The sequence below is a fragment of the uncultured Abiotrophia sp. genome (assembly GCF_963520105.1).
Lineage (GTDB): Bacteria > Bacillota > Bacilli > Lactobacillales > Aerococcaceae > Abiotrophia.
Genome location: NZ_CAUQPN010000005.1, coordinates 1 through 57671, shown reverse-complemented (window position 1 = coordinate 57671; position 57671 = coordinate 1). Strand labels below are relative to the sequence as shown.

51 protein-coding genes and 11 tRNA genes (1 of these 62 running past the window's edge) are annotated in these 57671 nt (G+C 47.0%); 13 read left to right on the top strand and 49 right to left on the bottom strand.

What is annotated here, in order from left to right; genetic code table 11:
- From RWO08_RS06330 to mvk, 5 genes are all read right to left on the bottom strand, one after another.
- Positions 1-4925 carry the 5' portion of an endo-alpha-N-acetylgalactosaminidase family protein gene (locus RWO08_RS06330; protein WP_314211535.1) on the bottom strand. It extends 1054 nt beyond the left edge of the window, so 4925 of the gene's 5979 nt are visible here — the first part of the coding sequence; the start codon lies at positions 4923-4925; the stop codon falls past the left edge of the window.
- A 237-nt stretch (positions 4926-5162) separates the two neighbouring features.
- Entirely contained in the window at positions 5163-6236 is a 1074-nt protein-coding gene (fni, locus tag RWO08_RS06325; protein ID WP_314211534.1) for a type 2 isopentenyl-diphosphate Delta-isomerase, read from the bottom strand.
- Positions 6236-7381 (bottom strand): phosphomevalonate kinase, encoded by a 1146-nt coding sequence (locus RWO08_RS06320; RefSeq protein WP_314211533.1) that lies wholly within the window; start codon positions 7379-7381, stop codon positions 6236-6238. Before RWO08_RS06320 ends, fni begins: the two co-directional genes overlap by 1 nt.
- A 14-nt stretch (positions 7382-7395) precedes the next feature.
- Complete coding sequence (mvaD, locus tag RWO08_RS06315; protein ID WP_314211532.1) at positions 7396-8397, bottom strand: diphosphomevalonate decarboxylase; 1002 nt, start codon at positions 8395-8397, stop codon at positions 7396-7398.
- A 16-nt stretch (positions 8398-8413) separates the two neighbouring features.
- On the bottom strand, positions 8414-9409 hold the full coding sequence (mvk, locus tag RWO08_RS06310; RefSeq protein ID WP_314211531.1) for a mevalonate kinase: 996 nt from the start codon (positions 9407-9409) through the stop codon (positions 8414-8416).
- A 151-nt stretch (positions 9410-9560) separates the two neighbouring features.
- On the opposite strand from mvk, the gene coaA reads away from it, so the two are divergent.
- Positions 9561-10496 (top strand): type I pantothenate kinase, encoded by a 936-nt coding sequence (gene coaA, locus RWO08_RS06305; RefSeq protein ID WP_314211530.1) that lies wholly within the window; start codon positions 9561-9563, stop codon positions 10494-10496.
- A gap of 68 nt (positions 10497-10564) precedes the next feature.
- Here the strand turns inward: coaA and RWO08_RS06300 are convergent, their stop codons facing one another.
- Positions 10565-11437, bottom strand: coding sequence for a DegV family protein (locus RWO08_RS06300; protein ID WP_314211529.1), 873 nt, complete (start codon positions 11435-11437; stop codon positions 10565-10567).
- 104 nt (positions 11438-11541) lie between these two features.
- Between RWO08_RS06300 and RWO08_RS06295 the strand changes: the two genes are divergently transcribed.
- Entirely contained in the window at positions 11542-12195 is a 654-nt protein-coding gene (locus RWO08_RS06295) for a YigZ family protein (RefSeq protein WP_314211528.1), read from the top strand.
- A gap of 47 nt (positions 12196-12242) precedes the next feature.
- On the opposite strand, the gene RWO08_RS06290 is transcribed toward RWO08_RS06295, so the two are convergent.
- Together RWO08_RS06290 and RWO08_RS06285 are read right to left on the bottom strand one after the other, a co-directional pair.
- Positions 12243-13448 (bottom strand): GTPase, encoded by a 1206-nt coding sequence (locus RWO08_RS06290; protein WP_314211527.1) that lies wholly within the window; start codon positions 13446-13448, stop codon positions 12243-12245.
- Between the two features lie 21 nt (positions 13449-13469).
- Positions 13470-14156 carry a zinc metallopeptidase gene (locus RWO08_RS06285; protein WP_314211526.1) on the bottom strand — a complete coding sequence of 229 codons (687 nt, stop codon included), beginning with the start codon at positions 14154-14156 and terminating at the stop codon, positions 13470-13472.
- A gap of 210 nt (positions 14157-14366) precedes the next feature.
- Between RWO08_RS06285 and RWO08_RS06280 the strand changes: the two genes are divergently transcribed.
- Genes RWO08_RS06280 through RWO08_RS06265 form a run of 4 tightly spaced genes read left to right on the top strand, consistent with a single transcriptional unit; the run spans position 14367 to position 17734 of the window.
- Positions 14367-15263 carry an ABC transporter ATP-binding protein gene (locus tag RWO08_RS06280; RefSeq protein WP_314063321.1) on the top strand — a complete coding sequence of 299 codons (897 nt, stop codon included), beginning with the start codon at positions 14367-14369 and terminating at the stop codon, positions 15261-15263.
- A gap of 1 nt (position 15264) precedes the next feature.
- The gene (locus RWO08_RS06275) at positions 15265-15996 is read left to right on the top strand and encodes an ABC transporter permease (RefSeq protein WP_291453650.1); all 732 of its coding nucleotides are present in this window, start codon (positions 15265-15267) and stop codon (positions 15994-15996) included.
- A 23-nt stretch (positions 15997-16019) separates the two neighbouring features.
- Positions 16020-17126: a sensor histidine kinase gene (locus RWO08_RS06270; protein ID WP_291430900.1), complete on the top strand. Its 1107-nt coding sequence runs from the start codon at positions 16020-16022 to the stop codon at positions 17124-17126.
- Between the two features lie 8 nt (positions 17127-17134).
- Positions 17135-17734, top strand: coding sequence for a response regulator transcription factor (locus tag RWO08_RS06265; RefSeq protein ID WP_314211525.1), 600 nt, complete (start codon positions 17135-17137; stop codon positions 17732-17734).
- 58 nt (positions 17735-17792) lie between these two features.
- On the opposite strand, the gene RWO08_RS06260 is transcribed toward RWO08_RS06265, so the two are convergent.
- From RWO08_RS06260 to RWO08_RS06245, 4 genes are all read right to left on the bottom strand, one after another.
- Positions 17793-18512, bottom strand: a complete 720-nt coding sequence (locus tag RWO08_RS06260; RefSeq protein ID WP_291430896.1) for a YebC/PmpR family DNA-binding transcriptional regulator — start codon at positions 18510-18512, stop codon at positions 17793-17795.
- A 102-nt stretch (positions 18513-18614) separates the two neighbouring features.
- Positions 18615-19628 (bottom strand): glycosyltransferase family A protein, encoded by a 1014-nt coding sequence (locus tag RWO08_RS06255; protein WP_306486320.1) that lies wholly within the window; start codon positions 19626-19628, stop codon positions 18615-18617.
- Positions 19629-19672: 44 nt separating this feature from the next.
- Positions 19673-21850, bottom strand: a complete 2178-nt coding sequence (locus RWO08_RS06250) for a Tex family protein (RefSeq protein ID WP_314211524.1) — start codon at positions 21848-21850, stop codon at positions 19673-19675.
- A gap of 3 nt (positions 21851-21853) precedes the next feature.
- Positions 21854-22594, bottom strand: a complete 741-nt coding sequence (locus RWO08_RS06245) for a metallophosphoesterase family protein (protein ID WP_314211523.1) — start codon at positions 22592-22594, stop codon at positions 21854-21856.
- A gap of 263 nt (positions 22595-22857) precedes the next feature.
- On the opposite strand from RWO08_RS06245, the gene RWO08_RS06240 reads away from it, so the two are divergent.
- Positions 22858-24315, top strand: a complete 1458-nt coding sequence (locus RWO08_RS06240; RefSeq protein WP_314211522.1) for an NCS2 family permease — start codon at positions 22858-22860, stop codon at positions 24313-24315.
- A gap of 83 nt (positions 24316-24398) precedes the next feature.
- Here the strand turns inward: RWO08_RS06240 and RWO08_RS06235 are convergent, their stop codons facing one another.
- From RWO08_RS06235 to RWO08_RS06215, 5 genes are all read right to left on the bottom strand, one after another.
- On the bottom strand, positions 24399-25952 hold the full coding sequence (locus RWO08_RS06235) for a bifunctional UDP-sugar hydrolase/5'-nucleotidase (RefSeq protein WP_314211521.1): 1554 nt from the start codon (positions 25950-25952) through the stop codon (positions 24399-24401).
- A gap of 341 nt (positions 25953-26293) precedes the next feature.
- The gene (pepF, locus tag RWO08_RS06230; protein WP_314211520.1) at positions 26294-28087 is read right to left on the bottom strand and encodes an oligoendopeptidase F; all 1794 of its coding nucleotides are present in this window, start codon (positions 28085-28087) and stop codon (positions 26294-26296) included.
- Position 28088: 1 nt separating this feature from the next.
- A complete protein-coding gene (locus RWO08_RS06225; protein ID WP_314211519.1) occupies positions 28089-29273 on the bottom strand; it encodes an aminotransferase class I/II-fold pyridoxal phosphate-dependent enzyme in 1185 nt (394 codons plus the stop codon).
- Entirely contained in the window at positions 29270-29758 is a 489-nt protein-coding gene (locus tag RWO08_RS06220) for an Lrp/AsnC family transcriptional regulator (RefSeq protein WP_023392238.1), read from the bottom strand. Before RWO08_RS06220 ends, RWO08_RS06225 begins: the two co-directional genes overlap by 4 nt.
- 183 nt (positions 29759-29941) lie before the next feature.
- A complete protein-coding gene (locus tag RWO08_RS06215; RefSeq protein WP_314211518.1) occupies positions 29942-30631 on the bottom strand; it encodes an ElyC/SanA/YdcF family protein in 690 nt (229 codons plus the stop codon).
- A 213-nt stretch (positions 30632-30844) separates the two neighbouring features.
- Here RWO08_RS06215 and RWO08_RS06210 point away from each other — a divergent pair, with 213 nt between their 5' ends.
- Positions 30845-31522 carry a hypothetical protein gene (locus tag RWO08_RS06210; RefSeq protein WP_070755169.1) on the top strand — a complete coding sequence of 226 codons (678 nt, stop codon included), beginning with the start codon at positions 30845-30847 and terminating at the stop codon, positions 31520-31522.
- Between the two features lie 57 nt (positions 31523-31579).
- Here the strand turns inward: RWO08_RS06210 and RWO08_RS06205 are convergent, their stop codons facing one another.
- A complete protein-coding gene (locus RWO08_RS06205; RefSeq protein WP_314211517.1) occupies positions 31580-32065 on the bottom strand; it encodes an LURP-one-related family protein in 486 nt (161 codons plus the stop codon).
- A gap of 12 nt (positions 32066-32077) precedes the next feature.
- A complete protein-coding gene (rlmH, locus tag RWO08_RS06200; protein ID WP_070755167.1) occupies positions 32078-32557 on the bottom strand; it encodes a 23S rRNA (pseudouridine(1915)-N(3))-methyltransferase RlmH in 480 nt (159 codons plus the stop codon).
- Between the two features lie 86 nt (positions 32558-32643).
- Between rlmH and RWO08_RS06195 the strand changes: the two genes are divergently transcribed.
- The gene (locus tag RWO08_RS06195; RefSeq protein WP_291427695.1) at positions 32644-34020 is read left to right on the top strand and encodes a TrkH family potassium uptake protein; all 1377 of its coding nucleotides are present in this window, start codon (positions 32644-32646) and stop codon (positions 34018-34020) included.
- Between the two features lie 21 nt (positions 34021-34041).
- Positions 34042-34728: a TrkA family potassium uptake protein gene (locus RWO08_RS06190; RefSeq protein WP_023392244.1), complete on the top strand. Its 687-nt coding sequence runs from the start codon at positions 34042-34044 to the stop codon at positions 34726-34728.
- A 59-nt stretch (positions 34729-34787) separates the two neighbouring features.
- On the opposite strand, the gene RWO08_RS06185 is transcribed toward RWO08_RS06190, so the two are convergent.
- From RWO08_RS06185 to RWO08_RS06125, 13 genes are all read right to left on the bottom strand, one after another.
- On the bottom strand, positions 34788-35750 hold the full coding sequence (locus RWO08_RS06185; protein WP_070755165.1) for an LPXTG cell wall anchor domain-containing protein: 963 nt from the start codon (positions 35748-35750) through the stop codon (positions 34788-34790).
- A 214-nt stretch (positions 35751-35964) separates the two neighbouring features.
- Positions 35965-36774 carry a phosphonate ABC transporter, permease protein PhnE gene (gene phnE, locus RWO08_RS06180; RefSeq protein WP_070755164.1) on the bottom strand — a complete coding sequence of 270 codons (810 nt, stop codon included), beginning with the start codon at positions 36772-36774 and terminating at the stop codon, positions 35965-35967.
- A gap of 12 nt (positions 36775-36786) precedes the next feature.
- Positions 36787-37611: a phosphonate ABC transporter, permease protein PhnE gene (gene phnE, locus RWO08_RS06175; protein ID WP_070755163.1), complete on the bottom strand. Its 825-nt coding sequence runs from the start codon at positions 37609-37611 to the stop codon at positions 36787-36789.
- 12 nt (positions 37612-37623) lie between these two features.
- A complete protein-coding gene (phnC, locus tag RWO08_RS06170) occupies positions 37624-38370 on the bottom strand; it encodes a phosphonate ABC transporter ATP-binding protein (protein WP_070755162.1) in 747 nt (248 codons plus the stop codon).
- Positions 38371-38498: 128 nt separating this feature from the next.
- On the bottom strand, positions 38499-39524 hold the full coding sequence (locus RWO08_RS06165; RefSeq protein WP_070755161.1) for a phosphate/phosphite/phosphonate ABC transporter substrate-binding protein: 1026 nt from the start codon (positions 39522-39524) through the stop codon (positions 38499-38501).
- 198 nt (positions 39525-39722) lie between these two features.
- A complete protein-coding gene (locus RWO08_RS06160; protein ID WP_314063354.1) occupies positions 39723-41021 on the bottom strand; it encodes a trypsin-like peptidase domain-containing protein in 1299 nt (432 codons plus the stop codon).
- 250 nt (positions 41022-41271) lie between these two features.
- Positions 41272-41652 (bottom strand): helix-turn-helix transcriptional regulator, encoded by a 381-nt coding sequence (locus tag RWO08_RS06155; protein ID WP_070755159.1) that lies wholly within the window; start codon positions 41650-41652, stop codon positions 41272-41274.
- A gap of 11 nt (positions 41653-41663) precedes the next feature.
- Complete coding sequence (locus tag RWO08_RS06150) at positions 41664-42398, bottom strand: CPBP family intramembrane glutamic endopeptidase (protein ID WP_314211516.1); 735 nt, start codon at positions 42396-42398, stop codon at positions 41664-41666.
- 20 nt (positions 42399-42418) lie between these two features.
- Positions 42419-43453, bottom strand: a complete 1035-nt coding sequence (locus tag RWO08_RS06145; RefSeq protein WP_306486348.1) for a hypothetical protein — start codon at positions 43451-43453, stop codon at positions 42419-42421.
- Positions 43454-43489: 36 nt separating this feature from the next.
- Entirely contained in the window at positions 43490-43843 is a 354-nt protein-coding gene (locus tag RWO08_RS06140; RefSeq protein WP_306486350.1) for a Spx/MgsR family RNA polymerase-binding regulatory protein, read from the bottom strand.
- 166 nt (positions 43844-44009) lie between these two features.
- On the bottom strand, positions 44010-45005 hold the full coding sequence (gene lacD / locus RWO08_RS06135) for a tagatose-bisphosphate aldolase (protein WP_291453626.1): 996 nt from the start codon (positions 45003-45005) through the stop codon (positions 44010-44012).
- Positions 45006-45034: 29 nt separating this feature from the next.
- Positions 45035-46183, bottom strand: coding sequence for an N-acetylglucosamine-6-phosphate deacetylase (gene nagA / locus RWO08_RS06130; protein WP_314211515.1), 1149 nt, complete (start codon positions 46181-46183; stop codon positions 45035-45037).
- A gap of 19 nt (positions 46184-46202) precedes the next feature.
- Positions 46203-47369, bottom strand: a complete 1167-nt coding sequence (locus RWO08_RS06125; RefSeq protein ID WP_314211514.1) for an SIS domain-containing protein — start codon at positions 47367-47369, stop codon at positions 46203-46205.
- A 207-nt stretch (positions 47370-47576) separates the two neighbouring features.
- Here RWO08_RS06125 and RWO08_RS06120 point away from each other — a divergent pair, with 207 nt between their 5' ends.
- Complete coding sequence (locus RWO08_RS06120; protein ID WP_070755152.1) at positions 47577-48284, top strand: glucosamine-6-phosphate deaminase; 708 nt, start codon at positions 47577-47579, stop codon at positions 48282-48284.
- Between the two features lie 111 nt (positions 48285-48395).
- Here RWO08_RS06120 and RWO08_RS06115 read toward each other — a convergent pair whose 3' ends face one another.
- The 6 genes from RWO08_RS06115 to RWO08_RS06090 form a co-directional block, all read right to left on the bottom strand.
- On the bottom strand, positions 48396-49307 hold the full coding sequence (locus RWO08_RS06115) for an ROK family protein (protein WP_306486352.1): 912 nt from the start codon (positions 49305-49307) through the stop codon (positions 48396-48398).
- A gap of 38 nt (positions 49308-49345) precedes the next feature.
- A complete protein-coding gene (locus RWO08_RS06110) occupies positions 49346-49528 on the bottom strand; it encodes a DUF6903 family protein (protein WP_070755150.1) in 183 nt (60 codons plus the stop codon).
- Positions 49529-51700 (bottom strand): 1,3-beta-galactosyl-N-acetylhexosamine phosphorylase, encoded by a 2172-nt coding sequence (gene gnpA / locus RWO08_RS06105; protein ID WP_314211513.1) that lies wholly within the window; start codon positions 51698-51700, stop codon positions 49529-49531.
- Positions 51701-51743: 43 nt separating this feature from the next.
- Positions 51744-52607, bottom strand: a complete 864-nt coding sequence (locus RWO08_RS06100) for a carbohydrate ABC transporter permease (protein ID WP_070755148.1) — start codon at positions 52605-52607, stop codon at positions 51744-51746.
- Between the two features lie 15 nt (positions 52608-52622).
- Complete coding sequence (locus RWO08_RS06095) at positions 52623-53516, bottom strand: carbohydrate ABC transporter permease (RefSeq protein ID WP_291427683.1); 894 nt, start codon at positions 53514-53516, stop codon at positions 52623-52625.
- A 146-nt stretch (positions 53517-53662) separates the two neighbouring features.
- Positions 53663-54976, bottom strand: a complete 1314-nt coding sequence (locus RWO08_RS06090) for a carbohydrate ABC transporter substrate-binding protein (RefSeq protein ID WP_070755146.1) — start codon at positions 54974-54976, stop codon at positions 53663-53665.
- Between the two features lie 167 nt (positions 54977-55143).
- On the opposite strand from RWO08_RS06090, the gene RWO08_RS06085 reads away from it, so the two are divergent.
- The gene (locus RWO08_RS06085) at positions 55144-56040 is read left to right on the top strand and encodes an AraC family transcriptional regulator (RefSeq protein ID WP_314211512.1); all 897 of its coding nucleotides are present in this window, start codon (positions 55144-55146) and stop codon (positions 56038-56040) included.
- Between the two features lie 207 nt (positions 56041-56247).
- Positions 56248-56502, top strand: a complete 255-nt coding sequence (locus tag RWO08_RS06080; RefSeq protein ID WP_373690440.1) for a glycine radical domain-containing protein — start codon at positions 56248-56250, stop codon at positions 56500-56502.
- A gap of 131 nt (positions 56503-56633) precedes the next feature.
- On the opposite strand, the gene RWO08_RS06075 is transcribed toward RWO08_RS06080, so the two are convergent.
- The 11 genes from RWO08_RS06075 to RWO08_RS06025 all read right to left on the bottom strand — a co-directional run bounded on the left by RWO08_RS06075 (position 56634) and on the right by RWO08_RS06025 (position 57607).
- Positions 56634-56717 (bottom strand) — tRNA-Leu (locus tag RWO08_RS06075).
- A 6-nt stretch (positions 56718-56723) separates the two neighbouring features.
- Positions 56724-56794, bottom strand: a tRNA-Cys gene (locus RWO08_RS06070).
- 18 nt (positions 56795-56812) lie between these two features.
- Positions 56813-56884 (bottom strand) — tRNA-Gln (locus RWO08_RS06065).
- Positions 56885-56900: 16 nt separating this feature from the next.
- Positions 56901-56973 (bottom strand) — tRNA-His (locus tag RWO08_RS06060).
- Positions 56974-56986: 13 nt separating this feature from the next.
- Positions 56987-57057 (bottom strand) — tRNA-Trp (locus tag RWO08_RS06055).
- Positions 57058-57092: 35 nt separating this feature from the next.
- Positions 57093-57173: transfer RNA gene (locus tag RWO08_RS06050), tRNA-Tyr, on the bottom strand.
- A 2-nt stretch (positions 57174-57175) separates the two neighbouring features.
- A tRNA-Phe gene (locus RWO08_RS06045) sits at positions 57176-57248 on the bottom strand.
- A gap of 4 nt (positions 57249-57252) precedes the next feature.
- A tRNA-Asp gene (locus tag RWO08_RS06040) sits at positions 57253-57325 on the bottom strand.
- 10 nt (positions 57326-57335) lie between these two features.
- Positions 57336-57408, bottom strand: a tRNA-Val gene (locus RWO08_RS06035).
- A 30-nt stretch (positions 57409-57438) separates the two neighbouring features.
- Positions 57439-57510 (bottom strand) — tRNA-Glu (locus RWO08_RS06030).
- Positions 57511-57517: 7 nt separating this feature from the next.
- Positions 57518-57607: transfer RNA gene (locus RWO08_RS06025), tRNA-Ser, on the bottom strand.
- Positions 57608-57671: the final 64 nt, after the last annotated feature.

Sequence of the window (57671 nt, the reverse complement as noted above, 5' to 3'; positions counted from 1 at the left end):
CGCGCAAGTTCCGCTTGATAAGTTGTCATATCCAATGGCGTATCCACTACTTCTGGCAAGACAAAGCGCAATTCAGCCGCTGATTGGAAGGCTCCGCCATCCCCATAGGATTCCGTCCCAGTAATGGTAGCTTTCTTAATCTTGATTGGTTTATCGAACGGAATAACCTTGGTTGTGGCATCATTTGCCCAACCGTCAAATTCAAAACGGTGTTCCTTACCCGTCTCGTCTACCAAGACCAGGTTCCCTTTTTTGAGGCGACCGTTAGCACCATCTTGACGTGGGACATATTCAAATCGAGTCACTTCCAGTGGTTGCTTAAAGGTTACCGTCCCAGACTCTCCGATAGCACGTCGATCCCATGGTGTATGCCATAATGTCCCCGTATCCCCGTCAAAGGCATACCAGAACTCTTCCCCTTCGTGGGCTGGTGCTTCCACTGATTCGATATCATCCCATCCTGGGCTAGTCCGTTTGACTTGTAGAGCTTCCTTAGCAGCTTGCACGGCAGCTACCAGTTTGTTGGCATCTTCAACACTAATGTCATCTTCTGCTTCGGTCAAGGCTAAAATGGCATTCTTGTAGGCTTCTAGGCTAGCAGGAGTGTAGTTGCCATTGACCACTGGCGTATTTTCCTTGTAGGCTTCATCCACAATTAACTTACCGGTTAAGTTTACTTCTTCAATCTGAAGATTATCCATCATGAAGTCCTTATAACCGCGGAAATCCACGGCGCTGCCGGTCTCACCCTTATTATCGGAGGCTTTGTTGGTAGAGTAGATCCCGATCCAAGTGTTGCCAGAATCCGATGCTTGTACAATAAAGCTAGCCTTACCTGGCTTATCGGACCCTTCCCAGGTATTACGCAAAGCATGCATCTTAAGCTTGCTGCGACGAGTATATTCGCCATCCCCTTCAACAAAAGCATAGGCATCATGAGACCCTGCTTCATAGTCGAAGGTGACACGGTAGGTCTTGCCAGCTTCGAAGCGGAAGTTTTGTGGAATAGTTTGATAGACAAGTCGATCCCGTCCGGTTAACCCATTAGTCTTGAGGGACCAGTTACCCTCAATAACATCGTTAATTTTCTTGCCGTTCCAGCCCCGTTGAGTATAAGGGTCATGGCGTTCTGACAAGTGAGTCCGGTTATCGGAAACACCCTCTACGTTCCCCACAACAAATGGGAAGATCCCCTGTGGTACTTCTTCAAAATCTTGTTTGAAGGTGCCCGGAGTCGTATTATGACCACCACTATACATATTGGACTGATTCTCGAAGATTCGAATTTCATCGAAGTAGGTAGCATCCTGATCAGCATCACGACCTAAGGTCAGAGTAACATTGCTGACATCGGCTCCTGTTGTAAAGAAAACATACATATTTTGGAAGTAACTGCTATTGTCCACCGTCGCATTCTTAGCTGAGGTGTTATGGGCATGTGCTTGGACGTAGTTCTTAGCAATAGATTTATAGGTATAGTTGCTGATGGTCTGATTACCGGATTTAATGGTGATATCCGCCTTAGCATTACTACGGTTATCCACTCCAACATAGACAGCATAGCGGGTATTAGGCTTCAAATCCGTCAGTTTCTGTGTCAAGGTCACACGTTCCTTGTTGCCTGCAATACGTAGCATTTCATTAGCGCCTTGGGACTTGACGATTTGAGCATTTTGGCTATCCCCTGTCTTGGTCCAGTGATCTAAGGTGCCACTATTGAAACCTTGGTCATAGAGATGCATGCCTTCACTCCAGGTCATAGTGCGTTTGCCTTGAGCTACCTTGTAGAGAACATAAGGTTGATTAGCGAGCGCATCAATGGTGATGCGACCTTGGCTATCAACGGCTAGTTCTACTTGTTCCTGTTTACCTTGGTCGGTCAACTTGTAGAGATAGACCTTGTCGCCACGCCAACTTTCTGGCAGTGTCCAGGTAGTTTGCCCAGCTGTCTTAGAGAAGAAGTACATTTTCTCTTTGTCGCCGGTCAAGGCTTTACCGTTAGCATCCCAGTTCCATGGGGTCAGGTAGGCACCAGCATTTTCAATCACACGACCGTTGAGGGTGACCGTACGTTGACGGTAGCCGGCATCATTTGGATCGTTAGATAGACGCTTGATGACGATTTGATCGCCCGCTTCATTAGCCAAATGCACTTCCATTTCTGGAACCCAATTGTAGGTTTGACCATTATCGGTCATTTGGACAGGGTGGCCGTTGACCCATTTGGTTACCTTGTAGTGTTGGAAGAATTTGGTCATGACATCGTGTTCGAAGAGGTTGGTAATATAACCTTCATAGTCGCTCCGGCCTTGCCAACCCTCGAAGTCCTTCATGTCGTAACCACCCAGGAGTGGATAGTTGGCTGCCCCGCCATACCGTGGATAATCCCCTACCCAAGCATCTTTCTGGTGGTTGCGGATGAAACGAGCAATATTGGAGTTAATCCCCTTGTTGGTATAACCACCATAGGTTAGGTCAGCTGCCCAGTGTTGGAAGGTGGAATCATATTCGCCCCCATGGCCCCACTCAATAGTGAAACGCCAACCTTGGCTATTGATTTCCTTAGCAATCACGTGGGTAGCCCAAGCGCCGTTGTCCCCGGACTGGCCGTTGCCCCATACGTCTAGGTAAATAAAGTCTAGGCCTTCACCCAAGGTTTCTTTGAGGTCTTTCCACCGTTTGAGACGGTTATGAGCTAAGTCGTAAGCCGCATCAATGTTAATCCCCTGGTCTAGCCAGTTCCAACCATAGCTATAAGTCCCGTCTTCGCGTTTGCGCAGGATTGCTTCGCTAAAGTATTTAGATTCTGGATAGGTTTCAGAAGCATTGACATGAATCCCTAGTTTTGCCCCGTATTGCTTGGATTTTTCAATCAGGGTCTTGAAGTCTTTGACGCCCCCAATACGACGCCCAATATCGGCATAGTTGAGGTGGCCAGAGTCGTGCCCTTCACTGCCGTACCCCTTAAGCAAGACAGATTGGCCGAGGCCATCCGTATGCAGATTGACTTTCTTAATCCCGTCTAGGGTCATGAGGAATGGGTTTTGCGCATGAGAACCGAAGTTCATGGCAATCCGGTAAGCTACCAGATCCGGAACATTTTCGGCCCCTTTAGGGTTGTTCATAATATTTCGATAGGCGATGGCCCCATCCTGCCAGTCTACTTGTTTGTCCTTATTAAGGTCTTGGGCAAAGACTACCTTGCTACTTGGCAATTCGAGGGTATATTCAGGATAAACCAGTTTGCCATAGGCCCGTTGATAGTAGTAAGGCGAGCTTTGAATCCCAATATAGTTAACGCCTGCTACGCGTTGCTTGAAGGCGGTCAGACGCGTAAAGTCTTCAGAACCACCACCGTAGCTAAATTGTGAGTTACTCCAAACCCCAGCTGCGACTTTGTCAGAAGAGACAAAGCCATACATAAAGCCATAGGCGAAGTCATCCATCTTACCTGGCACTAAGTCCACATGGCTATCACCTGCCCGGTGGGTATTATTGGACATCCAAGAACCATCGAACTTAGCTCCAGTTTGATTAGAGCCGACAGAAACTAGGGTGTTACCTGGGAATTCAATCGTCGAAATCAATTTACGAGGATTATCGATTTCTTTGCCCATGGTCACCAAGTTTTTGTTTTCTACCTTGGTCACATCAAAGTGCAGTTCATTGCCCACTACCTTGAGTTGCACAGTAATAACCGCATCAATAAAGGCTTCAGGATTCTTAACCGTCAGCGTGTACTCGGCAGTCGCTTGATCCACCTTGCGGTAGGTCACTTGAGGCTTAACATCAGTCCCGTTAATGCTGAGCTTATCTAGTTTTTGCACTTGCCCGGTCATAGTATGGCCGCCGAACTGATAGTGCTTGATGCGTGGGAAGAGGGTATCAATTTCAGCATCTAAGACATCTGAACGAATGTGGTCGTAGACAACATCTTGGTCGTTGGCTGCTAGGCCTGGATCCACTGCTCCATTATCTGGTTGACTTGGCTTGAGGTTAGACTGGTCGTCTGCCTGCACAGCCACACTAGTCCGTTCATTGCCCCAGGTTGCTGCCTTAAGATAAATCTTATTTTGCCCTTCTAAGGCCGTCTTCACTTCTTCTGGCACTAGTAAGGTATCAAAGAGGCTCTTCCCATTGTTAGTAGCATTGAGCTGGCCATCCTTCTTGTAAGTGATAGAAAGATTGTTGACCTCTCCTGCTTTAGGGGCTGCTACCCGACCTTTTTGATACCAGGTGCTAGCCTTAGGCGATTTATATTCCCAGAACCAACCATCGCGGTCGTAGCCGACGAAGATATGGTTGGCAGGGTCCTTATACTTGAGGAAAACCCCGAAGCGGGATTGTTTTTCTGTTGATAGGTCCTTGAAGGTCAAGTTGACACTGGCATTGCCATCCTGGTCCACTTCCAGTCCCTTTTTCTCAAAGAGGGCAGGGTTCTGGCCGTTATCATTCTGAGCAGTAGAAGCCAGTTTATTATAACGTACGCCACCTTCTTCCACGACTTCGACAGTCCCCTTACGGCTGCCGGCCGCAGTCCAGTCTGGTGCTACTGCTTTGTCTTCAGTCGCCGCAGGACTCGGATTAGGGTTGGCCTTCTCAGTGGCAGCAGGACTTGGAGCCTCTGTCGCTGACGCCTCAGCTGGGCTGGCAGCTTCTGCGGGTGTTTCAGTTGCTGCTGGTGTATCTGTTGCTGTAGGGGCAGCCTCCGCACTTGCAGCTGGCTCAACCACATCAATGGCTCCCGCCGGAACAGGCTCTACCTCACTGGTGGCTGGGGTGTCGGAGACAGCTTCTTGGGCCGATACACTTGGACTTTGGCCTAAGAGAAAGGCCCCGATAATGACGGAGCAAGTCCCAACACTGAGCTTACGAATGGAAAAACGACACTTCTTATCAAACAAGTTCTGAATCGAATTTCGCATGATAATCCTCCTTATAAAATATAATAGTTTCTTACCCCTCTATTATATTGTATCCCCTTACAAAAAGAATTATAAATTCTTGCTGAATCATTTAGCTTTCTTGCGATATTTGTCTTTTAATTACGTTCCTTGTAGCTGTAAAGCTTGTTGTCTAGCAATCTCCAAAATTTCTTGAATCTCTCTGTCTATACAGACCTCGGGCACAAAAAAGAGGCTGATTGATCAGCCTCTTGAAGATTAATGATGTCTGCGTGCTAAGTCTTGGAAAGGCAAGCCACGGTCTTGAGCCCAGTTACGCAAGTCTCCTGTCAGAATCAGATCAGTCGTCTGAAGTTCTTGCCAGTCACGCGCACCTAGAAGCAGATAGAGTTGGCGTAATTGCTCCTGCCAAGCTCTGACCTTTTCAATGGTCGCTTCAAGACCCTTATTTTCCAGATAGTGTAGGAAGTAACCGGCTAGGCCTACAGCTCTAGCTCCCATGGCAAGGGATTTGATAATATCAACGGGTTGATGAATACCACCACTAGCCAAAATCTCCAACTCGACAGGTGCTACTCGTGCTTCCAAGAGCGACTCTGCCGTCGTCTGGCCATATTGGTAGAGGGCTTGGAATTGAGGCGTCTCGTGCCGTTGGTCTTCGATCTGGATGAAATTAGTTCCACCCCGACCGCTGACGTCCACTGTCTTCACGCCTACTTCAGCCAAGCATCTTAAGGTTTGTTGACTCATACCGAATCCTACTTCCTTAATGATAACCGGGCAATCCAGGCCATTAACTAAGCGCTCAATTTGCTTTAACCATTGGCTGAAGTCGCGGTCCCCCTCAGGCATGACCACTTCTTGGGGCCGGTTGAGGTGGATTTGCAAGGCATTGGCACCCATGGCCTCCAAGACTCGCTGAGCCGACTCTAGGCTGTGATGGGCCCCCAGATTAGCTAGGATAAAGCCATCTGGATTGACCTGACGCATCACTTGATAGCTAGTCGCCACTGTCGGATCCTTGACCATGGCACTAGCCGAACCAGCCGCTAGCGCTAGACCCGTCTCCCGCGCCACAATGGCGAGTTGCTCATTGTATTGGCCGGTTAACTTGGAACCACCGGTCATGGCATTGATGTAAAAAGGAAAGGCATGAGTGTGCCCTGCCCACTGAGTAGTCAGGTCAATCTCATCTTGAGACAGGAGCGCCAAGGGATGGTGGACAAAGCGTAGTTGATCGAAGCAACTAGCTGTCTGAACCCCATCCTGTTGGGCCAAGGCTAAGTGAAGATGGTCGGCCTTACGATGGGCCACTAAGTTTTCTTCTTGCATTAATTTCCTGCCTCCTCAGAGGGCCTTTGAGGCGCCCCTATCTCTAGTTCGACTAAGGTGATGCCGGCTGCCTGCCAAGCTGCCGCCAACTCTTTCTTGAGTCCTTGGCCTTGGCCGACCGCAATCCCGCAGTCTCCCCCTCCAGCCCCCGAGGATTTGGCCTCGAATTGGTAGGCTTGAGCAATAGTCACCAGCTCTCGTAAGGCGGGTGTCTCAATAGAGAGGGTATTGTGTTTTTCAATTTGTAGTAGTAAATGTCGGTAGTCTGCTAGGCGCGATTGGATGGCTAAGCTGTCGCCAGTCTCAAAAGCCTCCTTGATGGCTTGGACCGTCTCCTTGGCCGAGCTTAGAAAGGCCTGATAGGCGGTACCGGACCGGTCCTGCCACTGGTCAATTAAGTTGTCGGTAGAAGCTGGCACGCCAGTCCAGCCTACTAAGACCTCTAAATCCGTTGGCGCAAACATAGGCTGGATGACCAGGCTAGGCCAGTCATAACTCAGCAGGGATAAGATCGAATGGTTTGCTAGGACTTCTTGTAGCCAAACCCGATCCGGGGCCACATAGTAGAGCCAACCGCCATAGGCATTGACCGCTAAATCAGCCAGACTCCCCTTAGAACCTAAGCGCATCATGGCCATAGCAGCCAACTTATAGTGCATGAGCGGCGACTTAGCCACCAATCCATAGAAAGCCAACAAAGCTTGAATAACCGCCACCGTCACTGCCCCACTAGATCCAAAGCCGTATTTACGACCATTGTCTGCTAGCAGCTGACTGTCTATACTTAGGCGATAGTCTTGTAAAGGGCGCCCCACTTCCTCTACTAAGTCTTCCACTATTTGCATAGCGGCTAGAACATAGCGCCACTGAGCCGAATCAGCCTCATAGAGATTTGCCCGCTCATAGTGCCAGTCTTCTAAGCCTGGCAGATTAGACTGGAGCAGCCCCCGTCCTGGCCAGGGGCTGATGCCCACTTGGCAATGCAAATACTGGCTAACTGCGAAGAGCAGAGCCGGTTGGTCTGGGGCCAAGACAGCATACTCACCTGCCAGGAAGAGTTTGCCGGGCGCCCAACCCTGATTAGTCCCAAAATTCAGTTCAGGGGCCAGATCAAAAAGCTCTAAAAGCTGGTCCATTGCTTCCATGGGCTGCCTCCTTCTTAGTCATTAATTGGATAAGGTGCGGGGCCAGGATAGGCCACCGCCAATTGCTTGGAATCAAATTCGGTCATAAAACGATCGCGAATAGCCTCTGCTTGACTTGCTGGACAGAGAACCTTGACATTAGGTCCAGCGTCCATGGTGAAATAGGCAGTGAATCCTTCTTGCCGTAGTTGTCGTACCAAGTCCATGGCTTTAAGCGAATCTGCCTCCCAATAGCTAAAGCTTGGATCGGCCGCAATCATGGTCGCATGCATCTTCATGGCATTGTGTTCAGCAATTTGGCCGACACGGTCTAAGTCATGGGCTAGAATAGCAGGTTGAATAGCAGCCAAATCCTTGGCAACTTCATCAGGCCACAAGGCATAAAAAGGCGATGTCTCCATGGTCAGGGCCATGCCTTGGCGGCTAGAAACCTTCTTGGTTCCTTTGTTGACCATAACAACTAGCATGGCCAAATCCCAGTCAGCTGCCTCAAAAGGTTCAGCATAAGAAGAGTCGCTGTCTTCTCCCTGGCCCGCATGCCAAATAACGAAGCCACCAAAGAGACTACGGCTAGCAGAACCTGACCCCTGACGGGCTAGAATAGATAGTTGACGTTGGGATAAGTCCAAACCTAAGGCGGCATTGGTTGCACAGGCCAAGGCTGCGTAGGCAGAAGCCGATGAAGCCAAGCCGGCTGCCGTCGGCACATGATTGGTGCTGGTCACTAGGGCCCGGCAATCAGTCTGGGCCAGCGCCCGAAAACGGTCTAGGAAGGCTGAGACTTTGGCTACTTGGCTAGCCTCTTGCTCCTGGCCATCGAGAATAAAACGGTCATGAGCTAGCTGGGCATCAAAAGTCACTTGGGTATCGGTGTAGAAAGTATCTAAGGTCAGTGACAGCGAACTTGTCACCGGCAGGAAGAGGGCTTGGTCGCGTTTGCCCCAATACTTAATCAGGGCGATATTGGTATGAGCGCGATAGGTCGCGCTCCCTTTTGGTGGATTTGGCTGAATCATAGGGCTCCTCCTCCTTTTAAATGGCCATGGTCCAAGTACGGCCAGCACCTGCCTGACGCATGGCCTGGCTGATGGCCTCGGCCTGCTGGGCATGGCTGGCTAGGGCAATGACACAGCCGCCCAAGCCCCCACCCGTTAACTTAGCGCCTAGGGCACCCGCTAACCAGGCGGATTTGACAATATTATCTAGCTCAGGGGTCGAAACCTTGAGCTGGTTGAGATAATAGTGGTTGTATGTCATCAGACGACCCAAGGCCACCAAATCTCCTTGGCGGATGGCCTGTTGGGCTTGAATGGTGCATTCCCCAATAGCTGCCATAGTCTTCATGACCTGGTCAGGTCGGTCTTGCGCTAGCTGAGCTACTTGAGCAACAGCAAGCTTGGTTTGGCCTGCCTGGCCGCTATCGGCAATCACCAGACAGCCTCCTAAGTTCATTTGGAAGGCTTGTGGTGTTAGGCCCTTACGATAGAGGGCGGGCTGTGTAGTCGAGGTCATCAAGGTATCCAGGCCACTTGGCGCACCGTGAGCCAAGACTTCAGCCTTGTTGACCATGTAGTGCAGCACTTCCTGAGTCAGACTGACCCCATAGTAATCAGCCAAAGCCCGAACCAAGGCAACCGCCACAGCGGCTGACGACCCCATGCCTCTTTCCTGAGGAATATCGCTATCAATACGGATATGGATGGCCGAGGCCTGATTTTTAGGCGCGCAATGTTCCTGAGCCAAACTGATAGCAGCCTGAACATTTTGCAACTCTTGTGGCGCATCTGCCAAAGGCCCCTTGTAGTAGCGACAGGACAAATAGTCTGCCTGGTGTTGGGTGGGTGTTACCCGGACACGGATGGCCACAGCTGGCACTGGCAAGGCAATGGCTGGGTAATCGTAGACAACGGCATGCTCCCCCATGAGGATGACTTTACCGTGAGCGGTCCCCATACCTACTGAGCTGTCCGCTACTTGGCTTTTTATATTTAATTCTTTATGTTGATTTTCTAGCATCTTTTTAGGCACAAAAAGGTCCCCTTTACGAGTCAATTCGTCATGTTCTATTGTAGCGCATCCCAAGAAAAAGTGGGATTTTTAGGGAAAGTTTTAAGCAATCTTAAACTTTCTTAGATTCTGTGGTAAAATAAGCCTAAGCATCCCCGTCAGGAGGTATCTCATGTCATTGGAAATGTTCACGCGCTACGCGCCCCAAGAGTGGCAAAAGCTCCACCAAGAGGGCCAACCCATACCCCAGGTCCATGAATTGGCTCGACTGGTCTCACTTAATGACCGCCTGTCTCAGGCAGACGTGTCCACCATCTATGCCCCTATGATTCATTATTTGGATATGATGATGACCTATCAACAAGCCTATCAGTCCGCCAAGTATCAATTTCTTCAAGGCCAAAACCATCCCTCGCTCCAATCCCACCAGCCTTTTGTCATTGGGATTTCAGGGAGTGTGGCGGTCGGCAAGAGTACGACGGCCCGGGTCTTACATGAGCTGCTGAGCCGGACCTATCCAGAGCGCAAAGTCGCCCTGATGACCACTGATGGTTTTCTCTATCCTAATGCTGAATTAATTCGGCGTGGCATCCTAGGCCGCAAGGGCTTCCCAGATTCCTATGATATGCCTCGCCTCCTAGACTTCATGCAGCGTATCAAGACGAGCAAAGGGCCAGTTAGCTACCCTGTTTATTCCCACCAGGTCTATGATGTCTTAGTTGGGCAAGAAGCCGTCATGGAAGATCCCGACATTCTGATTGTGGAAGGGATTAATGTCTTGCAACTGCCACAGAACCAGAAACTCTATGTCAGTGACTTTTTCGATGTCTCAATCTATATCGACGCTAATCCTGTCCATATCCAACGTTGGTACATGGAACGTTTCGAGCTCTTGCTGGACTTGGCCAAACAAGATCCTCATAACTACTATTTCGAGCTGTCCCAAAAACCACGCGAACAAGCCCGGCAGTATGCTAACGAGGCTTGGCAGACCATTAACCTAGTTAACTTAATTCAAAATATCGCCCCCACTCGTGAACGGGCGGACCTTATTCTGCATAAGGCCTCCAACCATTTGGTGGACAGCATTTATGTTAGAAATTACTAGAACTTCAACTAAACAAAAAAAGTCGCCACAAGTTAAACTTATGGCGACTTTTTATTTAAGTAATAGATTTAGAAATCTGCTGGCAACTTAGGCACAATCCCTAAGCCCTTGGTGCCATCACCCGTATGGGTACCGATTACGGGACCAATATTGGTATAGCTAAGGGGCATACCAGGATAGGCTTCCTTCATCATTTCATCTAATACCTTTAAATCTTCTGGTGCACCCGCTTGGCCAATGCCGACATGCACGCCCTGAGGGTAGCGTGTTTGCCATTCTGCCACTAGTTCCACCATGCGACGGTAAACCTTCTTGGTCGTACGGATTTTTTCAGTGACAGCAATCTTGCCTTCTTCAAAATGAAGCAGGGGACGAATCTGTAAGATATTACCCAAGATGGCACTGGAAGCCGACAGACGGCCACCCTTAACCAAGTTATTGAGATCTCCTACCATGAGATAGACATCCGAATGACGAGCCGACCATTCTAGGCGACGCCCCACTTCCTCTGATGACAAACCTTGGTCAATCCAGCCTAAGGTTTCCTTGACTAAGATTTCCATGACCATGCAGGATGAGCCAGAGTCTACCGCATAAGCGTCTAATTTATCCTCATACTCGCTCAAGAGCATACGGGCAGTTTGATAGGTTCCGCTGATTTCACTGGAGAGGTGAATAGCATAAACCGTATCATAGCCAGCAGCCACTAATTGGTCCAAGAGGGCCAAATAATCCCCTGGTTGGGGTTGAGAAGTTGTCGGTAATTGGCTTTCAGACTTGAGGCGGGTGTAAAATTCATTTAATAATTGCAGATCCGATGTATCCTTCATGACTGAGCCATCACTGAAATTAACCGACAAGGCAACTTGATAGACGTCTGGATGTTGGGCTAAGGCCTCCGATAAGTAGGCAGTAGAGTCAACAATCACAGCTGCTTTCATCAACATTCCTCCTTAATTCAAAAATACGCTCCAGAGGGATTATATCAAATATCGCGCCAAATGTCTTGCCATGTGGTAGAATAATGTGGAAAGGAGGCGCCCCAATGAACTATCTGACCATTGATCAAGCCAGTGTCCACGAAATCGAAATCAAGAAGTCCCGCTTCCTCTGCTATCTCTACCCTCTACAGGATGCAGCCGACTTTCCACCCATCCTTGCCGCCTTGCGTAAGGAACATTACAAGGCTGCGCATCATTGTAGCGCCTATATTATCGGCCCTGATTCCCTGACCCAGAAAATGAGTGATGATGGGGAACCTGCAGGCACAGCCGGTGTTCCCATGCTGGAAGTGCTTAAACAACGTCAGTTGACTAATCTAGCCGCCGTAGTAGTCCGCTACTTTGGTGGGATTAAGCTAGGGGCTGGGGGCCTCATTCGTGCCTATTCCAGTGCAGTCAGTGAAGCCTTGAATCATGCCACGATTGTTGCCAACGTCAACCAATTGCTAGTAGCCTTAGAGCTGGGCTATAACCAGGTCGATTCCTTCCAGTATTTTCTAGACCATAGCGACTTGGATGTCACGGTTATGGACACCGAATATGCCGGCCAAGTCACCTATACTTTGGCTATCTACCAAGACCAAGTTGCGATCCTAGAAGCCCAACTACGCGACCGTTTCAATGGCCAAATAGGCTGGCTAGAACTAGGCGAGGAAACCGTCAATGTCCCCGTTAAACAAGCAGCTGACCAAGACTAAGATATATACAAAAGACCCGAGACAAGTGTCTCGGGTCTTTGTTTTCTCTAAAATTTTTCGAAGAAGCTCTGCAACCAGTTAACAAAGGCACCTTGCTTGAGATTGTCAGGCAAGACCTGGTTCACAACCGCCACATGCTGTTCAAAAGAGCGGTTCATAATTTTCTGGATTTCTCTCAGGCGCATATCGCGTCCTTGGCGTTCTGCCGTCGCAATCTGCTTGAGAACCTCGATATAACTGTAGGCCAAACTCAAGGTCAGACCTGAGGCAATAGCCCCTGTCACCGCACCGCCCGTTACCGTCCCTAAGCCAGGTAGAATCTTGAAGACGGATGATACCAAGAGTTTCCCCATCAAAGTCGTACCACCGGTCCCACCTAAACCCATGACCAAGCTAATTAACTGGGATTTCTCTAACGATACCCCGAAGATGGCCGATAGATGGGCCAACATGGTAATTTGCATGGGAACTAGGAGCGTCGCGTCAGCTACCGGAATTGGCACAAAACCAACCCCAAATGCAGTCGTCACATAGGTTTGAGCCCAACGCCTAGCCTCTTTGACCTTTCTTGCCAAATCGACCTGTTGGGCGTTGATAAAAGCCCGGTGAACTGACTCCGGCACTAAATTTAGACTCAATTCCAGGAGCTCATTCAAACCATGAGGCGGAACTAGGGCCTGTTTAGGCAGGCTATAAGCCTTGGCCAGAATGGGCACAATCCCCTTAACTGGCAGCGCCATTGCCTGTAACTGATTAAGAAATTCCTGGTTACCTGGATCCAGTTGTTGGGTCAAGACCAGAATAACCGGCACATACTGGGCCAAGGTCTTGATGATTTCGATTTCCATGGCTTCAATTCTAGCCATGGTCGAATTCAAGCAGTAGTAGACCACGTGAATTTTATCGCGCGGGTCGCCTTGACGTTTTTCAATCAGGAGATCCGACAAACTAGCTAAGACCTCCCGCTGGGATTCAGCTGTCAACTCCAGCCCTTTGGTATCATAGAGGGTCAGAGGCACGCCTTCCTTGGTAATGCGCACTAGCTGTTGAGTAATGGGTAGCCCGGCCCCTGTGCTTGCCAGATTTTCCCGGAAAAGGGCATTAATGAGCGTGGATTTACCACTCCCAGTTTTACCCGCTACTAGGACATTGAGGGGCTGCATCTTGTCAACTTCAGTCTGGGTTTTATTAAGTAACTCATCCACCAGCTGGGTGTTGACCCGACGCTTGAAAAGTTGATTTAGTTGGCGCATAGGCCACCTCCTGGATTGACATTAGTCGTTGTTGCGACTAGAAAGAAGAATCAAACGGAGCAATTGTAAGGCTGTAGCACTGGCTGCCGCCACATAGGTTAAGGCTGCTGCATTAAGCACCTTGCGGGCAGCTGGCATTTCTTCTGGGGCTAAAAGTTGGTTTTGTTCCAAGATTTTAAGCGCTCGCGCACTCGCATCGAATTCCACTGGCAGAGTTACTACTTGGAATACTAGGACTAGGGAGAAGAGAATAATCCCGAATTGGACCAAGCCCATCATTTGGAAGATAAAGCCGGCAATAATCACTGGCATGGCAGCTGCTGAACCAATTTGGGTCACAGGCACTAAGGCATTACGCAGACGAAGCGGGAAGTAGTTTTCAGCGTCTTGGACTGCGTGGCCACATTCGTGAGCAGCAACCGCAACGGCTGCAACCGAAGTTTCCATATCGGTCGCATCAGACAGACGCAAGACCTTGTGACGGGAGTCATAGTGGTCAGTCAAATCACCTGAAACATGCTCGACTTGAACGTTGTTAATCAGGGTTTGTTGTAGAATAGCTTGCGCCACTTGGCGACCAGTCGTGCCCTTGCTAGTTTCCCATTCACTGTATTTGCTAAAGGTGGATTTTACTTTCCATTGGGCATAACCAGCAAAAGCCATCCCGATAATGATTAAGAAGTAAGTTGGATCAAATAAATATCTCATGGATATCCCTCCATTATTTTCAAGTTATACCTTATTATATCAAGTTTAACGACCCTTGGCATCTTTTAGGCTGAGCCCTTTGGGAAAACTTAAGAAATCTACCATCCACCAAGTCATGACAAATGTCACATCATATCATGACAGGCGCTACTACTAGCCTCCGATTTCTTGGCCTATAATAAAACCATCAACAGCAAGGAGGGAACTATTATGAGTCTCATTAATGTAAAAGGGGCCGGCAAGACCATCAAGGGCCGCCCCATCTTACAAGATATCAACTTCTCAATTGAGGCTGGCGAATGCATCGCCCTCATTGGTCCTAATGGGGCCGGCAAGACCACTTTGATTGAGCTCTTACTCCATGACAAAATTCTCAGCCAAGGGACCATCACTATTAAGGGTATGGCCGTAGGGAACCACAAACTCAAGAGCACTATCGGCCTCCTACCTCAGACTAACGAACTCCCTAAGAACCTCAAGGTCAAAGAATTAATCAGCTTCTTCCAATCCATCTATGACTACCCCTTGACCCAGGAAGAAATCCAAGATATTTTGCGTTTCAGTCCAAGCCAGTACAATCAGATGACCCAATCCTTATCCGGTGGTCAACGCCGCCTACTAAGCTTCGCCTTAACCTTGATTGGCCGCCCTTCCGTTCTCATACTAGACGAACCGACAGCTGCCATGGATACTTCGACTCGCCAACAATTCTGGGAAATTATTCGTCGTATCAAAGAAACCGGGACTACCATTCTCTATTCTTCTCACTACATTGAAGAAGTCGAACATACAGCCGAACGAATTCTAGTGCTCCACCAAGGCAAGCTCATTCGTGACACAACACCTCACCGTATGCGGTCAGAAGAATTAACCCAGTTCTTTACCGTCCCTGTGCGCTTCCAAGAAGTATTGGCTAAGCGCCAAGACATTATGGAACTGACTGAAAACAGTGATAACCTGACCTTCCATACTAAGAATGGTGCTGAAGTCTGGGCTGCCCTTAGTCAAGCAGGTTGCGCCTTCAGTGAATTAGAAGTCGCTCGCCGCACCTTACTCAATAGCATTTTCGAAACTACCCGAGACGACCAAGAAAGCGAGGTAAAATAAAATGAAAAACTTACGCGCCCTCATCAAGGTAGAGACCTACTTTACATTACGCAATTGGCAGAGCTTAGTCATGGCCATCGGCATGCCCTTGGCTTTCTACCTCCTCTTCTCTGGTATCTATCAAGCGGAGATGCCTTATAGCTACAGAGTCTTCATGATGATTTCCATGACGGCCTCTTCTCTTCTAAGCTTCAACGTTTTCGCCCTACCCTATAATTTAACTGCAGATAAGCATAACAATTGGCGACGTTTTCTTCACCATTCACCGGTGTCTGTGGTACAATATTACTTAGTAAAAGCCTTACGCTTTGTCTTGCTCTATTCCCTCGCCATCGGCGTGGTCTTCAGCTTTGGTGGCTTAGTTCGTCAAATTACCCTACCGGCTGGTGACTATTTCATGGTCATTCTTATTCTCTTGGTCGGGATGATTCCATTCTCATTTATTGGGGCTCTCATTTCCTACTTGCCAAGCGAAGAAACCATCTCCATGGTTGGGAACATCGCCTTTATGGCTATGTCACTCTTAGGTGGCCTCTGGATGCCTCTGATGTTTTTCCCTCAATGGATGCAAAACCTAGCCAAATGGATTCCTAGCTACCACCTAATGCAAATCATCCAAAACTGGTATACTAACCGAATCTGGGCATGGGATTCTATTTTCGCACTGGTAGCCTATGGAATCTGCTTCTTAATCCTGATTGCCTTAGTACAACGTAAAGTTGAAGTAAAATAAGTCCTTTAGAAGGAGGGACTATCATGTTCCAACGTCTGAAAATTGCGATGAAACAGACTCATATCATGTTCTATATTAGTCTAGTCTTCATCCTATTCCCCATTATTGAATCCATCAATCAGTCCCCCATCAATTGGGGGATTTTGGGCTTGACCTTTATCTTTTTAGTTTCCTATCTCTCCCTCTTATGGAGCCAAGACCAACGAATTGTCACCCTCAGTTGGATTTATGCGGCAGGCTATATCTGTTACTGTGCCCTTTCCCTCAATCCTAACTTTATTTGGTTCCTCTTTTATTTGGGCAATGTCATGGCCTATTGTTTTCCTCGTTCTTCCCTCTGGTCTTGGCGTTGGTTAAGTATTTATGGTATCGCCCTAGGAATCTATCTCTATCACACTTGGCGGGGCTTGGATTCCATTGAGTTATTCTATCTGGGCCTGCTAATTGGCTTCATCATCCTCTTTTCCATCGGGCAACGCTTCGGTCGATTGCGAGAGCTCATGCAGGAAAGAGAAGAAGCTAAAAATAAGCAAATCAACTTACTTTTAGCTGAAAATGAACGTCATCGAATCCGGCGTGACCTCCATGATAACCTAGGCCATCTCTTCGCCACCTTAGCTGTTAAGAGTGAATTAGCCACTAGCCTGATGGCACGTCAAAAATATGAGGCTGCCCAAGAACATGTTAAGGATATTCACAACCTGACTCAGGAAGCTATGCATCAGGTACGGGCTATCATCAACGACTTAGACCACCACGACTTGGCTAACGAACTCATCCGTCTGCAAGAAATGTTAGAAATATCTGGCATCCAGGTGGTCATTGACAACCAACTAGGTAATCTGTCCTTGACTCAGGACCAATCCTCCACCCTAGCTTTGTGCTTGCTAGAAGCCTGCAACAACATCATTAAGCACGCTCAAGCCAAGCATGTGCTAATCCGTCTCTGGCGGAACGACAATTTCCTCTACGCCTTTGTAGAAGACGACGGACAAGGTTTTGGCCCCGTGCAGGAAGGTGAACTCCACACCATCTTGGACCGCCTGCAAATTCAAGGCGGACAGCTCAACATCCTCAGCCGTCGCCAACCTACCCAAGTCCAACTTAAAATGCCCTACGAGAAAGGATAGGTGATTCCATGCGCCTCTTAATTGCAGAAGACCAAGCCATGCTTCGAGATGCCCTCTGTCAACTCCTAGAGCTAGAAGACCAAGTAGAAAGCGTCCACCCAGCCAAAAATGGCCAGGAAGCCATGGAGATTATAGGTAGCCAGACCATCGATATCGCCCTCTTAGACATTGAAATGCCCTACGCCAGTGGCTTAGATGTGCTAGAATGGTCTAAGGCCCATCACCCTGAGGTTAAGGTCCTCATCTTCACCACCTTCAAGCGTCCCGGCTACTTCGAACGCGCCCTCAAAGCCGATGTCGATGCCTTCGTCCTCAAGGAGCGCCCAGTCCATGCCCTCAATGAAACTCTAGAAAACATCTTGGCAGGCAAGAAAGAATATGCGCCTGAGCTCGTTGATCGCCTTTTCACTCATCACAACCCCTTGACCCCACAAGAGCGCCAGCTCATGGCAGGCGTTAGAGAGGGGCTCTCCAACAAGGAGTTAGCCCAGGAGCTCCATCTATCAGAAGGTACCGTCCGCAACTACATGTCTACCGTTCTGCAAAAACTAAGCGCTAAAAACCGGGCGGATGCCATCCGTATCTGCCAAGAAAATGGTTGGTATTAAGAATTTCGCCAAAGAAAAAAGACTGAGAAGTTGATGCTTCTCAGTCTTTTACTTTGTCTTAGTCTTCTAAGTCCACGTTGTGGTAAACGCGTTGAACGTCGTCATTGTCTTCTAAGACTTCAATCAAACGCTCGAATTTAGCTAAGTCGTCACCTGTTAAGGTCACTTCGTTTTGTGGCAAGAGGTCTAATTCTGCCACTTCAAACTCGCTAATCCCCATGGACTCCAAAGCTGATTGAATGGCATGGAAGTCGTTAGGTTCGCCGTAAACGACAACAGACTCACCTTCTTGCGTTACTTCACGGACATCTACATCGGCTTCTAATAAGCCCATCATGATTTCGTCAGCATCTTGGCCGGCGATAACGAAGACAGCTGTCGCGTCGAAGAGGTAGCTAACAGACCCGCTGACACCCATGTTCCCACCGTTCTTACCATAGGCCGCCCGTACATCACTGGCAGTCCGGTTTACGTTGTTAGTCAAGGCATCCACGATAATCATGGAACCATTTGGCCCGAAACCTTCGTAGCGGAGCTCTTGGAAACTTTCATCGCCGCCACCTTTGGCTTTTTCGATAGCACGGTCAATGACATGCTTAGGCACATTATAGGTCTTAGCACGATCAATGACAAATTTCAATTTTTGGTTACTATGGGGATCTGGATCGCCTTGTTTAGCTGCTACATAAATTTCAATCCCGAATTTTGCGTAGACCTTACTGTTATTGGCGTCCAACTTGGCTTTTTTTTCTTTGATGTTGGCCCATTTACGTCCCATTCTTTCACATCACTTTCTCTTAAGATATTACTATTATAAGGCTAAGCCCCCACTATGGCAAGGTCTGACACTCATTTGCCTTGCCAGTGGGCAAGTAGGCTTTTAGTAGCCCCCGACCTTGCGAATGACTTTATAAACCTGGTTGGAAACCCAACGTCCTACTCGCGTATTCGCTGTTGTTAAGCGGCCAAAAAAAGCATAACGCAAGACTTTGAAGGCCTCAGGGTTACGTTCTTGTAGGAAGTTCCAAAGGTCTTGGCGCTTAGCTATCGCTTCTGGTGTCCCAATACGATTGAGCAAGGCGCTAGAAATGCTGGTGACAATCTCCAAATGTTTAAGCAAATACTGGCGAATGCTAGGGTGTAGCGGTTGGCTAAAGTCAACCGCTTCAATTAAAATTCGGTTAACTTTGAGTTGCTGGTCAATCCGCCCCATCATAACTCGTTCGTTGACCGACTGGTCATCGCGGCCAATCAGATAACGATAGAAGTCGACATCCAGATAATAGAGGCGCTGAACATGCTGAATCGGTTGATAGACAAAGACATTATCTACATAGAAGGTGTGTTCTGGCAAGATAAGACCACAATCTCTCAACAGTTGGGTCCGATATATCAATGAATGCATCATGAGATACTCGCCTACTGAGAAAGGCTTGACTTCATCCCAACCAAAGAACTGATTAATAGGCAAATTACGCTCGTAGCGAACCGTTCGCTTGGCGCCTTCCTCTCCCTGCTCATAAACATAATTGGTCAAGAGAACATCCACCTGGGTATTCTCTGCTTCAAAGCGCTCAAGGGTTGCCATAACCGCCGCCAAAGCCGACTCATCCACCCAGTCATCAGAGTCCACTACCTTGAAATATTGGCCCGTCGCATGGGCTAGACCAGTATTGACAGCCCCACCATGCCCCTTGTTAGCCTGATGAATAGCCTTGACCTGGTCTGGATAGCGGCGCTGATAGTCTTGAGCAAGGGTCAAGGTTTCATCCTTAGAGCCATCATCAATGACCAAGATTTCAATCTGGTCGCCTGCCGGCAAGAGGGACTCAATAGCCCGTCCCATATAATCTGCGGAATTATATGAGGGGATTGCCACAGTTAGTAATTTCATTAAATATTCTACCTTTCTAGTCGAAACATTGAAGTCAATGGCGCCTAGCCTTGGGCAGGCTTCTTGAAGAGGCGCTTGAGGCCAATACGGCCTTTTTTCTTATCTAAGACAGTGACTTCAACTTCCAAGATATCCCCCACAGCTACCGCTTCTGAAGGATGCTTGATGAATTTCTTGGATAGTTTGGAAATATGAATCAGGCCATCTTGCTTGACCCCGATATCCACAAAGGCACCAAAGTCGACCACGTTGCGGACCACGCCTTGTAGTTGCATCCCAACTTCGAGATCGTCTAAGGACATGACATCTTCACGTAAAATCGGTGCTGGACCAGCATCCCGGATATCGTGTAGGGGATGCTTGAGGCCCTCAATAATATCTACAATGGTTGCCTGGCCTACTTCTAGCTCCTGAGCAAGTTGGGCTGGCCTAAGGGCACCTAAGGCCTCCACAGCATGATCAGAGCCAATCGCGTCTAGAGCTATACCTGCACGATCCAGAATCATACGCGCTACCGCGTAACTCTCTGGGTGAATGCCGGTCTGATCAAGTGGATTCTTACCTCCGACAATCCGGAGGAAGCCAATGGCTTGCTCATAGGTTTTAGGGCCTAGGCGCTTAACATCCTTAATTTGACGGCGGTCTTCAAAGCGACCTAACTCGTCACGAAGACTAATCAAGTTCTTGGCCGTAGTCGCGGTCAAACCAGACACGTGTTGCAAGAGGGAAACACTGGCTGTATTCACATCCACACCTACTCGGTTAACAGTGGTATTGACCACAAAGTCTAGTTCCTCGGTCAATTGCTTTTGAGCCACATCGTGCTGATACTGACCCACACCAATGGACTTAGGATCAATCTTAATCAATTCAGCCAAAGGGTCTTGCAGACGGCGAGCAATGGAAACCGCGCTCCGCTCTTCTACCTGATAATCCGGAAATTCTTGACGGGCTAGTTCACTAGCTGAATAGACAGAAGCCCCCGCCTCATTAACAATCATATATTTAACCGGTTGGTCCAAGGTCTTGATGACTTGAGCTACGAACTGCTCAGATTCCCGACTGGCGGTCCCATTCCCAATAGCAATGACTTCGACCCCGTGTGCTTTAATCAAATCTGCCAATTGGCCACTAGCCGCTTGACGTTGGCGTTCACCTGCTGGTTTATGAGGGTAAATAACACCTTTATCTAAGACCTTACCGGTTTGGTTAACGACCGCTAGCTTACAGCCCGTACGGTAGGCAGGGTCTAAGCCCAGCACTGTCCGCCCCTTAAGAGGTGGCGTCAAGAGCAAATGCTTGAGGTTGTCCCCAAAGACTTGGATGGCTTGCTTATCTGCCCGCTCAGTCGCTTCATTGCGAAGTTCCCGCTCAATGGCTGGAAAGATGAAACGTTTGTAAGCATCTCGAATGGCCGCCTGCCCTAAGACACGCTTAGCTTCTGGAAGATTCCCAGATAGGACATGACGCTCCAAATAATTGAAAATCGGCGCCTCATCCACCTCAATAGACACGCTGATAACCTCTTCCTTCTCAGCTCGGTTGAGAGCTAAGGTCCGGTGCGCTGGTAGGTCGCTAAGTTTATTTTCGAAGTCATAATACATCGCATAGACTTGGTTAGGGTCCGCCTCTTCCTTCTTGAGCTTGGTCTTGAGGATGGCATTATAACGCATGTATTTGCGGATAAATTCGCGGTAGGCAGCATTGTCTGACACCCATTGGGCCAGAATTTCATGGGCACCAGCTAGAGCAGCTGCCACATCCGAAACTTCTTCGTTAAGATATCCAGCAGCAGTCTCTTCGACGTCCCCTGCCTGCTCATTCAACAACCATTGAGCCAAAGGTTCCAAGCCTTGTTCAATAGCCACCATGGCCTTAGTACGACGCTTCTGCTTATAAGGTCGATAGAGATCTTCCACTTGTTGCAAGGTGCTAGCCGCTTCGATTTGCCCAGCTAATTCTGGAGTCAGTTTTTCCTGTTCATCAATCAGACGCTTAACTTCTTCCTTACGCTCGGCCAATTGCGTGACATAACGATAGCGGGTCTCAATCTCGTGGATTTGGACTTCATCTAGGGCGCCTGTTTTTTCCTTACGATAGCGCGCAATAAAAGGAATGGTGTTGCCTTCGGCCAAGAGCTCTAAGACGACACTGACCTTATCAACCGGCAACTTAAGTTCCTTAGCTACCTCTTGTACTTCATGTGTTAATGTTACTGTCATGATTTAATCGTCCACCTTTGGTGCGTCCGAAGGAACGCAGAATGTTTCGAGAAGGGTCTCGTGATTGATTCGGACAGCCAATAGATGGCCACCGTATACTGCACCGCCATCAATGCCAATCAAATCACCCTCACGATGCCAAACATGATGAGTCTGGCCATCGTCATTGAGCCGACCAATCGGGGTATGGCCGAAGATAATTGGCCGCCCAGTCTTATTAGGCAGCGTATGGAAGGGTTCGCGAATCCAGACAAAATCGCGGCGTGAAGAATCTTGCCACTGGTCGACTTCCGGATTAACCCCAGCATGTGCAATGATGAAGTCGCCAAATTCTGTATAGAGGGGCAGGCTCTCCAACCAGGCTTGTAGCCACGGCTGAGTCTCCTTCAAGCAGGCAGACAGCAGCTGGCCAGATTGGTCTTCTAGCCTACTAGGCGTCGTCTCTAAAAATTCTGAGATGGTGGTCAAACCACCGTTACGCTTATAGCGGCCAAAGTAGTTTTCTGGGTCCGTCAAGGTCTCCAATAACATATCCTCATGGTTACCACAGAGACAGATAGCGCCATGACTGGCTTGAAGCTCCCTTACTTTTTCAACCGTGGCCTTCGAATTCGGTCCTCGATCAATCAAGTCTCCCACAAAGATTAGTTGTTGATCTTCTGGGCGCCAATGGGTCAATAGTTCTTCCAAAAGATGGTACATACCATGGATATCCCCAATAACAAATGCTTCCTGCTTAGTCAAGGCTATCGCCTCCTTCTCATTCAATCCTCTTCATTATAGCATAAAAGCCTTTAAAACACGATATCTAGCCCTAAAGCTCCTCGTTTATCAGACATTTTGTTACGAATTCTACACATTTTCATTCCGCCTATCCTTGCAGTGTTCAAAAACACGAACATTTAATTTTTTTTGAAGACAAATCCTCTTAGAACTAGTTCTATCTGCCACTGTCTATGCTATACTCAATTCTGTTCTATTAATCCAAACATTAGGAGGCTATTATTTTGGAACGTTTTTTCAAATTACGTGACCACGGAACAACCGTGGTAACTGAATTTATTGCAGGGATTACCACCTTCCTTGCCATGGCATATATTGTCTTTGTCAACCCGTCAATTCTGTCTCAAACCGGCATGCCTAGCCAGGCCGTCTTTCTAGCTACACTTTTTGCGGCGGCTAGCTCGACACTGGTAATGGGCCTTTTCGCTAATGTCCCATACGCTTTGGCTCCAGGTATGGGTCTTAATGCCTTTTTCACCTTCACTGTCTGCTTCGGTCTAGGTTTCACTTGGCAAGAAGCCTTAGCCATGGTTTTCCTGTGCGGTATCTTCAACATCCTGATTACCGTCACTAAAATCCGCAAGCTCTTGATTGTTTCCATCCCAGAATCCCTACAACATGCTATTTCTGCTGGGATTGGGGTCTTCATCGCCTACATCGGGGTGAAGAATGCAGGCTTCTTAAACTTTACAGCCTCTGGTTCTAGCATTCTTTCCGTTAATGGCGGTCCAGCTAGCGCTACCCAATATGCTGGCGGGGTTACCAATGTCGTAGCTGATTCCGGTATCGTTCCAGCCTTGGTCAACTTCACTCAGCCATCTGCAATTCTCGCTTTGATTGGCTTAGCTATCACCATTATCCTCATGGTCCGTCAAGTCAAAGGTGCCCTTCTCTTAGGGATTGTGATTACTACCGCCTTAGCCTTTCCAATGGGCCTAATTGACCTATCAAGTGCCAACCTAGCACAAAATTCTCTTGGCAACGCCTTTGGAGAACTCGGTCAAACCTTCTTAGTCATCTTCCGTCCAGAAGGTCTTCCAGCTCTCTTTTCAGACTGGAGCCGTCTCCCCTTAGTGCTGATGACCATCTTCGCTTTCAGCCTCTCTGATGTCTTCGATACCATCGGGACCTTCGTCGGAACTGGTCGCCGGACTGGCATCTTCTCAGCTGAAGATGAATTGGCTCTACAAAACAGCTCAGGTTTCAGCTCAAAAATGGACAAGGCTCTCTTCGGAGATTCTATCGGAACCTTGATTGGTGCCCTCTTCGGGACATCTAACACGACCACCTATGTGGAATCTGCCGCTGGGATTGGGGTTGGGGGCCGAACAGGCCTTACTTCTGTTGTCACTGCCTTGCTATTCCTAGCAACCATGTTTATTGCACCTTTTGTCAGCCTAGTTCCATCTGTGGCAACTGCACCAGCCCTCATCATTGTCGGTGTTCTCATGATGGCTTCCTTCAGTGACCTCAACTGGACTGATTTCGCCGAAGCAGTGCCTGCCTTCTTCTCTTCCATCTTCATGGGCTTCTCCTACTCTATCTCTTACGGGATTGCAGCTGGTTTTATTACCTACGCTATCGTAAAAGTAACACAAGGCAAGGCCAAGGAAATCCACGCCCTCTTGTGGGTCTCCATCGCACTCTTCGTCCTTAACTTCATCATTCTAGCTGTTATCTAATGACATCTAATCACTAGCAGAGACTCTGTCTCTGCTTTTATTGCTATAAAAAAACTGAGACCTATGGTCTCAGCTGCTTATGCTTATTGTAACCAGTTAAAGTGCTGGTAATGGTTATTGATTTGCTCCCAATCTTCAGGGCCAAAATGAGCAAGGGCCTCTTTCATCAAAGTGGCTAAATCGGTCTTCGACAAGGTCTTCATTTGGTCGCTTGAAAACATATGATAGTCGCCCCCGCCGCAGGCACGGTATTGGGTTAGAGCTAGGGTATAAATGGCATCTAAGTCCAATTCTTGCCCCTTACGTTCATCCACGATACTTACCACACGTTGCCCTACCGGCTGAGTCAAATCTACTGTGGTCATCAAGCCACTGAAGACATCAAAGTTATAATGCTTAGGCTTAGGCGCAATGTAACTTGGATTAATGGACTTACGCCCATCCTGATCCAGCACCAGATAGTTGAGATCGAACTCCAAGGCATCCTTGATTGTCTGACCACTTACCTCAACAGTCGCAATTAAATTATAGTAGGGATAACTAGCTAACAGAACTTCATTGGTAATAGGCCCATGGAAATCTTTAAAGGCCTCATTAACTAAGGCAATGGCGCTAAAATCGGCTCCTGTTTCCCGCAATTGCAATTGGTTAAGGAACTCAATATAAGGATGCCCGTAGATACGCGCTTCAAAAGCATCCTGAGTAACAGGTAAAAGAGGCGCCTCTCCTAGGACTTGGTTCAGCCAAGCCACCCCTTGGCTAAGCTCTGGTTCCATGACCTCGCGTACCGCCTGACTCGAACTCGTTTTGCTGGTTTCGTGCAAGCTCGCTTGACCAGAAACAAGTCGATGGTCTTGATCCAAGTCTAAAGTAACTTCTGCTACATACTGGCCAGCAAAGCCTGGTTGCACTACCCAAGTCTGTCCTACTTGTTGGCAAATCACACGGTGTTGGTGCCCTGTTAAAAGCACATCTAGGCCTGGAATCCCTTGCAGCATCTCAGCCCCGCGGTTTTCGCCCGTTAAAGCTTCAAGGGGTTCAAAACTATTCAAATCCCGTTCAAAACCACCATGATAAGCCAAGATTAAGACGTCCACCTGAGGTCTGATTTGCTCAGCATATTTCTTGGCCACTTGATAGGCATCGAGGAAGGCTAGCCCTTCATAATGCGCTGGTAACTCCCAATGGGGAATATACTCGGTTGTCACCCCAATAATCCCAATCCGGATGCCTTCACGTTCGGTAATGACATAAGGTTGGCCGAGTGCTGGTTGACCCGTTTCCTGCCAGACAATGTTGGCACACAAAATCGGTGCCTCTAGCTGATTCAAAATATTATCACGATAGTCTTGGCCGAAATTGAACTCATGATTACCAATTAATTGATAATCGTAGCCAATTTTATTCATAGCCCGAGCGAAGACACTACCGTCGCCCGCTTCCTGCTTGCAGTATGTGGCGAAGGAAGAGCCCTGTATAAAATCTCCTAAATCAATCGTTAGGACGGGATGATTAGCCTTTTCTTTCAATTTTTCAATCGTTGCTGCTGTGTTGAGCAATGAGCGCTCAGCATTTTCTGGTGCTTTGAGCCAGAAACCATGTGTGTCACTGGTCATCAAGATGGATAATTGCTGCATAGTATGCCTCCTTAGTCTTAGCCTTCCTATTATACAGCATCCCGCCAAGCCTCTCAAGTAGCCTAATAAAGTCAAAATAAAAAAGGAAAAGGCCAAGAGGTCTCCAGCCCCTCAAGGTCTTTTCCCAAGTCAGTCAAGAAAACGAGCGATGCCTTACCCCCACGTAAGGTCGCACCATTTTCCGGCAGTGCACTCCTTGCATTGCCTAAGTCTATCATACATCACTTGATTGGCAATGAAAAGGCTTATAGGCGGTCTGTAGATGAAGCTTAACACTTCTGACATCTGCCCTTTATTTGATTGCAAATATTACGCTCTTGTAACATTTGCCTAGACCAATCCTAGGCAAGAGCTTCTATTTGATCTAATAAATGATCGACGTAGCCGATTGCTGAACGCAAGGCGCCAGCATCCGCCATAGATACGCCGGCATGTTCTGCCAAGGCTAAAGGTCCCATGGTACCACCAGCTTTAAGAACTTCTAGCCATTTGTTGATTGTAGTTTGGTCGCCTGCTGCAATTTTCTGCCCTACAGCCGTCCCAATGGTTAACCCTGCTGAGTAGGTGTAAGGATAGAGGGCCATGAAGTAGTGCGGCTGACGCATCCAAGTCAATTCGGCACCTGGATTAATTTCCAGGGCATCGCCCCAGAATTCCTTAAGGGTTTCTAAGAAGAATTGGTTGAGACTGTCGGTATTGAGGAATTCATCACGGTCTACCGCTTCTAGCACCTTACGTTGGAAATGTGCTTCCAAGAGGTGGGTGACCATGTTGTGGAAGTAGGTCCGAGCAATAAACTCAGCAATCAAGGTCCGTTTTTGCGCGGCTTCTAAAGGTTGGCTGAGCAAATATTGACACATAATCACTTCATTAGCCGTTGAAGGCGCCTCGATAAAGTAAAGGCTGGCTTCTGGTGTAATAGGCGATACATGCTGGTTGGTTAACTGGAAGTGCCCCGCATGCCCCAATTCATGAGCCAGAACAAGCACTTCGCTGAGTAAGCCTGTCCAGTTGAGCAGAATATAGGATGGACCATCGGCTACCGTCGCACAGAAGCCGCCGGTTGATTTAGTCTGGTTCATTGGATAGTCAATCCAACGCTCATCGAAGGCACGACGCACAATTTCTTGATAGTCAGGGCCAAGGACCTTGAAGGTATCTTCTACCATGGCACGGGATGCCTCTATGCTGATGGTCTCAGCAGGTTCCTTCGAGAATGGCATCTTAATATCTGCCAAAGATACTTTATCCAAGCCCTGCTCAGCTGCCAACAAACGCGCGTAACGACGCATCACCGGCGCAAACTCTGACATGATGACATCAATTTGGCGGTTATAGGCTTCACGGCTCACGTCTTGTTTAAAGAGTTCGTAATCAATGATTGAGTCAAAACCTCGCAACTTAGCTTCCTTCTTGCTCGTTTGCACATAGTTGAGGTAGTTAGCTGCTGCCGTGTGTTGATAGCGCGCCAAGCCATCATGGAAAGACTTCCATGAAGCATGACGCAATTCATAGTCGCTAGCCCCTTCGTAGTCCCCTTCGAATTTGACGAAACTATTTGGATAGGTCTTACCCGCCACTTGGAAATCGTCGAAGGTCAAGTCCTGGAACTTGAGGGTTCCATAGAGAGAATATTGGTTGTAGAGCGAGCTCTGGAAACTAGATAAGAGCTCTTCAACCTCCTTAGAAAGGACGCTAGGCTTTAAGCGCAAGACTTCATTGAGATAGCCAGCATAGCGCTTGCCCTTATCAGATTGACTAAACTCTCTCAGGTAGGCTTCATCCAAGGCTGATAACTCTGGTGCTAGAAAGGCAAGCTTAGCCCCGACTAATTCGAAGAGTTGATCCAAACCCACTGCATTGGCTTCATTCTGAGCATCTAGTTTGTCGGTCTCATAGGCTAGTGAACCATAATGAGAGACCCAGGAAATGGCCACTTGAATAGCCTCATAGTCGGCTAAGGCCTTTTCTAATTGTTGCGCTTGACCCAGAGTGCCCGCATAGTTAGCTTCAAATTCCGTCACCTGTTTCTTCAAGCCCTCCACGGCCACTTCATAGGCCGCCTGGTCTTGATACAAGAGACTTAAATCCCAGGTCTCTGCCAGAGGCAGTTCCTGTCTTAAAGGTAATGACATCTTACTTTCCTCCTTGTTCTGCACGTAATTCATTGATAAAGCGTTCAATGCGTTCGAAAGCTTGCTTCAATTCTTCGATCGAGTAGGCATAAGATACCCGTACGAAGCCTTCGCCTGACTGACCGAAGGCAGAGCCCGGCACAACCGCCACCTTGTGCTCCCGAATCAGACGGGTAGCAAACTCTTCTGAACTTAAGCCAAATTGACTAATATTCGGGAAGATGTAGAAGGCGCCAAAAGGCTCAAAGCATGGAATGCCTAAGCGTTCGAGCTCCGCCATCAAATAACGTCGACGTTGATTATAGCTGTCACGCATCATTTCCACATCGCTAGCCCCATTCTTAAGGGCCATGGTGCCCGCATACTGACTCATGGTTGGCGCAGCCATAATAGCAAACTGGTGAATTTTCACCATCTGAGCCAGGATTTCTTCTGGTCCACAGCAATAGCCCAGGCGCCAACCGGTCATGGCATAAGCCTTAGAGAAACCATTGATATAGATAGTCCGTTCAACCATACCTGGCAAATCAATGAGCGAATAGTGCTTCTTGCCGGTGTAAGAAAGTTCACTATAAATTTCATCTGTAATAACCAAGAGATCGTGGCGTACAATCACTTCAGCGATGGCTTCCAAGTCCTCTTTGGTCATAACCGCACCTGTCGGGTTATTGGGGAAGGATAAAATCAAGGCCTTGGACTTAGGCGTAATCGCCGCTTCTAACTCTTCCGCCGTCAGCCGAAAATCATTGGCTTCCTTAAGTGGAATAGGCACCGGAACGCCATCCGCCAGGGTAATACATGGCAAATATGAAACATAGCAAGGTTCATGATAAATCACTTCATCTCCAGGTTCTAGACAGGCCCGCAAGGCTAGGTCGATGGCCTCTGACCCCCCGATTGTGACTAAAACCTGAGTGGCAGGATTGTATTGAACCGCATGATTGCGCGCGATGTAATTAGAAATCTCGGTTCGTAATTCCATCAGCCCACGGTTAGCCGTATAGAAAGTCCGACCTTTCTGAAGGGTGTAAATCCCCTCTTCGCGCACATGCCAAGGGGTATCAAAATCGGGTTCCCCCACCCCTAGCGAAATAACATCTTCAATTTCATTGGCGATATCGAAAAATTTTCGGATACCAGAAGGTTGGATAGATTGCACCTTCTGGTTGATAAAACGATGACTCATGGGGTTACCACCATCCGTTTGTGTTTGTCATCCTTTACGAACATGGTACCGTGGTCTTTGTATTTCGTTAAGATAATATGAGTTGCTGTTGACTGAACTTCTTCAATCACAGACAAACGGCTAGAAACAAAGAGGGCAATTTCCTTCATGGGTGCCTTCTTAAGCTCGACTAGGAAGTCAAAGCCCCCAGACATAAGGTAGAGGGAGTCTACTTCTGGGAAGAGATAAATTTTTTCTGCAATACGGTCAAATCCTTGCCCGCGTTGAGGGTTGACCTTCAATTCGATAATGGCAGAAACACTTTGATCATCGGTTTTATCCCAGTTAATTAGGGTATGATAACCGACAATAATACGGTCGGCTTCAAGTTCTGCAATGGTTTTGATTACTTCTTCTTCGCTATAACCTAGACGAACAGCTAATTCAGCTGGTGAAATTCTACTGTTACTTTCTAATACTTTTAAAATCGCTTGGCGTTGATTCATGGTGAAACCTCCTACTAGACTTGTGGCCAGTCTCTGCTGACGCACCTTATTCCTATTATATTATAACACAAAGCAAGGCTAAGGCGAAAGACTGGAGGTCAGCGCCAAGCAAGTCGAATCTGCGCTAGAATAAAAAAAGCCGAGCGACCTCTTAAGGCTACTCAGCAAGTCATGTTCAGAGAATTAATCCCCAACTTTGATTCGGTCGGTAAGATCTCCTGATTGACTGAAATCAATCGGATAATCTAAGCTAGGCTGCGGCATCTGGTAGCCCAGATAGGTCACAGCAAAGTCCTTGAGCCGGGCGCCCACTTCACGGAATTCACGCTTGAATCGGGTTGATTCTGTCTCTTCAGCTGCCAGTCCTACCGCCTGTAGACCTAAGCCACGCGCCAACATAAGGGCACGGGATAAATGATAGCCTTGGGTAACGATAATCACTCGGTTCTGACCCAGAACATGTTTGAGCCGATAGAGGCTATCATAAGTCGAGTAGCCCGCATGATCTAAATAAATCCGTTCACTGGCTACCCCATGCTGAACCAGATAGTCCTTCATGACTGCCACTTCATTATAATATTGATTGGTGTGGTCACCACTCATAATGAGAGCCTTATTTGGAAAGGTCTGGGCTAGCGTAAGGGCCGAATTTAGCCTCCCTGCCAGGACCTTACTTGGCTCCTTATTGTCGATAATTCCAGCCCCTAGCACCAAAATAGGCACCTGGTCACTAGCCCAATCAGAGGCTTGAATCTGTTGAGGAGTTTTGGTTTGGAATTGGGCGCTAACAATCACCCAAAGATTAATGGCTAGGATTAGCAAGAGCCCTAAGGATGCTAGGCCAATGATTGCTTTAAAAATTGATAGAATCATTCTCACGCGCCTCCCTCCTTCTCAAATGTCTTAGCTTTTATAGTATAACAGTATCCTGAAGAGAAGTCTAAAATTGTCAGTCCTGTTGCGAAATTTAACTCAGCTGTTATCCGTTTGTCACGGACTCTGCCGCTTATCTATGGTAGACTATAGAAGATTACCCCGAGGGCTCCAGCCCCAACTATCAAATATCCCATAGAAAGAGGAAACCCCATGAAATTACGCCATATCTTTTTATTTTTGCTGGCCATTGTCTTAGGTGCCGGCGCCACGATTCTCTATCTCAAACTCCAAGAACCTGCGCGCAAGAACAATCAGACTCAAGAATCTAGTTCTAGCCAGTTAATCAGCCAATCTTCTTCTAGTAAGCCTGAATCTAGCAGTAGCGCCTCTTCCTCTTCGGAGCCACCACAGTCTTTCCTGAATGAAAGTATTCCAGAAGACGCTAGCTACAAGAAGACGGTCTTACCTGCCGAAATGGACGGTAACGAACTCAACAAGAAAATCAACGAATTCTACCAAGCCAACTATTCTGCAGAAGAGAAGGCTGCTAGCCAACAAGCACTTAGCCAACAAGAATTAGCAGATTTGCAAAACTACTTGGATCAAGCTGGCAATGTCAGTGGTTTGGAAACTAAGGTCGACCAAATCGCGGTTAAGTTAGGCAACCAAACCAGTTACGTCGTTCGTTTAGTTGTACCAATGACTCGCCAAGAAGCCAACAGTCGCGTCAAGGACAGCGATATCGAACTCATGAACCAAGCCTTGTCCTATGTCGGCAATCGCCTAGTCTTGGTAGCCTACTATGATCAAGCTAAGCAAGCGGTGGTGCCTGTCAGCCTATCTAACAGCTCCCGCCCCGCTCTCTTCTACTACAACGTACAACCTTAAAGTAAATCGAAAGCCACCTATCACTTAGGATAGGTGGCTTTATTTGCTTGGGAAAGGCTAATTTTCAGCTGAGTCTCGAACCGTGTCAATGCCTAAAACTACTGCCAAAACTAATACCGGATGAATAGTCTCATCATAGATTTCAATCTCGAAGGTATCGGACCAGGTCATAATCTTGCTCCGAATGGTCGCGATAATTTCTCCATCTGCATCATAAAAACTACAGCCCTTAAGCCAAGAAATACCATCCACTGTCCAACCTAGACCTTGAATCGATAAACGGGTACTTAAGATGCTGAAGCGCTCTTGAATGGTCGCCACTGCTTGGCCGCCAATACTAATTGTTAGGCGTTGGAAGAAGAGCTGCCACATAGCCTGAGTCACTGTCGCTAAGGCTGTTCCTGTCTTGGCATCTAGAATGGTCATCTGACGACGAAGCCAGGGCATACGGCCTCGAACTTGATAGACTACATTCCCTGCTTCATCATAAATCTCAAAGTTTTGGCGAATAGACATAAAATGTTGTTCCATATAGAATTTCATCATATTCTCTCCTTACTTGTGATAGGCGTGCCCCTTCATAATCCGAAAAGCCCGGTAAATCTGCTCGACTAGGACCAGGCGCATGAGTTGATGAGGTAAGGTAATCCGTCCAAAGCTGACCCGCCACTGAGCTTTTTGTTTGAGTCGCTCCGCCAGGCCTAGGGAACCACCAATAATAAAGCTTACCTTACTTTGACCATGTAGGGCCATGCGGTCCAAACGCTGGGCTAAATCTTCAGAAGAGATGAGATCTCCTTCAATAGCGAGGACAATGACCTGACGGCCAGCATCTAATCGAGCCTCTATGCGGTCTGCTTCCTTATCTAAAACTTGTTCGATTTCGAGGGGGGACATTTTCTCTGCGGTCGCTTCATCGGCCACTTCAACGATAGAAAGGTTGGCATAGGCGCCAAGTCGCTTGGTGTATTCAGCAATCCCTTGTTTGAGATATTTCTCCTTGAGTTTGCCGACACAGATAATTTCAATTTGCATCCTGATTCCTCCTACCTTTATCATAGCATTTTTCGGCGATTTTTTGTATGATAATAGGGAATTGAATTAGAATCGAGGTTCTCGCTATGCAAGATCTATTCTCCCCAAGCAAATGGACCGCAACCCAGAAGCTTACCGTTAGCTTTCTGGTGGTTATTTTAACCGGGAGCTTTCTCCTCTGGTTGCCTATTTCCAACCAGCCAGGAACTCATCAAACTTATTTAGACCATCTCTTTACTGCTGTCTCCATGGTCTGCGTGACGGGCTTGACCGTCCTATCCATTAAGGACACCTATACCGTCTTCGGCCAGATAGTCGGCATTATCCTTATGCAGATTGGGGGCTTAGGGCTCATCACCCTGATTTCTGTCAGTCTCTTCTACCTGAAGCGACGCATTTCGCTCAAGGACCAAACCACCTTGCAGATGGCCCTTAACCGTAACACTAATGACAACTACAAGAACTTTCTCTTTAACGCCTATCGCTTCACCTTTGCAGTAGAGGCCATTGGCGCTCTAGTTCTGATGACGGACTTCATTCCCCGCTATGGTTGGGCAAAAGGCGCCTTCAATGCCGTTTTTGTTGCGGTTTCTGCCTTTTGTAATGCTGGTTTTGACAACCTAGGCAGCAACAGTCTCCAAGACTTTGTTCTCAATCCAACGGTTAACTTTACAGTTGCCTTACTCATTATTGCAGGGGGGATTGGTTTCACCGTCTGGGCCGAGCTGAGCGAAAGGTTGAATCACTACTTCCATTCTCGTCCACGCCTCTTGCGTTTGAGTTTCCGCCGTTTGAGTTCCCACTCACGCCTAGCGCTGATAGCAACTGCTACCTTGTTATTTGGCGGAGCCCTTATCACTTGGCTATCAGAACTCAGACATAGCTCAACTATCGGTAATTATAATATCTTCCAGCAGTGGATGATTTCTTTCTTCCAGTCTGCCGCCTTCCGTACGGCCGGCTTCTCGACTTTGAACTATGAAGCAACCCATCCCTTCACCAATCTGATCTATATGATTCTCATGTTAATTGGGGGGGCCCCAGGTGGTACAGCCGGTGGTATTAAGGTCACTACAGCTGCCATCATGTTCTTACTCTTCCGTTCCGAACTCAAGGGCCACACTGAAGTGACCTTCCATAAACGGGTTATTCCAGCCAGCGCCGTTAAGCAGGCTATGACCATCATTCTCTTTTTCTTCACGGTCTTAATGATTGGCTATTCGCTCTTACTCTTGGAGCATCCAAATCTCAATCCTTACCATCTTCTCTTCGAGGCCATTTCTGCCATGGCCACTGTGGGTTCTTCAGCAGGGATTACCTCGCAACTTACAACTTGGGGACGCATCATTATTATGGGGATGATGTTCTTGGGCCGGGTAGGTCCCTTTACCGTCTTTCTCAGCTTGCTCCAACGTGACCGCAAAGAAATTCACTATGCCGATACTGATGTATTAATCGGCTAATCAGAAAGGATCTGTACACTTATGAAACCAAAACTTAATACTCGGATTATTGGCGTCTTAGGCCTGGGGGTCTTTGGCCGTACCGTCGCTAAAGAACTTAGCAAATACGATGTAGACGTTATCGCCATTGACAACCGACAAGCCAATGTCCAAGACGTGGCAGACTATGTTACTAAGGCGGCTGTCGGCGACATTACCGATTACGACTTCTTGAAAAATATCGGCGTTAAGGAATGCGATATTGTCATTATCGCGACCGGTACTAACTTGGAAAGCTCTGTACTAGCGGCTATGCACTGTAAAAAACTAGGTGTCCCTCGAATCGTGGGTAAGGCTCGTAGCTTAACCTTTGAAGAGGTCCTCTATGAAGTGGGCGTCCATGTAGTGGTCTCTCCTGAACGTGACTCCGGTGTACGTTTAGCATCTAAGATTCTCCGTAATAAGATTGACGAAGTGCTACGTCTAGACGATGATACCTCGATTGTCGAATTTACGGCGCCTGACGCATGGGTCGGTAAGACTGTCTTAGAATTAGACTTACGACGCAAGTATGAACTCAACCTAATTGGTATGCGGGAAGAAAAAGGCGAGAAGTTGAATTCTTCTATTGCCATCAACCACCCGATTGAAGCCAACACCATTTTGGTCGCGATGGCTAATTCTCATGTTTTCGAGAAATACGACTATTTAGGTTACTTTAATGACTAAACTTACTATCAGAAAAAGCCATGGTTTGAAACCATGGCTTTTTTGCTAATACATTAAATTTAGGAAGGACGACGACGCATGAGGATGAGGCCAATCGCTGCAATGACTAGTAGAGCACCCACTAACAAGAATGGTAGGCGGTCCACCTCACCAGTATTTGGCAGGCCCTTCTTATTCTCTCTTTTGCTTTCTTTCTTGACCTCTACCTTACTACTTGAGCTTTGACTTTCTTTTGATTCAGATTTAGAGTCAGAAGGCTTAGATTCGTTAGGTTTTGAAGATTCGTTGGGCTTAGATTCACTTGGCTTAGAAACCGAGGATTGAGAAGACTCAGCTGGTTTGGATTCAGCTGGCTTAGAGGCTGTGGATTGAGAAGATTCGGCCGGTTTGGATTCACTTGGCTTAGACATTGAAGATTGGGAAGACTCAGCCGGTTTGGATTCAGCTGGCTTAGAGGCTGTAGATTGAGAAGATTCGGCCGGCTTGGATTCACTTGGCTTAGATTCTGAAGCTTGCGAGCTCTCTGCTGGCTTTTGTTCAGGCTTAGGTGCTGGCAATGAAATAACAGGTAGCACTTGTTTATCCGCTTCATCTTCCAGAGGCAACTGCGCTAAGTAACTATCGAATTTTTTCTTGAGCGCCGCAAAATTTTGAATGGTTTGACTAGCATCATATACGCTAGCGGTCACCAAACCTTCAGACGTTTCGCGTTCTTTGGCTGGTTTATATTCCTTAACACCCGCCATACCATCTTTTTCAAGACCTTGTTCTACTAGCCACTTATGAGCCGCAGAGACAGCTTGATCACGATTACCCTCTACCAAGAAGTAGAAAACAAGCCCTTCTGTATTATCTTGGGCATTAACTAGAACATAGCGCACAATACTGTGTTCCTTAGCTTGCGCTACTTGGCTGGCCTCCGCCTCATTATTTGATGCAGTGGCTTGTGCTGCAACTGGATAGCTACCCAAAACACTGGCAACTAAACCCAAAACTAAGATTCCTTTCGACCACTTTTTCATGGTGAATCGCTTCCTTTCCTTTTGTTACACTTATTGTAACTCTGTTACAGAAAGATTACAAGTGAATCTTTGTTTTTTATTATTTATTTCCCGAATAATTCATAAATTCGCAACATTCCGCTTATTACCGGTCCAAATCGACAACGCAGATTATTACGTAGATGTTACAAAAATAAAAAGAGCCCCTGTTTTCACAGGAGCTCCAAGCTTCAATTTAACCTTGGGTCAAACGTTTGCGGATGTAACTAGAGCTATACTCGACAATCAAGATAAAAGCAATTAGACCAATTAATATGGCACCCACTTCATCCCATTTGTAGCCGTTAATCGCAAAAGTCAATGGTGCCCCAATCCCGCCGGCGCCAACAACCCCTAGAATCGTAGCGTCACGTAGGTTCATATCGAAACGGAAAATCAGGGTAGAGATCAAACTAGACCAAAGTTGCGGAATAATCCCGCAGCGAATTTTCTGGAAGGTAGAACACCCCGCCGCATCAAGCGCCTCAAGTATTGAATCATCTAAATCATCAATGGTTTCTGAGAAGAGCTTAGAAATCATCCCAATCGAAGTAACTGATAGGGTCATGACCCCAGCGAAAGCACCCGGACCGGTTACGCGGATAAACATGAGCCCGTAAACAAAACTTGGGATGGTCCGAACTGCCATTACGAAGAGGCGTGTAATGACGGTAATGGGCATTGGCATGACCTTACCTGAAGCGAGAAAAGCCAAAGGAATAGAGAATACAGCCCCTACAATGGTTCCCATGAAAGCAATAGCTGCCGTTTCTAGGAGCAAGTGGAGTACGCCGCTCTCACCTAAACCAAGTAAGGTTTCCAAGTTAGGGTGGAAAATCCCGCTAATAATATTGAAGGCAATGGTCGGGCCCTTTTCAGAAATATCAATAGAGCCCAAAGCTGACCAGGACCAAACAATGAGAATTACTAAACCAAGCACCCATAAGGCCTTGAAATACTTATCTGAGGTACGTGATTCATACATTTCATTAATTTTATTAATCATGATCCGAACCTCCTAAGTTAGTTTAGAGCGCAAGTAGCGACTGGTATACTCGATAATCAGGACTGTCACATAGAGGGCAACTAAAATCATGCCTAAATTCGTGTACTCACGCCAAGCAATCTTCTCATTCAAGATGACCCCAATCCCACCAGCACCAACCCATCCCAGAATGGCTGCGTGACGGACATTCCCTTCAAAAGTATAAAGGGAAGAAGCAAGATAGGAAGGTAAGACTTGTGGCAAAATGGCGCCTAGAAAACTATAAACCCGGTTAGCACCTAGGGCTTCCATGGCTTCAAAAGGTTTCATATCAACCGTTTCAATCATTTCATAGAGTTGCTTAGCCATAAAGGAGAAGGTGAAGATGGCAATGGCCACCGTCCCAGCAAAAGTCCCAATCCCAAAGACCAGAGTCAAAACACTGGCGTAAATCAATGTCGGCACTGTCCGAATCAAACTAAGAACTAATTTCATAGAGCCAGTAATCCACCGGTTAACAACCATGTTATAGGAAGCAACCACAGCGGCTGGAATGGCCAGTAAGGCGCCAATGACAGAGCCTAAGATAGACATTTTAATGGTATCTAATAGCGGTCCCTGAACAGAAGCCCAGTAATCCCAATTAGGCGGATACATCCGTCCTAAAATAACAAAGAACTGATTTCCTCGCTTGAGTAAGGTGGACATTTTGAAGCCAGTAAGTTCTATAGAATAATAGAAAGCTAGGACAACCAAGATGAGATAAAGCCAGGTTAGAGAACGTTTCTTGCTGACGGTTTTACCATTGGGTAGGGTTCGGGTTCGTGGTCCCCACATACGATGCCAGAATGCATTCATCATCATGTCCCCCTATTCAATCGCTTGGCCCTTGTAAATCACATCCAAGATTTCAGGTGTGACTTGGTCAGAAGGTCCGTCATAGACAACTTCCCCATCACGAATACCAATGATACGATCACAGTATTCCAAGGCTAATTCCACATGGTGAATATTGAGTAAAATCGAAATCTTATCATCGCGATTAATAGCTTGGAAATCTTCCATTACGGCTTTGGCTGTAACAGGGTCTAGAGCTGCGACCGGCTCATCGGCTAGAATAATCTCTGGGTTCTGCGCCAGCGTGCGTGCTAGGGCCACCCGTTGTTGTTGGCCCCCGGAAAGTTGGTCTACTCGAGTGTAGGCTTTTTCTAAGATTCCCACGCGGTCCAAGGCGGTCAGCGCTCGAATTTCTTCTTCCTTCTTATAGTAACCAATGAGAACCCGCCAAAAAGGAATATCTGGCACAAAGGCATTCATCACATTGCTGATAACAGACGCCCGGGTTACTAGGTTAAAAGACTGGAAGATCATGCCAATTTTACGGCGAAAACGGCGTAGGCTTTGACCTTTTAATTGGCTAACATTAGTCCCATTGACCGTTAACTCCCCTTCACTAATAGGATGCATACAGTTAATGGTCCGGATTAGGGTAGATTTCCCCGCACCAGATAAACCAATAATCCCAACAAACTCTCCTTGTTCTATGGTCAAGTTGACATTCTTCAGAGCCGTCACCCCATTGGGATAGCGCTTGGAGACATTCTTGAACTCTATCATGTGTAATCCTCTCTTCTCATTATAATGGCAGACAAGAAGCAATCCTTAGAGATACTCCTGTCTGTGCTCTCTTATCACAAAAAGAGCAGAGCCTCACCGAGACTCTGCCGTCTTGAGCGTCATGCGGACTAGTTGCCCTTAATTAATTTTTGCGCTTCGCGCTCTTTGTTGTAGTCTTCGTCTTTGGCTTCTTTATAACCGGTGTGGTTGTAAATCTTGATGACTTTCTTACCTTCTTCGGTCTTAGCAATATCCATCAAGGCTTTCTTGATTGCTTCGTTCAATTCAGGTGAAACAGTTGTGGAAGTCTTGCTAGCAGATACCGTGTCATTGACGATGTCTGGCGTTACGCCGATAACGTTAGTTGCTTCCCAGATAGGTGCTGAAGCGCCCATTTCTTTTTGCCACTTGTCAACGTTGTCGCGACGTAGGTCAGCATAACCAACAACAATATCAACTTGTTCAGCAGCCAAACGAGTCATGGCATTGGTATAAGAATCAGATTGTACCACGTTAGCTAAATCGGTAATCTTCTTACCAAAGTTTTCTTTGAGCCAGAGGGTTGGGTAAATGTAACCAGATGCTGATGAAGAGGAGAGAACAGTCCATTTAGCAGAGTTGAGGTCGTCCCAAGTTAACTTTTCACCCTTGTTGACTTTCTCAGCTAATTCCTTACCTTTGGCAGATGGGCCAGCTAAAACCAAGCCTTTGTAGAAAGTTACTTGCTCATCAGTAGGTTCAGTTGCTTTCTTGTCATTCCAGTCTTTTGGCTCAGCAGAGTTTTTGTTAAGCCCTTGACGAGTAGCAGTTAAGAGAACTTCCACATCATCAGAAAAGAGTACATAAGTCCCTGAAGGGATAAAACCATAGTCAAGAGTCCCTGATGCTAATCCTTCCCCTACAGCTTCAAAGTTAGTCCCTACTGTGATTTCCACGTTCTCAACTTCAAAACCATTTTTAGCAAGTTCGTCTTTCAATAATTTCTTGAGCGGTTCAGTCGATGTTACGATTTCGTCTGGGTTACGTGACGGCACGAAACCAATCTTGATGGTATCGATTTTTTCTGCTGCTTTAGCAGTAAACGGTGCAATTAATCCGGCCACAAAGGTCGCAATTAAGGTGAAGATGGCAAAAAGCTTCAGGCTTTTTTTCATTTTAAGGATCCCTCCAACAAAAAATAATAGATTCTACCCAAATTATAACACCCCCTTATCTTCCGGCAAGAAATAAATTATCAAAAGGGTCTTTTTGCTGGTTTTATTTTTCAAACGTTCGTGTTTTTCGGCCATTGCCTCAGCACTCAAAAAAGCCCACTCTTCCTTGCCGGAGGTGTGGGCTATCATTATTGGCTACTAACGTTGGCCTGGGAATGGTAGGCGTGGAGTTTGGCCTTCTTGACCATTCTCTTGCTCTTGTCCTTGACCTTGTTGGCCTTGTTGATATTGTTGGAGATTATTGTTGCTTTGCTGCTCAGGTTGGGCACCAAGCGTTACTTGAACTTTGGTTTCTTTTCCTTCTCTGAGGACGGTTAACTCTACTTTGTCACCTACATTATAGGCATAGAGCTCCCGACGTAACTCCAAGATATTCTTGATTTCCTTATCGCCAATCTTGGTGATAACGTCATATTTCTTGAGGCCTGCCGTTTCAGCTGGTGATCCTTTGACCGTATCGGTTACCACTACCCCATCCGTTTGGTCGGACTTGAGTTTGAGAATTTCGGTCTTAGACCGGCTAGTGATGTTAGCTAAGTCATTTTGGCTAATTCCAATGAAAGGCCGGGTAACTTTGCCGTCTTTTTCTAGCTGTGCAATGACGCGTTGCACTTCCTTAGACGGAATGGCGAACCCCATCCCTTCGACGTCTACATTCGAGAACTTGCTAGAGTTAATACCTACTAGGTCGCCATCCTTATTGAGTAGCGCACCACCGGAGTTACCTGGGTTGATTGCTGCTGAAGTTTGAATGAGCGTGGTCTCAATATCGGCTTGGCCGTCCTTGTTGAGGTCCATTGGCACAATCCGTGATTGACCAGAAATAATCCCTTGGGTCACAGAGTTAGAGAACTTGCTACCTAGAGGCGAGCCAATGGCGATGGCGATGCTCCCCACCTTAGTTGCGTCAGAGTCAGCAAACTTAATGGCTGATTTAACATTCTTGGACGAAATCTTGACAACAGCTAAGTCGGACACGGCATCACGGCCAACCAATTCCCCATCTTCTGTGGTCCCATCAGCTAATTTGACTTTAAGGGAATCAGCATTTTCCACCACGTGGTTATTGGTTACCAAATAGGCTGTATCACCGTCAATCTTATAGATGACGCCACTACCTTCACCCGCTAATTTTTGGGAGGCACTTGGGTCTTCCAAGTCCACTTGGTTTTCACCTCCCGTGCCATAGCCATATAAATTATTTTGTTGGCTTTCTTTCTGGTAGTTTTGGATCGACACGACAGAGTCTTTAGCCTTCTCAACAGCCTTCATAATGGTCTCTTCAAATTCACTGGCTGTTCCTTGGGCTTGGACCGTATTCGTCTGATTTTGAGCTGCCGTCGGTGTCACGACATTTTGCAAGGCCAAGCCACTTAAGATAAGCGCGCCCCCAGTTAAAGAACCTACAACTAATTTAATGATTTTTCTGTTTTTCATCGAACTTCCTCTTTTCTCTCCTATGAGTTTATTATTTTTCTTGATGCTTCTATCCTAGCACCGACATGTGAAAAGAATTTGAAAATTATATTACAAAGCAGTTATTTAATTGGTAAAGAATCCAGATTTTTAGCCCCATTTCACGGCAATTTCATTCATATTTTGATTGCTAGACCCCGCTAGCTTCTACATAGGCTTATTCGCAGAAACAAAAAAGACCAGGAGCAAGCTCCCAGTCTAATCTTGATGACTAGCATTCATGAATCTTCCCACATTTTGGACAGCGTCCTCGCATGCGATTAGCTAAATCAATGAATTTGCAAACCAATTGGCTATCCAAAGAATAAATCACATGCTTACCTTCCTTCTCTGAGCGAATAATCCCATGCTTCCGTAAAGTAATCAGATGGTGAGAAGTCGTCGCTACGGTGGCATCGATTAAGCGTGAGATTTCATAGACGCAGAGGCGTTCATAGACCGTCAAAACATGCATAATTTTCACTCGGTTGAGATCACCCAAAACCTTGAATAAGGTTGCCTGTGCAGCCAGTTGATCTGGATCCATGACTTCCTTGAGTCGCTCACATTCCGTACTAATCACTTGTTCTTCTAGACATTCATATTCTGCCATGTCTTCCCTCCTTATAGGCCATGCATCATCATGACAGCCACACAGTTATTAATAATATGTACACAGATGGCATATTCAAGCCTCCTGGTTTTCAAATAAGTTAGTCCTAAGATTAAGCCCATGCCAGCGTAGAGGCCCCATTCTAAAGCATTAGCTGGTTGATGTAGGAGACCAAAAATGACACTGGATATTCCCAGACCTAGCCAAGGTAGCTGGGGCAGTAGATACTTCATCAACAAGCCCCTGAAGAGAATTTCTTCGACAATAGGTCCCAGTATGGCCAAGGACAAAAAGGTTAAGAGGAAAGGGGCACCCTGTGTCGATACTTGCAAGGCCGCCTGATTCTGCGTGGTCTCAAAGGCTGGGTTGTAAGCAATCAGGACTTGGTCATAAATTGTCAGGTAGCAATACATAATCCCGTAAATAGCAAAACCTCCGACTAGGAGCTTCCATTTATTGAGTGTCCAATCAAAGAGCTTAAAGCCCCAAATAGAGACCCCTAGGATTAAAACCACTAAAGCTATGGCCTCCAGAATGACAAAAGCCCAAGGATGTATATAGACCAAGTCACTTAAATCGGCACCTACTAAGTCATAGGAGTCGATTCCTGATTGAGCCAGACCATACTGTATCAATCCCCACTCGGCCAAAATTTGGCTGACCAGATAGGCACCAATCAGCAAAAGCACCTTCCACCAGCTGCCCTTAACAGGATCTTGCCAGGCTTGGTTCATTCTTTGCCACATGCGCCTTCATCTCCTCTTGCTTAGTTAATCAATTTTTCCAGTTGGATAAGACCTTGGAACCAGTCTGCACCTAAGATTTCATTGAATTGTGCTTGACTTAAGACTGCATCCCCTGTCGGTTCCGTCAGTGACGCAGCTTTCATGTCTAAATGGTACTCTAGCGCCACCTTGCCTTGAATCAAGCCAACTGAGATTTTTTTATTGGCATAGTCCAAGCTGATGGTCCCATCGTAATCATCTGTGAACAAATCAAAGGTCTCTTTAAGTCTTGGAAAATCGGCTTGATGCTTCTTCATAATAGCCGTCCACTGCTTGCCAGCCTCATCCGATAATTCATAGCTTAACACTTGGCCGTCTTTCTTGCTTGGTTGGGGTTGGCTCGCTAGCCATTCCGTCAAAACCGCTTGATAGAAAGCCTGCCAATCTTGGCTGATTTGATAACTCGTTTGGGCCTGTTCTGTAGAATCTAAGACTACAAATTTATCTTTGATTGTAGCGGTCTTACTTTCATCCAGATGAGCTAATTTATCTAGGGCCGTATCCTTAACAGCCTCCGCTTGACTATTAGCCACTTGCTTGGCAAAGCCCATCAAGTCTTCAACTGCCTGCCAAGCAGCCGTCACCTTGCCCTCTGATAGCTTCATCATGGCAGTAAAAGGTAGGGCGTGCGAATCTGTTTGATGCAAGTAACGCATGTCACCAGAATTGATGGTAACCAAGGTTTTCCCCTTAGGTTGGCCATTATCACGACCATCGATTAAGGCCACATTCATGACTACACGCGCCTGGTCGTGATAGAGAGCGGTTAGGATTGTTTCTGGCTGGTCTATTTTAATCTCTGGTAAGTCTTTGTTGGGATCCTCTTGCTGACTAGAGGACTCACTAGAGTTGGAACTTTCGCTCGTCGGCTGACTGGCTTGTTCTGAGCCAAACTGGGTTACAGGCGATAAATCTTGGCGTTCTTGCGCACCAATCCGGGAAAGGGACTGTGGCACCACTAAGACTTGGTTGGCTAAGATTAGGGCAAGGGCACATTTTTTAAGTGATAATTTCATAGGCTTTGACTCCTTTATTGTGGGGAAAGAGTAGCGTTAGCGTTGGTTTAAATAGGCTTTGACATCTGGTCCGACAAAGACCTGTCCTTGATCCGTCAACAGAATCGGGCGCTTGACTAACATGCCGTCGGTCGCCAGAAGCTCGAATTGCTGGTCCAAGCTTAAGTCATCCCAACGGTCTTTAAGGCCCATGCCACGGTAGAGCTGTCCGCTAGTATTGACTAGCTTCTTGATTGAGCTGAGACCAGCCTGCTGATACCATGTTTTTAACTCTTGAGCGCTAGGACGATCCACATTAATCTCACGATAGTGATAAGTAAGGCCTTGGGCATCCAGTAGTCGCTCTACCTCCCGGCAGGTCGAACATTTTTTTAGACCGATTAACTCCATGCTTTTCCTCCTAGCTCTACTTGGTTAAGTAACATTCAAGTAGGTATTTGATATTCTTTACCTCCTCATTCTACCACAAAAACCTAAGAAAAACTAAGGATATTCGCTAGACACAAAAAGACACCCCTTCCTCACGGAGAGGAGAGGATGTCTAGTATTCGCTCACTTAATCTAAGACAGACAAGCGCTTAGTCCACGGTGTTGCGGTGCGCGCTAAGACTTGGTTAAGGGCTTCAATATTAGCCTTACCTTGCGATTCTAGCCAGTCACGGCAAGCTTGATCACCTTCTGAGGCGAAGATTGGCACAGCATCCTTCCAAGTTGCACGGCCACAGAGTACCCCATTGAATTCTGCACCTGCTTCTTTGGCGAAGTCCAGGGTTTCTTGGAAGAGTTGCGCAGAGACACCTGCACTGAGGTAGATGTATGGCAGATGGGTTACCTCGCTTTGTTCTTTAAAGAGTTTGAGAGCTTCTTGACGGCTATAGACTACTTGCCCCTCCGCAAAACCTTCCACAAATTTCATATTAACAGGCACTTCTACCTTCAAGACATCAACATGGTAACGTTTGTGGGAGAAAATCTTCATGGCTTCCAACACTTTATGAGGTTTTACTTTAGCAAATTCCGCCCCTTTCTCATCATTGAGGGTCGCATCATAGGAGACAATTTCTAAGAAGAAAGGAATATCTTCCGCCTCACACTCAGATCCGATTCGTTCAACGAAGGCGTGTTTGCGTTCATTAATCGCTTCATCTTCATCCACATCATAGTAGAGCAGGAACTTAACCGCATCTGCCCCTTGTTCTTTGAGGCGGTAAGCAGACCACTCAGGCAACAAGTCTGGCAAACGACCAGGTTCAGAGGCATCATAGCCTGTTTCTTCATAGGCTAAGAGCAAGCCCGCGGCGATTGAACGACGTGCAGCCGCAGGTAAGCCATACTCTGGATCTAAGAGAATAGACGATGCGTATGGTGTCAATTCTTCGGAAATGGCAATCTTAAAGTCTTCAACAGCGCGTTGCACATCTTCAACGCCACCACCTGAAGCAATCATCTTACGCAAGGAACCACGTTGGTCAATGGCTAAGGCTGAGATAACCCCAGATTCAGTCGATAGTTCTTGTAATTTTTGGTATTTGGCTTTTGATACTTGTCTCATCATTGTTCTCTCCTTTTATGAGGCTTGTTTTAGGCTTGGTAACGGAGCTCGCCGTCTAAATAAGTCGCTTCTAATTCTAATTGATCGCTAACTACGATGAAGTCAGCTTCATACCCAGGGGCAATACGGCCACAGACCGAATCAATGCCAACCGATTGCGCAGGTGTTAGAGAGGCCATGCGCAGGGCTTCTGCGGGGCTTACTAGACCCCAATCCACAACATTTTTAACCCCTTGTTTGAGCTCTAAGATAGAGCCCGCCAAGTTGCCGGTGTCCTTGAGACGGGCAGTCCCATCTTTGACCACTACTTCAAATTCCCCTAGGCGAGACTGGCCCTCGCCCATACCGCCAGCCCGCATACAGTCTGTAATCAAGACGGTTTCCTGAGGGCCTCTCGCACGTGTTACCACTCGCGCAGCCGCTGGATGAACATGGTGGCCATCGCAAATCATTTCAGCAAAGACCTTGTCTAGGCTCAGGGCCGCCCCTACCATACCTGGGTTGCGGTGGTGAAGCCCGCTCATCCCATTGTAGATGTGAACGAAAATATTAGCCCCTGCCTCAACGGCCGCTGCTGCTTCTTCATAGGTTGCGTCGGAATGAGCCAAGGCCGTATAGACGCCTTTGGACTTGGCAAATTCAATGAATTCCTTAACGCCCTTGCGTTCTGGGGCAATGGCAATTTTATTGACCAAGCCTTGAGATAGTTCATGCCATTTGGCTAGTTTTTCAACGGATGGGTCGCTCATGTATTTAGGGTTTTGGGCCCCTTTGTATTTTTCAGTGAAGAAAGGACCTTCTAGGAAAATCCCACGAATCTTAGCCCCGGTCACCTCTTGATAGTGATTCCCGATAGTTTCGCAGACATCATTCAACAATTGAGCAGAAGAGGTCAAAGTGGTTGGCAACCAAGAGGTCACCCCACAGGATAGGAGGCCTTCGGAAATCACCTTAATGCCCTCAAAGTCATTATCCATGACATCATGAGACTTGTAACCATGAATGTGGGTGTCCACTAAACCTGGGGCGACAATGGAGTTACTATAATCTTTGATTGGAGCATCTTGTGGCTCTTCCATCAGGATGGGACCAAACTTCCCGTCTTCAATGGTCAAGTAGGCCTTGTCAATGACTTGGTCATCGAGCACAATTTGCTTAGCGTAAACATAGTATTTCATACGATTCTTCCTTTCTTATCTAGGCGTAAGGATGAATGGTAACACCCTTAACGACACGATTGACCGTGCCACTTGGTGATGGCGTGTCTGGTTTGTTGTGAACATGAACAGACGCCAACAGAGCCAAGACCTGACCGACTACTAAATATGGGAAGGCCAGATAGGCATCGGGTAATTGACTGTGAACCGAATCGAAATCAAAGACCTCTACCCCAGGCGCAGCCTCGGTTCCTACTTGAATGGCTACAACGGCTTGGGCAATCTGATCACCGGCCAATTCAGCCAGGATATCCTGGTCATAGAGACGGGTGTAGGCTTGGTTGGAAACAAAGACTAGCGCCAAGGCCTCAGAGTTAACAAAAGATTTAGGACCGTGACGGAAGCCCATGCTGGAATCATAGACGGTTGCCAATTGACCAGCCGTTAACTCTAGGATTTTCAATTGGGTTTCACGACCCAGGCCTTCAAAGCTACCCGAACCCAGATAGATGACCCGCTGTGGATTCTTAGCAATCAAAGCCTGAAGTTGACCTTCGCGAGCCAAGACTGTCTCGGCCATCTTGGCAATCTGGTCGACATAAGCCGCCTTATCGGCATCAGAGGCAGGATCAAAGACTAGCAAGGCGGTGAGCATCATGCAAGAAAAACTCCCTGTCATGGCAAAACCTGCATCATTGGAGCGACTTGGTTGCAAGAGCACTAGGTTGTGGTCATCCCCTTGCGCGGCTTTAGCTAAATGGCCTTCTGGCGCACAGGTAATGGTTAATTGATAAAAATCCTTGACCAAGGACTGGCCTAATTGTACGGCCGCCACACTCTCTGGCGAGTTACCACTACGGGCAAAGGACACCAAAAGGGTTGGCAAATCTGCCTGGAAGACGGTCGCCGGATTGGAGACAATGGTCGTCGTCGGCTCGTGACGGAAGTTAAGTCGAGACACGTCGTTAACTTGACGTAAATAATTTGTAATGGCTTGTCCAACATAAGCAGATGACCCTGCTCCTGTAAAAATCACTTCTAGGCGCCCATAAGATTCTAACAAGGCACCTATAAAGCCCTTAATTTCTTCCTGACGGTCAAGATACAATTGATAGGTCTCGCGCCAGATAGATGGTTGTTGCTTGATCTCTCGCGTTGTAATTTCAGCACCTAATGCCTCTAACGCGGCTTTGTCTAATTCAAACATGGCCTAACTCCTCTACTGATTTTTCATTATATTTATATTCTACTCTGTAAGGGCTTTTCTTTCAATATGCGTTTCGACCAAAATTAAACTGAAACTTGTCTTAAGTAACAAAAATAAAAATTTTTGTCTGTACATGAAGCGCTACCATGTTTTTTGTGGTACACTAAGGGTAGATTAATTTATTGCAATTTTTGGAGGTATTATTCCATGGAAATACTTGTTTATGATCAGTTCGATGCGGCATCCGATAAGGCCTTTGACTTTTTCGTCCAGGCGCTGGCAACTGGTCCCAAAACCTTTGGCTTAGCAACTGGTTCGACTCCCGAAGCGCTCTACCAACGCTTAGTAGAGTCCGATTTAGATTTTAGTCAATCAGTTTCTGTCAACTTGGATGAATACTATGGCTTGTCTAGCGACCATCCAAAGAGCTATCACTACTTTATGCACCAACATCTCTTCCAGCACAAGCCTTTCAAACATTCCTATCTGCCTGACGGGGACCAAACTGATAGCGACTATGAAATCCAACGCTATAATCAAGTCCTAGCAGATAATCCCATTGATTTACAAATCTTGGGGATTGGCTCTAACGGTCACATTGGCTTTAATGAGCCTGGGGCGCCATTCGATGGCTTAACCCAGCTAGTCGATTTGACTCCATCCACTATTGAGGCTAACAAACGTTTCTTCGATCGTGTCGAAGACGTGCCGACTCAAGCCTACAGTATGGGGATTGCTTCCATCATGGCCGCTAAGAAAATCATCCTCATGGCATACGGCGACAAGAAAGCTGATGCTATTTACGGACTGGTTGAAGGGCCTGTGACCCCTGACCTGCCAGCCAGCATCCTCCAGCGTCACCCTGATGTGACCCTCCTCTTGGACAAGGCGGCTGCAGCTAAACTTCATCTTTAAGAGAATTTCCCATTATATCATATATGATATAATGGGATTTTTTATTAGGCTTAAAATCAGAGCAAGAGGGCTAGACTTCAGTGTCTAGCCCCCTCTCTAAAGTTCCCCTATTTAAAAGATCTCAATATCCTGGGCGGGCATCACCAGGAAGCCAGCCCCAATAATTCCGTTATCTCCCCCCAGGTCTGTGACCCGAATGTGAGGCAGAATATGCATTTGTTCTTTGTGGGCATAACGCTCTAGGACCGCCTTAATCCGCTCCACATAGAATGGATTCTTGACTGCCACGCTACCGCCAATGACAATTTCTTTAGGATCTAGGAGGCAGATCATAGCGAAGAGTCCAATAGCCACCCCCATGGCACTTTGGTCTACTAATTCATTGGCAATTTGTTCCCCTTTGAGGGCACGAGCGAAGACTTGGGCCACCGTAATCCGATCATCCAGATAGAGGGCGCGTGCCATGGCCTCAATCCCAGGGCCAGCGCAGACACTTTCCAAAGGACGAAGGCCAGTAGAGGAGGGCACTGGCAAGAAACCAATTTCACCTGAGAAGCCATCACCGCGAATAATCTGATGGTTGACGATATTAGTGCAGGCGATCCCGGTTGAGACCGTCAAATAGCCGAACACATCCAGCGGCCCCATGCCAGCCAATCGATACTCCGCATAGGCAGCCGCCTTGACGTCATTCTCAATGGCGATTGGCACTTGGGCGTAGCGGTTCGCCAGGCGCGCTACCACCGGAAACTTCTCCCAAGGGATATTATTTTGGAAGATAGCTACCCCGTTTAGGCTATCCACCTTACCTGGTATACCTAAGCCGATACCGGTCAAATCCGATACATCCACCCCCGCCTCTGCTAGGCAGGCGTCAATGACACCCACTACGCATTCTAACATGGCCTCACTGGAAGAGGTATCGCTGGGCACTTGAACACGGTGAGTGATACGTCCCTGCTCGTCAATGATAGCCGCTGCTACCTTGGTTCCGCCGATATCCACACCCATTGCTTTTCTCATTTTCCTTCCTCCTCTCCTTTGGTAGAGCCATCCAGCCTTTAGTCGCGTTTAGGATGGTTAAAGTCGTAGTTATAGTCAAAGAGCACCGCTAGCAAACCAGCCAAAGCTAAGAGCATGCCCAAGAGATTTTCTCGGCTAACCGTGGTTTGAAGGTGAATGATAAAGCCAACGCAGACCAAGGCAACCAGAAGACGAATGAGAACACGAATTTTATGTGACATCTAAATCTCCTCCCATCGAATTTCGCTCGCAGCCAAGGAAACTTCTTTGCTAATTCCTTGACCATCATAGACAGTCGTGACTTGTGGCTCAGCGGTATTATTGACAACTGCATACTTGCCCTTAGCTGGGTAGGCATGAACCTCAACAGCTGGGTTGCTACTATGCCATTTATTAAAGTCAGCTTCCCTATGGGCAGCGTAGTAAAGAGCCCGCATGAGTAAACGCGTATTGTCAATGCTGTAAGGTAAGCCAGCTAGGTAGACCCCGCGGCCTTGACCATAATCGTGTGCCGCCATATGAACTTCGCCATTGCTGTATTCTAAAATTTCTGTCTCTTCACTTAGGGCATAGAGGTTATGCATGGACTCCCCGAAATCTGGCACCTGACCAGTCACTAAATCTGCCGTAATAAAGTGACTGCCTTGGGCTTGAGTGAAGTATTTGTCAGTCGATAGGGAGAAGCCTAACTCCTTATCCACCCCGAAAATTTCAGCTAATTGGAAGAAACGACCATTTTGGAGATGGGCACTTGGCTCACCAACGCCCACCAAACCGCCACCTTGGTAGACGAAGCGACGAATGGCACTTAACAATTCTGGACGTGCCCAATGTTGACCACCACTAAAGGCGGTTCCGGCATCGCCTGCGTTAATTAAGACGTCCACATCTGCCGGCACACCGTCAGCAATCACCTGGTCAAAACTCAAGAAGACTACCTCAACCGCCGCACCGCTGAGGGCTTCTAGAATCCCCAGATAGGAGTAGATTTGCTTATAGTGCAAGGCATGCGCCACCATGTGCGTTTGCCAGGTCCGAAGTGCCCCCCAAGCATTGAGAATCCCTACTTTTAGCCCCACATAAGGCTTGGTGTCTTTGACAATGGCGTAGATATCTCGGAATTCATCCGCCACTTCTTCGATATAGGAAACAAATTTAGGGAATTTATAGGCGAGACTGAGATAACCCCCATAACCAATCCGGTCAACGGGCTTACGCATAATGGCCCGGCGTGCTGTTAGCCAATTCTCGTTGGCTTCAATGGTCGGATCATTTCCTTCATAGAAAGTATCTGGGAAGAAGTATGGCAGGAAGCGACCTTCGGTATATTTAACATGTGGAATATCGGCAATCATTCGCAAGGTTGCCCCGCCGCCGACTGACCCAACTACTGCGTCCAAGCCAATATCCTTGAAATAAGGGCCATAAGGTTCGGTCCCAATCCAGTTATCGCCTAGGAACATCATGGCTTCCTTGCCAGCTTCATGGACAATATCCACTAACTTCTTGGCTTCTTGGGCCACAAAATGACTTTGGAAATCGACATAGTCTAAGTAAGCCTTAGAAGGCACGCGGAAAGCCGTATTATAGTAACCTTGGTCAACAAAGTCTTCCGGTCTCAGACGATAACCTTTGGCTTCTTGGAAGGCTAGGATGGCTGCTGGTGATACAGAAGCTCCATAGCCAAACCAGTCGACAAATTTCTCTTTGGCCTTGTCATTGAAGACCAGGGTGAAATGGTAGAAGAAGGTGGTAAAGCGGACCACATCCGACTTAGGATTCTCTTGGCACCAACGTCTGAGGTAGTCTGACACGAAGCGGTTGGAATGTGGCTGACGCACATCAAAAGGAATATCATGAGCCACTGAGTCTCCCCAATTATTGGTGATATGGTTATACATTTGAGTTGGGTCCCAAATCTTATAAACTAAGAAGGAAACCGTATATTCATGGAAGGGCTCAGTCCCTTCCACAATCACTAGGTCCTGCTCTTGATCCACCTGCCACTGGCTGCTTGGGACTACTTGGCCAGTGGTGCGGTTAATGACTTCCCACCACTCCTTAGGATCATGATGATAGTCAGGTACTACTTGTTCCCGATAGTAGCCCTGCATGAAATCAATGGCTAAGCTTTCTTTGCTTGCGGTATGGAAGGGTGACATCAAATAGAGTTGTTGGCACTCTTCCATATGGTCTTTGATAAAATCATTATGATTTCGAGCTACAAAATAGGTTGTATAGATAGAAGCATCTAAATCTTTGACTGCCTCTTCTAATTTGGTCCCATCGGAATCGCGGATGGCATCAGCCCCCCAGCGATCTAATAATTCTTGAGTTTGCGCAAGGAAATTGCGCTCACTTGGTAAAGTAAGTCTGCCTTTTGATTTGGCCATTTACTACATCTCCTTCATCTAAGTCTCACTATCAAGGCTTGTCTTATTCCTTGGAACCGCCCGCTGTCATCCCTTCGGTCAGACGCTTCTGAACGAAAATATAGAGGATGAGGGTTGGCAACATGACCATGACCATGCCGGCGTAGAGTTGACCGTATTGTTGTGCCGCATTTTGCGCTGCCATTAAGTTCATCAAACCCACTGGCAGGGTTCGTAACTCTTGTTTATTCATCAGGGTAAAGGAAATGATATATTCATTCCAGAAGCCCAAGAAGTTAAAGAGAATAACCGTGATAATACTTGGTTTAGCCATAGGAATCATAATCCGCATCATAGTTGTAAAATGATTGGCCCCATCGATTGAAGCCGCTTCTTCAAAAGTTGACGGTAAGGTCATGAAGTAGCTAGACAAGAGATAGATGGTAAATGGCAGAGAAGTTGCCGCATATACCAAGGCTAGGATGAAGCGGTTGTTTAAGAGCTCTGGCATCATGGCAAAGCCTTTTTTGGCATCGACCAACATCAAGAAAATAGGTACTACAATGTAGTTAACGTTGATGAAGAGTCCACCCTTAAAGAGTTGACGTAAAAGGCCACGGCCTGGGAATTCAAAACGAGCTAGAACATAGGCGGCTGGCAAGGCCAAGGCTAAGAGAAGCGCCAAAGCCATAGCCGTTACGACTACCGAGTTGAAGACATAAGCCCCCATGCTAGCCCGATTCCAGGCATCGACAAAGTTCTGCCAGTAGAGCCCCATTGGCAAGGACCAAGGCGAACGGTAGAATTCTGAATTTTCCTTAAGCGAGGCCAGAAAGACCCAGCCCACTGGCACAATAATCGATATAGCCAGGAGCGACAGCACTAAGTAGATAAAAATCTTGTATAAACGATTCGTTGAACGACTCATTTGACTGGCTCCTTTCTAGTATTCAAGAATGTCCCGCTTGGTTACGGCACTAACGACCGCTGACAAGACGAAGGAGAAGATGAAGATGACAACCCCAATGGCCATCCCGTAGCCATAGGATGAGTTGGTATAGGCTTGCCCATACATGTAGGATAAGACTACCGAGGAGGCCCCGTTTGGCCCTTCACTGGTCATGGTTTGAACCAAGAGGAAGCTGAGGTTGATGGTAGAAATAATGAAGAAGGTCAAGGTGGTCCGAATGTTATTCCAGACTAGTGGCAGGGTCACGGCGAAGAACTGCTTGACCTTACCCGCCCCATCTAAATCTGCTGCTTCATAGAAGGAAGTTGGGATATTGGCCATTGATGCCATGTACATGACCATGTAATAACCAATAGCCTGCCATACTAAAGCACCAATCAAGGCATAGAGCACCAACTGCTTGTCCCCCAACCAGAGAATCGGTGGAGCCTGCTCCCCTCTGAAGATTGCCAAGAAAGAATTTAACATCCCGTTGTTAGGGTCATAGATGGCGGAGAAAATCCCGGAAATAACAACGATGGATAAGATATTTGGAATATAGAAAATTACCCGGAAGAAGTTTTGCCCCTTAATTTTCTCTGTCGATAGAATCGAAGCGAAGAGAATGGCAATGGCTAGGGTAATAATGGTCACCAGCACAATTAAGACAATGGTATTTTGGAAGGCCCGGATAAATTTGGTGTCGTTAAACAACTTAACGAAGTTATCGAAATAAACGAAAGTCTTTTTAGCTGAGAATCCACCCCACTTGTAGAGAGACATGCGAAAGACTTGAAATGTCGGATACAACATGAAGAGGGCGAACAAGAGGGTCGCAGGTATCACGCAAATCAAGGCAAAGCGGGTTTTGGATGCTTTTGAATTCATGATAAGTACTCCTTTCTAAATCGCCGTGCTGGCGTCTCTTATAAGTATGACCCTGGCTCATAAGAGGCATCAACACGTGCGTTATCAATAAAAGTCCCACTCCCACCAAGGCGGAAGTGGGCACTATGTCAATGCTTAAGCTAGCATTAGTGGCTGATGCTGTCGTGGAATTGTTTCATTACTTCTACGACGTTTGATTGCCAATCTTTCACACTGAGGTCACCTGATACTACAGAGTTAAATGCTTCATAAAGTGTTGCCTTGAGGTCTACCCCTTCGATGGCTTCAGCAGATACGAAACCACCTAAACCTGGTAATACGCCTTCGTCATAGACTTTATAGAAGACTTGTTTTTCAGCAGGTAACTTGCTGATCAAACCTTTAACTGGTTGAACAGCCCCGTGTTTAGCGAAGATTTCAGCTGCCTTGTCAGAGTATAGGAAGGCAATGAATTCTTTGGCTGCTTTTTGTTGTTTAGCTTCTTTTGGAATCCAGATATGTTCCAAGAAGGTATAAGCGTATTGTTTGCCGCCTTCTTTGAGGGTTGGCACAGCTGCCATGCCCCATTCGAAGCCGTCAGCACGTGGTGCATCTTTCATTTCGTCCACTACCCAGCTACCGTTTGGCATGAAGAGGGCTTTGTTGTCTAGGACTGCTTGTTGGTTCTTAGTGAAGCCGTCTTTGTTAGCATTGGCTACAGTAGTTGCTTCTGTGTTCTTAGCTAACTCACCTAAAGTTTCGAAGACCTTGGTTAAATCAGCGCCAGACCAAACTTCTGGATCGTAGTTCATGGCTTTGTTGAAGAGTTCTGCCCCACCAGCGGAGTAGATTACGCTAGAGAAGAAGGTGTCTAAATAGCCTGCTGTTGGATAGGTGAAGAGGGCAATGTTTTCTTTCTTAGCTTCTTCAGCTAATTTCCACATTTGATCCCAAGTCTTAGGTACTTCCCAGCCTTTTGCTTTGAAGAGGGCCTTGTTATAGAAGAGACCTGTTGGAGAGTAGAACATTGGCATTAAGTAAGTCTTGCCATCATTATAAGGGTTGGTTGACGTAGAATCAGTAAAGCCTGGTAAGAGTTTTTCCTTAACTGTCTTATCTTCGCCTGGGACCTTCATATCCAAGACATCAGTCAAGTCAGCTAAAGCCTTATCCTTGATTAAGGTCTCTGGCAAAGCTTTCTTACGGCTTTGTGCTAAGAGCACTACGTCAGGGTAGTCACCAGATTGGAGACGTGGGGTGATCGCATCTTCGAGTTCTTTTTCCATGGTCAACTTGATGTCGACATTTGGATTGACTTGCTTATAGGCTTCAATGATTTCTGGCCATAACTTGGTCCCATAAGCTGTTTCGATGGCTGCGAAGTCTAAGGTCACCTTTTCTTCGGCTGACACATTGGCAACTCCGAAGAAACTTGGCAAAGCACAAGCTAAAGCAGCTGCTGATACTAAAGCTTTTTTCATGTAAAACACTCCTTATAAATTTTATTGGATCTTACACTCTTATCATACCATAGGTGCAACCGTTTTACTTGCAGATTCTTGTTGTAAACTTGCAGATTCTTGCGGATTGTTGTATAATGTAACTAGATAAATGATAGCGTTTTAATAACTTTAAGGAGTGTCCCCACATGTATATTCGCTACACCATCACCCATCAGCCTGAAGAAGTCAGTCAAAATCATTTCCAGGTTCTATCAGTTAATATTGTCTCCTATGATGCTAACTGGCATTCCACTATGCATCACCACAATTTCGCCGAAATTTTCTATTGTTTGGACGGATCTGGTTATCTGCTAACTGAATTCGGGAGGACTCCCATCCACAAACACTCTCTCCTACTGGTCAACCCCTTCATCGAGCATACGGAGCATACCTCCCTTATCTACCCACTCAAGTATCTAGTAATAGGAATCAAGGGGCCAGAGATTATCCTACCCTCTCATGCTACAGATAATGGTCTATTTAGCTTCGAAGACAGTAACCATCAGTTCTATCGTCTTATCCGTGAAGTGATGACAGAATGTGAGTTAAATCAGCCTTACTCTAGCCAAATCATCGACCATTTAATTAATTCCTTGATTCTTAGACTTAATAATGTAGCTAATAGCCAGCTAGCTATGGCACGGGAGACGCCTTTATCTGCCAGTGTCAGCTTAGCTAAGCACTACATCGATAACCATTTCTCCAAGAACATTAATCTTGAGCAATTAGAAGAGCGAGCCCATGTTTCTCGCTTCCACTTATCCCACCAATTTAAGGAAGAACTCGGCCTCTCACCTATCAACTACCTCAATCAGGTTCGCCTAGGGCAGGCCCAAGAACTCCTACTGACTACCAATTACACTGTATTACAAATTACCGAGATGGTTGGTTTCAATTCCGTCTCCTACTTCTCCAATAAATTCCACGAGGCAGTCGGAATGACACCACGCGCCTATCGTAACCTCCATGCCTCAAGCCTGATCCAAACAGGCAGTCTCAAAGAATCGTATCAATTACCCGATAATTTGGCAAGAAAAAATTAGCACAGTTTCTTTATGAAAAACCACCGGCCCTCATCTCAGTGGTTTTGTTGTTAAATCAATGAATTTTTATGAAAATATGCCATATCTTATTAGTCAATATCGCTACTTTTTACACTAAGTCTAAACAAGTAGCAAGTCTATGATAACAACAGTTGTTGCGCTTTCTCAGTATTTATGGTATAATATAGTTATCAAAATCACAAAGAGGTGTTTTTTATGGTAAAAGCGAGTAAGGAACGTTGCGAAAACTTAGTTGCTCTGTTGGACGGTTACTCCAAAAAAGGCGGTCACCATCTTAACATCAACGTATTTGACCGGGATACTTTAATGGATGCTATGGAACATCCAGAAAACTACCCTCAATTGACTATTCGTGTATCTGGTTATGCTGTTAACTTCAACAAATTGACCCGCGAACAACAATTGGACGTTATCAACCGTACAATGCACGAAGGCATGTAATCTTGCCTTTAGCCCTGGCGCTTGCTAGGGCTCTTTTATTGGCTCTATTAACCCAATATACAAAAAGAACCTTGAAGTAATCTTCAAGGTTCTTTTTGACTCATGCTTTCCTATCATTTCTGATGGAAGAATACCGGCGGCCGGGGTCGAACCGGCACGCCCTCGCGGGCACTGGATTTTGAGTCCAGCGCGTCTGCCAATTCCGCCACGCCGGCATGTAAAGGCGGTAAACGGATTTGAACCGATGATAAAGGTTTTGCAGACCTCTGCCTTACCACTTGGCTATACCGCCATTTCTATATAAAAAAAACTGGGGTAGCTGGATTCGAACCAACGAATGACGGAGTCAAAGTCCGTTGCCTTACCGCTTGGCTATACCCCAATGATAATATAAAATAGGCGAACGAGGGGAATCGAACCCCCGAATGTCGGTGCCACAAACCGATGCGTTAACCACTTCGCCACGATCGCCATAATAGCACAACAGGGACAGTAGGAATCGAACCCACACTAACGGTTTTGGAGACCGTTGTTCTACCGTTAAACTATGTCCCTAAAAAGGAGGGCATGTTCTTCCCTACTATAATTAATGGAGGGAGGCAGATTCGAACTGCCGAACCCTAAGGAGCGGATTTACAGTCCGCCGCGTTTAGCCACTTCGCTATCCCTCCAATGGCTTGGGACGGAATCGAACCGCCGACACTTTGAGCTTCAATCAAATGCTCTACCAACTGAGCTACCAAGCCAATACGGTCCCGACGGGATTTGAACCCGCGATCTCCTGCGTGACAGGCAGGCATGTTAACCCCTACACCACGGAACCATTTTGGAAATGGAGGTTAACGGGATCGAACCGCTGACCCTCTGCTTGTAAGGCAGATGCTCTCCCAGCTGAGCTAAACCTCCAGGTTATTTAATTAATATTTAAATTAATTATGATCCGTACGGGATTCGAACCCGTGTTACCGCCGTGAAAGGGCGGTGTCTTAACCACTTGACCAACGGACCATATTAACGGAGAGTATGGGATTCGAACCCATGAGACAGTGTTACCCGCCTACACGATTTCCAATCGTGCTCCTTCGGCCAGCTCGGACAACTCTCCAGCTAACCAACTCCGCAAGTAGGGCTCGAACCTACGACATCATGATTAACAGTCATGCGCTCTG

Coding starts and splice junctions, on each gene's coding strand:
- fni (WP_314211534.1), bottom strand. CDS start 6,236: ATGCAAGAAGAAAACTTAGTGGCCCATCGTAAGGCCGACCATCTTCAC.
- RWO08_RS06320 (WP_314211533.1), bottom strand. CDS start 7,381: ATGGAAGCAATGGACCAGCTTTTAGAGCTTTTTGATCTGGCCCCTGAA.
- mvaD (WP_314211532.1), bottom strand. CDS start 8,397: ATGATTCAGCCAAATCCACCAAAAGGGAGCGCGACCTATCGCGCTCAT.
- coaA (WP_314211530.1), top strand. CDS start 9,561: ATGTCATTGGAAATGTTCACGCGCTACGCGCCCCAAGAGTGGCAAAAG.
- RWO08_RS06300 (WP_314211529.1), bottom strand. CDS start 11,437: ATGAAAGCAGCTGTGATTGTTGACTCTACTGCCTACTTATCGGAGGCC.
- RWO08_RS06295 (WP_314211528.1), top strand. CDS start 11,542: ATGAACTATCTGACCATTGATCAAGCCAGTGTCCACGAAATCGAAATC.
- RWO08_RS06290 (WP_314211527.1), bottom strand. CDS start 13,448: ATGCGCCAACTAAATCAACTTTTCAAGCGTCGGGTCAACACCCAGCTG.
- RWO08_RS06285 (WP_314211526.1), bottom strand. CDS start 14,156: ATGAGATATTTATTTGATCCAACTTACTTCTTAATCATTATCGGGATG.
- RWO08_RS06280 (WP_314063321.1), top strand. CDS start 14,367: ATGAGTCTCATTAATGTAAAAGGGGCCGGCAAGACCATCAAGGGCCGC.
- RWO08_RS06275 (WP_291453650.1), top strand. CDS start 15,265: ATGAAAAACTTACGCGCCCTCATCAAGGTAGAGACCTACTTTACATTA.
- RWO08_RS06270 (WP_291430900.1), top strand. CDS start 16,020: ATGTTCCAACGTCTGAAAATTGCGATGAAACAGACTCATATCATGTTC.
- RWO08_RS06265 (WP_314211525.1), top strand. CDS start 17,135: ATGCGCCTCTTAATTGCAGAAGACCAAGCCATGCTTCGAGATGCCCTC.
- RWO08_RS06260 (WP_291430896.1), bottom strand. CDS start 18,512: ATGGGACGTAAATGGGCCAACATCAAAGAAAAAAAAGCCAAGTTGGAC.
- RWO08_RS06255 (WP_306486320.1), bottom strand. CDS start 19,628: ATGAAATTACTAACTGTGGCAATCCCCTCATATAATTCCGCAGATTAT.
- RWO08_RS06250 (WP_314211524.1), bottom strand. CDS start 21,850: ATGACAGTAACATTAACACATGAAGTACAAGAGGTAGCTAAGGAACTT.
- RWO08_RS06235 (WP_314211521.1), bottom strand. CDS start 25,952: ATGCAGCAATTATCCATCTTGATGACCAGTGACACACATGGTTTCTGG.
- pepF (WP_314211520.1), bottom strand. CDS start 28,087: ATGTCATTACCTTTAAGACAGGAACTGCCTCTGGCAGAGACCTGGGAT.
- RWO08_RS06225 (WP_314211519.1), bottom strand. CDS start 29,273: ATGAGTCATCGTTTTATCAACCAGAAGGTGCAATCTATCCAACCTTCT.
- RWO08_RS06220 (WP_023392238.1), bottom strand. CDS start 29,758: ATGAATCAACGCCAAGCGATTTTAAAAGTATTAGAAAGTAACAGTAGA.
- RWO08_RS06215 (WP_314211518.1), bottom strand. CDS start 30,631: ATGATTCTATCAATTTTTAAAGCAATCATTGGCCTAGCATCCTTAGGG.
- RWO08_RS06210 (WP_070755169.1), top strand. CDS start 30,845: ATGAAATTACGCCATATCTTTTTATTTTTGCTGGCCATTGTCTTAGGT.
- RWO08_RS06205 (WP_314211517.1), bottom strand. CDS start 32,065: ATGAAATTCTATATGGAACAACATTTTATGTCTATTCGCCAAAACTTT.
- rlmH (WP_070755167.1), bottom strand. CDS start 32,557: ATGCAAATTGAAATTATCTGTGTCGGCAAACTCAAGGAGAAATATCTC.
- RWO08_RS06195 (WP_291427695.1), top strand. CDS start 32,644: ATGCAAGATCTATTCTCCCCAAGCAAATGGACCGCAACCCAGAAGCTT.
- RWO08_RS06190 (WP_023392244.1), top strand. CDS start 34,042: ATGAAACCAAAACTTAATACTCGGATTATTGGCGTCTTAGGCCTGGGG.
- RWO08_RS06185 (WP_070755165.1), bottom strand. CDS start 35,750: ATGAAAAAGTGGTCGAAAGGAATCTTAGTTTTGGGTTTAGTTGCCAGT.
- phnE (WP_070755164.1), bottom strand. CDS start 36,774: ATGATTAATAAAATTAATGAAATGTATGAATCACGTACCTCAGATAAG.
- phnE (WP_070755163.1), bottom strand. CDS start 37,611: ATGAATGCATTCTGGCATCGTATGTGGGGACCACGAACCCGAACCCTA.
- phnC (WP_070755162.1), bottom strand. CDS start 38,370: ATGATAGAGTTCAAGAATGTCTCCAAGCGCTATCCCAATGGGGTGACG.
- RWO08_RS06165 (WP_070755161.1), bottom strand. CDS start 39,524: ATGAAAAAAAGCCTGAAGCTTTTTGCCATCTTCACCTTAATTGCGACC.
- RWO08_RS06160 (WP_314063354.1), bottom strand. CDS start 41,021: ATGAAAAACAGAAAAATCATTAAATTAGTTGTAGGTTCTTTAACTGGG.
- RWO08_RS06155 (WP_070755159.1), bottom strand. CDS start 41,652: ATGGCAGAATATGAATGTCTAGAAGAACAAGTGATTAGTACGGAATGT.
- RWO08_RS06150 (WP_314211516.1), bottom strand. CDS start 42,398: ATGTGGCAAAGAATGAACCAAGCCTGGCAAGATCCTGTTAAGGGCAGC.
- RWO08_RS06145 (WP_306486348.1), bottom strand. CDS start 43,453: ATGAAATTATCACTTAAAAAATGTGCCCTTGCCCTAATCTTAGCCAAC.
- RWO08_RS06140 (WP_306486350.1), bottom strand. CDS start 43,843: ATGGAGTTAATCGGTCTAAAAAAATGTTCGACCTGCCGGGAGGTAGAG.
- lacD (WP_291453626.1), bottom strand. CDS start 45,005: ATGAGACAAGTATCAAAAGCCAAATACCAAAAATTACAAGAACTATCG.
- nagA (WP_314211515.1), bottom strand. CDS start 46,183: ATGAAATACTATGTTTACGCTAAGCAAATTGTGCTCGATGACCAAGTC.
- RWO08_RS06125 (WP_314211514.1), bottom strand. CDS start 47,369: ATGTTTGAATTAGACAAAGCCGCGTTAGAGGCATTAGGTGCTGAAATT.
- RWO08_RS06120 (WP_070755152.1), top strand. CDS start 47,577: ATGGAAATACTTGTTTATGATCAGTTCGATGCGGCATCCGATAAGGCC.
- RWO08_RS06115 (WP_306486352.1), bottom strand. CDS start 49,307: ATGAGAAAAGCAATGGGTGTGGATATCGGCGGAACCAAGGTAGCAGCG.
- RWO08_RS06110 (WP_070755150.1), bottom strand. CDS start 49,528: ATGTCACATAAAATTCGTGTTCTCATTCGTCTTCTGGTTGCCTTGGTC.
- gnpA (WP_314211513.1), bottom strand. CDS start 51,700: ATGGCCAAATCAAAAGGCAGACTTACTTTACCAAGTGAGCGCAATTTC.
- RWO08_RS06100 (WP_070755148.1), bottom strand. CDS start 52,607: ATGAGTCGTTCAACGAATCGTTTATACAAGATTTTTATCTACTTAGTG.
- RWO08_RS06095 (WP_291427683.1), bottom strand. CDS start 53,516: ATGAATTCAAAAGCATCCAAAACCCGCTTTGCCTTGATTTGCGTGATA.
- RWO08_RS06090 (WP_070755146.1), bottom strand. CDS start 54,976: ATGAAAAAAGCTTTAGTATCAGCAGCTGCTTTAGCTTGTGCTTTGCCA.
- RWO08_RS06085 (WP_314211512.1), top strand. CDS start 55,144: ATGTATATTCGCTACACCATCACCCATCAGCCTGAAGAAGTCAGTCAA.